Below are 57671 nucleotides of genomic sequence, written 5' to 3' on the forward strand. Positions count from 1 at the left end.
CAACTATTGGGGGTCAGTTCAATTCAGCGGCTTTTGACTAGGGCAAATGCGTGTTGATTACGCTAGCTTCAAATCAAATTGATTACGGTACGTAACCATGTCTTCGATAGTGAGTACTGGCATGTTGTGTAAACGACCAAACGCGACGATCTCTGGTGCTTTTGCCATAGTGCCATCTGGGTTTGTCACCTCACATAGCACGCCTGCAGGCTGCAAACCAGCCATTTGCATCATATCGATAGTGCCTTCTGTATGACCACGACGAGTCATTACGCCACCAGGACGAGCACGTAGAGGGAATACATGACCAGGACGAGCTAAGTCATCTGGTTTTGCATTTGGGTTTGCTGCTGTTTTGATGGTTGTTACACGGTCAGCGGCAGAAACGCCAGTTGTTACGCCTTGCTTCGCTTCAATAGAAACCGTGAAAGCCGTTTGGTTTGCGCTGTTGTTGTTCACAACCATTGGTGGCAGTTCCAATTTGTCTGCTTGAGCGTCTGTCAGGCATAGGCACACAATGCCGCTGCACTCGCGGATCATCAGAGCCATTTGCTCATTAGTCAGGTGCTCTACGGAATAAATGATGTCGCCTTCGTTTTCACGATCTTCATCGTCAAGAAGAAGCACGCCACGGCCTTCTTTTAATGCGATAAGTGCGTTTTCAACGCGAGTAATTGGGTCGCCAAATTCGGCAAGTAGTGATGACTGATTCATGGTTAACTCCTAAATATCACCAGAATCAGGGCGGTATGAGGGATCGTCACATTCTATGCATGCAATGAGTTACCAACTGTAAGATGACACAAACCCACGCAATAAAAAATGCGATCCAAAAAGAAGTGCACCAGTGTTCATCAACACAGAACGTTGAGGAAACCGCTGGTGTTTTCTTATTCTCTTTCATCCGGACTATAACCGTCGGCTCTGGCATCTCACCAGATCTGCTGACCTCGACGAATCGAGCGCTCGCGGGCTCACTCAAAAGAGTATACCGCCGGTGGGGAATTTCGCCCCGCCCTGAGAACATTGAATCCAACCAATATGGTTAGAAGTAAAAAACTCCGACACTCAAATGAGTGGTCGGAGTAGAGATAGTACTGCGAACGCCTTGGCTTGAAAAGTAGATTGCAACTACTTGATGGAAAAGTGCGCTATCTGCTGAAGTGATCAGTTTTGATAAAGTGATCAATCTGCGCAGGTACATAGGTGTTGTAGATAAGACTAGTGTGAGTCTGTTTCGTCTCTATATGATCTTGCATGCCTTCTAAACGTGTTTCATCTACGGTCACTGTGCCATCAGACATTGTGTTGTCTTTGTGCATGAGAATCGGCCTTGCGCCAATGCCCATTGTGCCTGCGATGCTGCCGAGTTTTTGTGGGAAAGTCCAAACATCTTCGTGCTTGTTAAGGCCGTGATACGGTGAGTTACCAAGCATCGCACCGAATCCCAAATCTTGAATGCGAGTGACGATAGATGCGCCTTTCAGTGGCGAGCCAATTGCGATAACGTGGGACACCAGACTTGTCGATGGCTTTCTGTTCGCGAGGTATCGTTTAATCATCAAACCACCTAGGCTATGACCCACCAACACATTTGCAGTGAGTGGGTTGAGCGCATTGTCGATCGAATCAAACAGCGACTCTTCGTTAATTGAAACCGTGTTGTAACTCAATACTTGGGTCTCGTAGCCCAGTTTTCTCAGCTTTTGGCTAAGAGGCTGCATGACCAGCCCATGCATATAAAGACCATGTAAGATGATGATTTTCATAATACCTCCTAGATTTATGATGTTGATTTTATCCTACTAAATTCTCCATGAGACTACTGTCAGCGAATTAGCAAATCTTGCACTTCTTTTTGTAACAAATGACGATCTAACGTGGTTGGTTGCAATAGCTCACCAATATTGACTTCGATGCGAGACCAGAAACGAGTAGGGCGCTTCGTTAACGCATGTCCATTCTTGTGGCTGAAGAAAGAGCCCCATAAGCCTTTTAGCGCCATCGGAATCACAGGTACAGGTGTACGCTTTAAAATCTTCTCAACACCCGGTCGGAACTCGCCCAGTTTGCCATTTGAGGTCAAGCGACCTTCAGGGAAGATACAAACTACTTCATCGTTATTAAGCGCCTGCTCAATTTGTTCGAAAGCTTTTTTGTAAGTCTCTGCGCATTTGCGTGGCGAGCAGATTGGGATAACGCCGGCATGACGAAAAACATATTTAAGAGCAGGCAGTTCACTGATTGACTTGTCCATCACAAATCGAACTGGGCGGGTTGATGTACCCATTAGAATCAAAGCGTCTACATAGCTCACATGGTTTGCCACAATCAGTGCAGCGCCTTGTTCTGGGATATGCTGACGACCGGTTACCGAAACTCGATACAGACAGTGGCTCAGCAAGTAGCTAACAAAGCGCTGAGTAAACTCAGGTACTTGACGGTAAACGTAGATAGCCACGATGAAGTTACCGACGGCCAAAATGGCAAATAGCTCAACAATAGAGAACTCTAAAACACTTAACACCAAGATAGAAACAGCAGCGGAAGCGACCATAAACAGTGCGTTCATGATGTTGTTTGCCGCAATAGATTGAGCACATTCGCCTTCTTCTGAACGCGATTGGATAAACGCATAAAGGGGAACAATAAATACGCCTCCGCTTACACCAACCAAGAACAAGTCGGTCATTACTCGAATATGTGAAGATTGGGCAACAAAGCTTTGTACATCGTAATACTGACTTGGGAAAGATTCGATTGCAGGTACTGCCCATAGTAGGTCGGCACTGAAAATCGTTAAGCCCAAAATGCCAAACGGCAGAATACCCAGTTCAACTTGATTGAAAGACAGCTTTTCACATAACCATGAGCCTGTCGCGATACCAACTGAGAAAAGAGCCAACAACAGAGAAACCACAGTGCTGTCTGCAAATAGGTGTTCACGAGCAAAATTGGGGAATTGAGTCAGATAAGTCGCACCCATAAACCAGAACCAACTGATCGCTAGAATTGACATCCAAATACCGCGTTGTTTTTGTGCCAGTTTGAGTGTTTTCTTCAAACCAGTAATAGGTTCGAATTTTACTTTGTCATTTTTCTTACTTGGCAAAGAAGGGATGTTTGCGCTGCTTAAAAAGCCCAGTAATGACAGCGTAATCACAATGCAAGAGGCGATAAGCATACCATTTGGAATCGCAAGCAACAGACCTGCGCTTAATGTGCCAATCAGGATAGAAAGGAAAGTCCCAATCTCAACCCAAGCATTGCCTTTCACAAGCTCATCAGATTTTAGCGCTTGAGGAAGTAGAGCGTACTTCACAGGGCCGAAGTAAGCCGATTGAGTACCAGTCATGAAGAGTAGAACCAGCATTAGAATGGCACTCTGCGTCATGATAGACGTCGCAGCGCAACTCATGATCACTAATTCAATAAGTTTTAAGCGGCGGATTAACTTGGCTTTGTCCATGTTGTCGGCAATCGCACCAGCGTGGGCTGAAAACAGAAAGAAGGGAAGAATAAATAAGCCAGCCGCAAGGTTAACAAAGAGGTCGACCGACATCGGTAGTGAGTCAATTTGGCTGTAGGTTACCATCAACAAGAGAACATTCTTGTAGATATTGTCGTTCAGTGCACCAAGGCACTGAGTCACGAAGTAGGGGAAGAATCGTTTAGTGAGAAACATGCTGGCTCCGTAATTGCAAAATCGCGTTGAGATGGGAGCACTTTAAAGGTTGCGTTTTAGGAAGCCAGTGTGAAGAAAAGAGTTACGTTATGAGAAACCAAAAGTAACACTTTACGATACTTTTAGTTTCATAATTTTGTGATATCTCACTAATTGGTGCTTTCATGCGTTACGAGGTGAGCTTAGTGTCGAAACCAGACACTGAGCATTCTCAATGTGACAAACAGAATAAAACCAGAGAGTCCAATAAAGCCTAATGTCACCAAATAAAAGAACAGGTGCACCAAGCGAGCTTTCATTCGTTTGAAAAAAACGAGGCTCGGCGTAAGTTCAGGAACATGCTGAAAGCTTGAGATCATCACCCAAGCGGCAAGCGCCCACAACGCCGTTACGCCACTCGGAATAAGATAAGACTCCTTAACCATATCAGAAAGTTGCAAGAGCGTGGTAATGAACACCGCAAAACCACCAAAGGCAATGAGTATGAATAAAGGGAGAATAGGTCTTGCCTTGATCGATAGGCTTTTGAGTTTATCGAGCATCAGGAAGTCCCTATTTGCGTTCCCAAGGGTTAAACAACGGGAATGTCCAACGACGCATTGCAATCACCAGAGAGGTACCGTGCTTCTCGTTCATACCCAGTGAATCGTCGCTCTGACAGCTCTGATAAAACTCATCAATGACCTTTTGTAGCTTTTGCTGCATCTTTTTGTTGGTTGGCAAGCTCATTAAGCCCGTTGCCATCACTAGCTTTTCATCTTCAGCAGAGAAATAGCTCTGGAAGAAAGCTTCTTGAACTTGTTGCTGGAAGAAACGCTGAATAGGGCCACCTGTGTGCCACTTGAAAGTCGGGGAGATACGCAGACGAATCTTGTTGCCTGGCAGCAAGTCGATGATATTGAGGCGGTCGAGTTGGGCGAGCTTTTGTATCAGCTCTAACTCATCAAAGGTGTATTGATCGATGATTTGTTCGAAGCGATAACCATTGACCACACAAACCGCAACCAACAATAAGCCTTTATCATCAACCAGCTGTTTTTCTTGTTCTAGCGTGAGCGACTCGAGCCCTTTGTTGTGCGCTGCTGCCAGTTTAAATAACTCTGCCATTTCTAACCCAATCAGCTGACAGATACGCTCCAAGCGGTCGAGGCTGATTTGACTGCCTTCTGCCAATAAGCGTTTTACCGAGCCCTCGCTCAGTTCCAAGTGCTGCGCGACATCGACATAGTGTAAGCCAGATTGCTTGAGTTGGCGTTTGAGCTCTTTAATTAGGTCGTGACTTTCCGACATATTAACCTTCTACTTCTTGGCGCAACTGCTCTAGGTAAGACTGCATAAACGCTTTACGCTTCAAACCTTCTTCATATGCTGCTTTGGTGTTCATCGTCTCGACTATTTTAAACAATTTGGTTTGGAAATGATCGATGGTGAATCGTTTATCTTCCAATTCTCGATGCTCTGCAAACATGTCCTGTTCGTTATATAAGGCAGCATCAAATAACGTGCTCACTTGAATACAGCGTGTCACACCAATTGCACCAAGCGCGTCTAAGCGGTCTGCGTCTTGGACGACCTGAGCTTCCAACGTATTTGGTGTAATGTTGGCGCTAAAGCTGTGAGATTCGATCGCGTGGGCGATAGCGTCATGGTATTGAGCAGGATAGTCGATGCTTTCTAGAAACGAAATCGCTTTGGTCGCCGCAATCGTTGAGCTTTGTTTGCGGTTCGGGTGATCTTTTGGGTAAGTAAAGCAATCGTGCAGATACGCAGCAGGTAATACAACGGCTAAATCTGCGCCTTCTTGTTCTGCTAGCTGACGAGCGGTTTTGACTACGCGTTGTACGTGACTGAGGTCGTGAGCGGCATCAGTTTGCATCTCTTGCAGCATAAACTGTAGGAACTGAGGCTCAAATTGGCTGAGTTCTGCTAGGTTGAGTTGAGACATGGATTTCTTCTAAAAAATAAAGGCTTAGATAGAGTATGCCTAAGCCTTTATTAAATTACCAAATGAGACGTTGTTATTGAGATGTTGCGAAGAAAGCCTGGTTGTTTTATAGGGTGCGAGTGAATCGGAACGTTTGTACTTTTTGTTCTGCTCCGTCGATGTAAGCGTAGCTATCGATGGTCCAAACGTTTGGACCTGCAAAACCTAGCTCGACACGCACATCACCCGTCGGAATACCTTGGTAAATGACGTCGTTAATGTTCATCGGGTAGAAGTTGTAGCGATGGTTTTGTGATTGTTGTTCACCAGCAAAAGCAACCGATACATCTTTTGCTTCATTGGTCAGCGTCAATTGGTAGCCCGCTTGTGGATCGAACGTGAACGCGGCATTAAGGTCAACGCCTTGCGAATTGGTCACCTTAACATTTGCTTCTGTTGTTTTTGCTAGCGAGCCGTGTGCCGACAGACCTTCTAAACCTTTGAGGTTGCGATTGTGGTTCTGGATATTTACGTTCCAATCACCTACAAAGTTATCGATCTCTTGCCACTGTTGCGGGGCATTGGTTGCTGCTGTGTTCTGACCACCGTTAATACCACTAATCGCGTCATTGCGGCTGTCGTGGCGAATGTTGTCACGGTTATTGTGAATATCCGCGCCCGCACCTGCGACACCACCGGCGACACCACCCGCAACTGCGCCTTTCACGGCAAGCTCAGCATCCCCCGTCAAAGCGCCCATCGTCAGACCTAAAAGTGCACCACCTGCAGCGCCTTGTTTTGTTAATGCGTTTGGATCATCTTCTCCCGGAGTCACGCATCCTGCAAGTAGGGGAAGAGATAGCGCCGCGACCAATGTAGTTTTGTTGAAAATGTTCATGTATTTCACTCCGAGATGTTTGGTTCGAAGCTATTATTGAACGCTGTTTGATTAGGAATCTACTTATCTCGCTGATAACCGACAGTTATCACGCAAAAGTTTTGTTTGCTATAAGGCTCAAAATTTTTCTGTTTGGCTCGATTTGATGGAGGCAAAGAAAAGGGTCAACATTGCTGCTGACCCTAGGTTTTATTTTATTCTTTATTTTATAAGCACTAATTTTGACGTTGTTAGTGTTAAATCTGTGTTTGGGCGATTTGCGGCATTTTATTATAAAGCTCAACTAACTCCCTAACTTTAGTGTTTGTTACGAAGGAGTGCAAATATTTATTACGCAAATTGTCTATATTATGAAATTTAATTTGAATGCAATTCACAAAATTTCACATTCAAAAACACATTCAAACCATGAAGTGTCTCAAGTTTGAGCCCACCATAATTAGGATCTATCTTTCATGATCCAGATCAGTATTGATATCTCTTTAGAGGGATAGCATTCACGCGAAAATTGATAATTATAAATTGAGTCCGAGATATGCAGGATTTATATGAGCTAGAACGTAAGTTGGTGGAATACGGCGCAGATATGAAAGGCTTAAAGGTTGTACCTGCCATTGTTGATGAAGATGGCAAGGTTGTCTATTTAGGGAATACACCTTCGTTGCTAAGGAATGTCATTAGTTGCCGTAGACACCTAACACAGCGCGTGAAGAAATAAAAAAAAGGGTCTGATTCAATCAGACCCTTTTTTTGTTTAAAAGCTCAGTGATTAGCGTTTGTAAGTCACTTGCTCTTGCTCACCAAGGTGAATGTGTGTTGTCGCAGGCTGTGTTTCTGCAATCACTTTACCGTGACGAACAGAGTAACGAACTGGCACCTGACGACGTACTGCGTCAAAACAATTTTCTGCAGGAAGAATCAGTAAACTACCTGGCTTACCTGTTTCAATGCCGTGCTTGTCTTGAATGTTCAGTGTACGTGCTGAATTCGTGCTGATCAGATCCAGTGAGCTATTGATTTGGTCGTAACCCATCACCTGACACACGTGCAGACCCATATGCAGCACTTGTAGCATGTTTGCAGTGCCTAGTGGGTACCAAGGATCGAAGACATCATCGTGACCAAAACACACGTTGATGTTTGCATTCAGCATTTCTTTCACACGAGTCACACCACGACGTTTCGGGTAATCATCGAAGCGGCCTTGAAGGTGGATGTTCACCAATGGGTTTGCAACGAAGTTGATGCCAGACATGCGTAGCAGACGGAACAGGCGAGATGCGTAAGCACCGTTGTAAGAGCCCATAGCCGTTGTATGGCTTGCGGTTACCTTGTGGCCCATGTTGAACTTGTGCGCTAGCGCTGCAAGCGTTTCAACAAAGCGTGATTGCTCATCATCGATCTCATCACAGTGTACGTCGATCAAACGGTCGTATTTCTGTGCCAGTTCGAAAACGTAGTGTAGAGATTCAATACCGTACTCACGAGTGAATTCAAAGTGAGGAATCGCACCAATAACGTCAGCACCCAGTTGAACTGCTTCTTCTAGCAATTCTTTACCATTCGGGTAAGACAGAATGCCTTCTTGTGGAAACGCAACGATTTGAATGTCTACCCACTCTTTCATTTCTTCACGGACTTCTACCATCGCTTTTAGGGCAATTAGGGTAGGGTCAGAAACGTCAACGTGAGTACGAACGTGCTGCACACCGTTTGCAATTTGCCACTTAAGCGTTTGCTTCGCGCGTGATTTCACGTCTTCAATCGACAACATCTCTTTGCGCTCAGCCCAACGCTCAATGCCTTCGAAAAGCGTACCTGAAATGTTCCAGCTTGGCTCACCTGCTGTTTGCGTTGTGTCTAGGTGAATGTGAGGCTCACAGAATGGAGCGACAGCCATGCCGCCCTCTGCATCAAGCACTTCACCTGTGTAATTTAGTTCTACATTATTGTCTTCAATACGCTTGAATTGACCATCCTCAATCAAAATTTGCTGGAGACCTTCCTGTCCCTTTAGCGTTGCGTTCTTGATCAATAGTGTTGTCATGATGGTTCCTTACGCTGGCTGCTGTGCCAGTGTCTTTTTATTAAGAATAGGATTTAGAATCAGGTAGCTGATTGTGCCGCCTAGTACCGCATTCACAGGTACTACACCTGGAAGGAAGTGGCCTGCGGCAACACCAATCGCTACTGCGATAATGCCAGCCCAGTTAACCGTTTGGAACTCTGCTGCTTCGAAATTTGTGTAACGTTTACGGTTCATGAAGAAATCCGCAATGATTACGCCACCAATTGGTGGAATTGCAACCGATAGGAAGGTTAACCAGCCTACAAAGTTATTGTACAACCATAGTGCACACAATGTACCTACTAAACCGTTCGCCATTGAGATGTATTTACTTGGCAAACCAGTGATGTTGGAGAAGCCTAGACCCGATGCGTAAAGCGCGTTGTCGTTGGTTGTCCAGATATTCAAGCCAAGAACGATGATAGCTGGAATAAGAAGACCTTGCGCGATCATCACTTCTGAAATGTCCGATTGACCTGTTACCGCTGCACCAGCTGCGCCGAAGATGAACATCAGTGAGTTACCGATAAAGAACGCCACCATGGTGACCATCACTGCGCCTTTTGGCTTTTTGCCGAATCGAACGAAGTCTGCGGTTAACGTACCCGCACTGACAAATGAGCCCACTACCATAGCAAGAGCGACAGAGAAATCGATTGGTTGCGAAGGTTGTACTTTTTGAAGTTCTGCTACGCCACCAACGCTATTTACTGCTTCCACTACCGAGTAACCGCCTAGTAGGGCAATTGCTGGTACTGCAATCGCCGATAACACCATAAGTGCAGAGATACCAAAGTAAACCGTTGCGGTCATGAGTAGACCAGAAATGATGATAAGCGTGTTTGTATCGATGCCTGTTGCCTTGTTCACTGGAATCGCAAACATCGCTACGCCAACACCAAACCAACCAACTTGTGTGCCGCCAAGAAGTGCGGAAGGAAGCCAAGAGCCTTTAGAGCCAAAAGAGAAACGAGCAAGGAGGTGAGTAGAGAGACCAGTAGAAGCGCCGATGTAACCGAGGAAGGAAGTGTAAATACCGAGGATGAGGTTACCGATGAGAACAGCGAGGAAGAAATCGTCAAAAGAAAGGCCAGTACCGAGCGAACCGCCCGTCCACATACTTGCGGAGAAGAAAGTGAGTCCCAACATAACCATGGTTAATGAAGCAACGCCCTTTCTGGCACTGTTAGGAACTGGTCCTAGACTGTAGTTATTGTCTGCAGCCATTTTTACCTCCGCAAAGAAAATTAAAACTAATTATCGATCCCAACTTCTGGGCAAACGGCGCGTATTATCGTGATGTAAATCTCATAGTCAATGAGTTTTTTGTCATTTAAACGTTTACTTTACGCTTTCGTGATTTTAAGTCCTTTATAAACATAGGGTTATGATTTGTTTATGGAATGAAAAAAATTCCAGTTTCTACAATCTACGGTGGGTAAATATGTAATGAAATCGGTATCATTTGGTTTGTGGTGGTATTTAAGTTGATTTTGTATGTTTGCTTATGAATGTATGAAATGTTGGTTTTTTGGCATCAAAAGCAACCGTTTTCTTTTAGTGGGTGTTCTACTTTGTCCATAAATCAAACTTAAATTATGGAAGCTGAATGTAATTATGATGCCTTAGCGTTCAAATGTTGCTGAGTTGATTGTTTTAAGTGGTTTTTGTTTGTATTTTTCTTCATGTAATCGGTTGTATTTTTTTTGTTGGTTACGCGTTGGTCAATAGTGGAATGGTGAAATAGCGATTTTCTGATACAAAAGAAGATAGAAAGTAATGGAAACGAACTGGGTTGATGAGCATTTATGCCCGCCTAGAAAGTATTTTCTATGAGAGATAGTTGAGTTCTGAATGGCTGGGCCGGAAGTGAAGATGAACGTACAAAGTACAGATAAAAAAATAGCCAACCGCAAAGAGTGCGATTGGCTTATATACTTGTGAACAAAATTAAGTTCACTAACAACGTCAGTTGGCTAGGTGACCCTCGGCTTAAGAAGGGTCATCCATACTAATGCAGTTAGTGTGCCAACTTTATAACCGCCTAAAAATCGCGGTTTCTGTGACATAGGTTGCCTAAAATCTCTCATTTATTGCAAAATGCAATTTCGTTTTGCAATGTGTAATTATAATGCTAATGATGAATTAATTAACTAGAGCAATCGTTTTTACAACATTACTAGGCTTGCTGTTCCTAAAAAAGCGAAGAAGCCGACCACATCTGTCACGGTAGTCAAAATGACGGAACCAGCTAAAGCAGGATCGAGTTTCAATTTATCCAGAACAATAGGGATCAAAACACCAAATAGGGCTGCCGTTATGATATTTACGATGATAGCTAATGCGATGGTGCCGCCCAGTACGGTTGATTGGAACCATAAACCCGCCAGCCCACCGATGATCAGCGCCCAAAGTAAGCCGTTCAAAGAACCAATACCAAGCTCGTTTTTCAAGAGTGCAAAACGGTTACCCGGAGTGATCTGGTTTAACGCCATAGCGCGAATCATAAGAGTAAGTGTCTGACTGCCCGCGATACCACCCATAGAGGCAACGATTGGCATGAGAACGGCGAGAGCAACCACTTGTGAAATAACGTCTTCAAACAACCCGATAGTGACAGAGGCTAAAATAGCGGTTAGCAAGTTGATGCCCAGCCAAACCCCACGCTTTTGAGAGCTTTTTAATACCGGAGCAAATAAGTCATCGCCTTCATCCATACCCGTACCAGCCATTAAACGCGCTTCGTATATTTCACGCTGCGTGCTTAATGCAAATTGCCAATCCACTTCACCGATTAAGGTTTGGTCGGTATCCGTTACTGGCAACGCTGGCAGGGGGCTATGCTCCAACGCTTCTACGGCCTCAGACAATTCCATTTTACTGTCGAGTACTGTGACGGTTTCTATCGCTAAGGTTTTAAGGTGAACGTCTTCCTCACTACGCAAGATTTCATAGTAGTTCACCGCGCCACGAAACTGTTTCTTACGGTTGATGAGATACACCTGCTGCGGTGTGTCGTAACTGTAACGCTCCATTAGGCGTCGAGCTTTGCCAACCGTGATATTAAAAGGGAGAGTGATGATCTTACGCTCAGCCCAGCGGCCAAGTTCTTCGTCTTCGTATTCGTTGGCTTGATCGTAGAGGTCGAGTTCATCTTTCTCAATCAACTCTAACGCTTCATTGATAAACTCTTCAGGCAGAGAATCCGCCCATTCGATCAGAGATAAGTTATCTAGCTTGGCTAAGGTAAGCTTTAGCTCAACTTCAGAAAGTGCTTCGATGATCGAAAGACGTACTTCTGCACGCATTTCTGTTAGTACATCGATGTGCAACTCCATAGGTAATGCGCGCCACAATCTCACACGATCATCGATCGGAAAGGCTTCGAGAATCAGCGCAACCGCACCGGGTTCGAGGCCGCATTCGATAGAATCATTGAGAGCGGTGATTTGCTCCGCTTCTTCTGCTTGGACAATTTGTTCAATTAGAGTGGAAAGGTCTTGAAACTTACTCAACGAGCACCCCGACAGTCAGATTATTCTTATAGGCAGCGGATCAAGGTACTCGAAAGTAGCAGAAAAACAATAGCCTATTCGTCAATAATCTGTAGGTAAGGTGAGACCAGTTGGCGAATGTTTACTTTTGCGCCAATACGAGCGGCGAGCAAGTACATACCACCGATTTTTCTGTGCAGGAATAGTGCATCCGCTGGTGGGGTGTGCCAGTACTCTTGTTCCATGCTTAGAATGGTGCCGGCTTCTCGGAGTTTCTGAGCTAGGCCACTGGCTTTGAAGTCGTAAGGTTCATCAACCAACATGGGTTCACACGCCATTTTAACTAAGTCGAGAATTGCTTGGCGCTGTGCTGGCAGGATGGTTTGGCTGAAGAAGCCAATCTGTTCAAGCGCGCCATTCAAGCCTTGTTCGTCATTATTCACGACAGATGCAAAGGCTTGGCGGTAGCCAGTACTAAATTGTTCGCTGTATTCGCGAGTCGCCCCAAAGTCTAGCAAGCCGATTTGACGAGTGTTTTCGATATATAAGTAGTTAGCAAAGTTTGGGTCGGTTTGTACCATCTTGAATTCGAACAGTTCTCTGAACAGTAATTCGAGTAGGCTATGCATGACAAAATCTCGCGTACTCTGATCATAATGTTCGATTTGCTCAATCGGGCTACCATCAATGAATTCCATCGCGAGAACGGAATCGGAGCAACTTTCAGTATGGATCTTTGGCACAACAAAATGAGGGTGCTCTTTCAAAGCATCATGATAACGAATGGCAAATTGCGCTTCTCGTGCGTAATCGGCTTCATCATGCAGTTGATTTTTCGCTTCTTCGAGCAGTCCTTTGTAGTCGACGGACTCCGGAATCAACCCAACGACTTTGAGTAGTGTACCGACATTATCGACGTCGCTATCGATACTTTTTCTTATGCCTGGATATTGCACTTTGACGGCTAGATTATCACCTGCATCGCTGTAGGCCTGATGGACTTGCCCGATTGAAGCGCTGGCAATAGGTTTGAAGTTAAAGGAGAGGAACTCGGTTTTCCAGTTGGCGCCAAGCGAACCTTCCATAACACCGTTCAGTTGCTTCGCTGGCATTGGGTCTGCGTTGGAGCGAAGACGGGAGAGAATATCTGCGAGTTCAGGTTCAAGTACATCACCAGCATCCATTGACAGCATTTGACCGAGCTTCATTGCAGCACCACGTAAGTGCGCTAGCTGGTCGGTTAAGCGCGCAATGTTCTGCGGCGTCAGCAATAGGTCTTTAGCTTTTGGTTTGTTGCCTTTGGCAATCTGCTTGGTGCCTTCTGCAATTACGTTACCTGCGACACGGGTAGCAAGTGAAGCGAACTTGCTGAATCTTGAGATGCGATGTGTGGGTAGGCTTCTTTCCTTTGCCGACATGAATCTTCTCCGTTGTTTACTAACTAATTGTTATACGGGAAAAGTACGTGCTTGGATACAAATGAAAAGAAAACCGCCAGCGGAACTGGCGGCTTATTAGGGTCTGTTGACCTTTTGCGGTTAAATTTTGTTCGAGATAAAAGCGTTTTAATCGCGGCGAGAGGTTTGTAGCCTAGTTATTCTAAGCAAAATCCTCTCAACAAAGAGTAAAGCGCTTTTAGCCGAACCCTTCGGGCAGCGTTTGTGGCTCCTTTCTACTGCGTTATCGGCTTATCAGGTAGGGCAACTACATTTCAAAGCCTCTGCCTTGTATAAAGAATCCACAAACTGCTGCAAAAATCAGCTCAAAAGGTCAACAGACCCTAGTTTAGATAGAGTAGAAGAAGTACAGTTGAGACTTCATTCGGATGATGATCCCGCGAATCACATCTAAGAAAGCCATGAAGCCTATCGGTTTTTCACCGCTGACCCATGCGAGGCCAACAGAGCCAACAGGGATGTCGTAGCCTTCTGGCTCATCAATCTTAAGGCGAACAAAGTGGTGTTTGTTCTGCAAGTTTTTACCAGTTGTCACGCGAACAGAGTCATCGAAACCCATCAGGTTACCTTGTGATTCACCTGTCGCCTCAACAATACCTTCGACGGTTGCTGAGAAGATCTTACCTGGATAAACCGAAGAGGAGAATTCCGCAGGTTGACCCGGTTTGACGTTACGAATCGCTTGGTGATTTACTCGCATCAGTACGTACTTCTCGTTGGTGTACATATTGATACGTGGCATCGCCGATACACGCTGACCCTCACGGAGGATAAAGTTTGTCACAAAGCCATCGCTTGGTGCGTGCACTTTGGTGCTGTTTAAGTCCCATTGTGCTTTTGCAATTTGCTCATTGGCTTGGCGTAATTCTGCTTGCTTAGTCTCAACCGCTAACTCCGCTTTATGAATCGCCAACTTTGCACGTGAGATATCGACTTGTTTCTTCTTTATTTGAGATTCAAGCGTCAACACGTTATGGCGAGCCATATCGACAGTGCTCGATTGTTTATCAATGTCGCTTTCCGTGATGGTGTTTTGCACCACTCGGTTTTGCTCAACATAACGATCGAGCATCTTTTTCTGCAATTTGTGGTCAACTTTCGCTGCTTCCAACTGACTCTTTGATGTTTCTAAATCTTGAACAAGCGCTTCATGGTTCGCTTCTTCTATGGCGATGTCACCTTTCGCTGTTGCCAGAGCCACTTTGGCAGAGTCCGCCGATACACGTGCTTGATTCAGTGCGATTTCATATTGCGTTGGGTCGAGTTCGTAAATGAGCTGACCTTTCTCAACTTGTTGATTTGGCTTGATGTATATGTGGTCAACTTTGCCCTTCACGTTAGTTGAATCTGGGCGCAATTGAACATGAGGAGATTGCACCACTGAACCGCCGGACAAATCCATCGGAGTGAAGTTAATCAAGCCCACCCATACGAACATCAGCCAACCCAAACCGCCAAGGTAAGCGAACGATTTGGTCGCTTTGTTCCAAGGCATACCGACTAAACGGAGCAGATAGATGAAGAGTGCCCATACCGCTAAACCTTCTAACATTATGCCTCCTCTTGTGGCTGCGTTTCTGTTTGCGGTTTACTTTTCCATGTATCACGCAGATTGATGATGGCTTTTTCCATATCAACGAATGCAAAGATCACGGCTAGCACCCATACCCAGTGCCAGACAAATCCTATCCAGGTGAGGGCAGTGATAAGCCCTATCTGATGATGGTCCTTGCTGTGCGCCTTATTAATAGGCAACTCATGGATTTTCCAAAAGCCGTAACACGCGCCTGCAACACTCGCGATTAAAACGACGGCAGCGACAACATGTAACGCAGTATCTGCGCCTGTTCCGACAAATGGGACACTCAGTAAACTCATTAAACACTCCTCTATCAAACTGTCGGCTTATTTTGAGCAGGAATTGAAATGGATGAGTCTTTGTGACACATTCAATCACTACAAGATGAATTTTGATGTGATTGGTTATGAAAACAGTTCGATTCATTCGCGCGATGGGCATTTTAAACATGCATAACCTTGCGTTATCTAAATACAATTTGACGTCTGATGAGCTTGGGATTCCGTCTTCAGTCTTCCATAACCCTATGACCTTGATTCCGTTGAAAGCGGTCAGTGAATGGTATCAACGGATTGAAAGGATGAGTGGTGATCCAGACGTAATATTGAATGTCAGCCGAGATATCGATTTGCAAAAACTTGGACCTGTTGGGCGTTGGTTGTTTTCTGGTAATGATCTAGCCAGCACGATTCGACGTGTGAACTATGGCGTGAGTAACCTTCAGTCTGGGGCGTTCTTTGCTGGAGCACAATCGGGCAAGATCATTAAGTGGACGTACGACAATCCCTTTATTGATACCAATATAAAGGTTCACGATAGTATTCGTAGCGCCATTTTTATGATTAAAATTCTTCGAGAATTTCTAGGTAAAGATTATAAACCGCTTCGCGTATTGGTTTCTGGTTCAAGGAAGAATCATGATTTGTATAAAGATTATTTCGGGTGCGATATCGATTGGAGCCAACCCAAGACAGAAATATGGATTAACGGTGATGACCGTCTTGCTTCTCGGCAGGTAACTCATCGTGAAGACAACCGTTTAGCGATGAGCTTTTCCGACTTGGATGATTTGCTCAATATGCCCGATCCAGAAGATGAACTGAAAGTGATATATGAAGTGGTGCACTACAGCAGTCATTACGGGTTACCAACGTTAGAGCGAGTATCTTCTCTGCTTGGTTTATCTGATCAGCAGTTTCAACGCCGTTTGCACAAATTAGGGCTCAACTTCTCGACGGTATCAGGCTATGTATTGAGTAATGTTGCGGCAGGGTTATTGAGCAAACGCGTGAGTATTGATGATATTTCTGTACGCCTTGGTTATACCAATGTGGCGAGTTTCAATCGCATGTTCAAAAAACATCGTGGGCTGACGCCAAAGCAGTACGCGGCGCGCCTAGAAAAATAGCGTGACAAATCATGTATTAACAAAAAGCCCTCTAGGTTGAGGGCTTTGGTTCTTCTATGTTGTTAAGCGCTTATTCTTCGGGACGCCAGCTCAGTGCACTCGCAACGGCACCAATAGCCACCACGTCTTTTTGTTGATCGTTAAGCTCTGGAAGCATTTGCACTGCGATTGTACCGTTGGTTTGTACCGCAGCAATTTCTTGTGTGCCTTGCTTGAAGCTGTAACCCAATGGAATATCTACCGCCATCATTGAATCAGGGCTTGTGTGCACGGTTTCTACGTTGAAATGCGTGTTGCCAACGCGAACGCTGCCAGTCTCTTTCTTTTCTAGACTGATATCGATCAGTGCCGATTTTGGCTTCATTGCAAACTCACCGACTTTGACACCGTCTTGGGTGATTTGGCATGTGTAAGGGTCGTTTCCACCAAAATCAACACCCATGTAGTTCACTGACATACCACCACCTGTGCAGCTCAGTAACCAGGTTTCGCCGCTGTCTATGCGAGTCACTTCTGCACCCATTGCGCCTTCTTTGAACGAGATGCGATTGAACCAGCTTGAGTTCGAAGCACTGCGCGAGTATTTGCCTTTGTACTTACCGGCAAAATCAAATCGACCATCGGCTCCGAATCCCCAAAAATCGCCGTCGGTTTTTACTAACATTTCTGGTTGCGCTTTTACTGCATCAGTACGATCCATGACGGCAAGGCCACCACAGCCAACAAGGAATAGGGGAGCAAGTAGAGTAAGTTTCTTCATGTTTTTCATTGTTTATAGCTTCGTTACGTCTAAAGTTTGGTCGGTGAATTTGATATTTTGGATGTCGTACAACTCATCAGAGCCTGTGCTAGGACACTCAACAGTTACATTCTTCGCTTTGATAACGATACATTCCGCCAGTTTGTGTGGCACGATGTAGGTGTTGATGCCTCCTTCACCGTAAATACTGTTATCTTTGTTGTTGCCTTCGAAGGTGTTGTCTTGATCGTTACCGATGACATTGATTGCTTGGTCGCCAACGATCTTTACCTTTGTGAGCCACTGAGATTTGTAGGTGTATGCTTCTACCAAATCGTCTTTGTTTGGTGCCATACGGAAGGTAGGCACTGTGCCTGGATTCGTCTTCTCCGTGTAGAGTTTGACGCCAGCAGAGTCGATGTTCGCGGTGTATTGCAAATATCCGTGGAATAAGCCGCTAATCCAATCAACCGCTTGCGGGTCTTGGCTTTGCATTTCCTCACGCGTTAAAGCTTGGTAGCCGTCTAGGCCTTGCCCGTTTGCTTTTGCTACACCCATGTAAGCTTCAAAAGCAGCAGCAAAATATTCATGAGAGTAAGAAGGGCCGGTTTTCTTAACACGCTCCGGGTCGAAGTCGTCCGACTCCCAATCTTCCCAGTCTCTTTGTGTAGGACGCCACACGGTGGGCTTGCCAGCTTGCATATCGGAATAGATACTCAGTGCATGTGCTTGAATGCCGTTTTGCAGTGACGAAGTCGACGCGTTAGGCGCAATGCCTTGCGCTTGAACCAAATGTAGAATCTCTTCAAAAGCAGCGTCTCGGTCAGCATGCTCACCCAGATTAGCGCAGTAATCGGCAAAGTTGCTCATGTAATGGCAATCGCCTTCAACGGTCAATTCGCGATACATTAAAGATTGACTGTTCATCAACCAGTTTGGTGTGTCTGCGCTGTTCATTAAGGTTGTTGCAATCGAATCGATAAGTGAATCTAAGTCCTCTTCGCTAAGTGCCATCATGCCTTCCACAAACTTTTCTAAAGAACTGGTATCAAAAGTGTGCGTTAGACCTGAATCAGCAATTGCGTGGTTCAACTTGTCTTGACGAATAAGCTCACTGACGAAAATTTTTGTCAGCATCTCATCATTTTGATCGTCGTTTTTAGTCAACATCAATGTCGCGTCACGTGCTGCTAATGTCTTAGCGATGCGAGATTTGTCGGTACCGTATTTAGAATTCGGTTGGTTTGTGAGTAGGTGCTGGATAATTTTTGCGGCACGAAAGATTTTTTCATTGTTCACACCATCGTCAACCGCAACAATATGAAATGCATCATCATTGTTGGCTTCAGAAAGCGAGATTTTTACATAGTGGGTGAAGCCAGCATCAGCAGCTACCTTCAACTTAGTAGGAAACGCTGTAGAAACGACATTAGGGATGATAACGGTGTTCAATACCGGGGCTGGTGGCGTAGTCGTTGTCGATGTTTTCGAGCTGGAGTCACTACCACCGCAAGCCGTAAGGCTTACCGCGCACAATATTGCCAAAGGGGATAATTGAGCGAATTTCATTTTTTGTATTACTCACTGACTGAAGATTCGCCCGAGAATCTATGAGTAACAGGAATTTCTGTCTATATGGGCAAATGAAGTCATAACTGTTAGGAATGAATTCTTGTAAGGTTTTTAATTCGACTAATCTAAAATAATAATGGATTTATATGTTGAATTTGTATTAATTTTTAGCTTAAAAATCTTTTTAATTCTAATTATTTGGTTGGTAATTCCATTTTCGGTTTTATTAGCTATGCGTGTTTTTATAAATGTATGGTTTGTAAGTGTTTGTAAGGCATTTCTTGTAGGAAAAAGTGTCAATAGAGTGGGTTGCACCCTACAAATCGGACGATATACTTCTTCTGTTTTATAGATGGAGTGAATAAATCATGGTTAGCAATAAAATCTTGCTCGTAGAGGATGACTCTGAGATCGCTCGACTAACCAAGATGTATCTAGAAGCAGAAGGCTATCTTGTCACTATTGTTGATGATGGCTTGAATGCGTTAGACAGCATCAAAGCGTTTAAACCTGATTTAGTCTTACTCGATCTTATGCTTCCCGGTAAAGACGGCGCGATGATTTGCCAAGAAGCGCGCGGTTTTTATCAGGGCGTTATTATTGTGTTGACGGCAACTGATGATGAAATGAGTGAAGTTAGCCTGCTCAAATTCGGTGCTGACGATTACTTAACCAAGCCGATTAAAGGCAATATCCTTCTCGCTCGCATTGAAGCTGCTCTGCGTCGGTATCGTCGTCAAGTGGACATGGTTGAAACCGTGGAATTAAGCCGTTACGGAATTGACTTGTGTACTCGCCGTTCTAAAGCTTTCTATTTGGAACAAGATATAGACTTAACTGACTCTGAGTTTGAAATACTCGAACTGTTAATGCTTAACGTTGATAAACCTGTCTCGCGGGAATCTTGTTGTCAATTAGCAAGAGGTATCGAGTATTGCATTACTGATCGTTCGATTGATATGCGAATCTCTTCCTTAAGAAAGAAGTTTTCCAAAGCCCATATTCATACTGCTACCATTAAAACTGTCCGTAACCGAGGTTACATGCTGACGGGTAAATAACGATGTTCTCGACGTTTACTCGTTTATACGTAGGTATCATTTCTGGGTTAGCTCTGACGATCACTTTGTTCATTTTTATGGGTGAAGAGTTCATGCGTAAAACGGAAGTGGGGATATTTCTCGAAGACGGTGCTTACTTTGTTGATCAGTACATAGAGCAACGTGGGACAGAAGACTCGCTTTACAAAAACCTCACCGAAAAAGGAAAACAAGATTTCTTTATCTTCGACCTGACTTTGCTTCATGATTGGGATGGCTCAGCACCGTGCCACCATTGCGAATTGTTGTATCACTTACAAGGTATTCCCGTTTATTTGGTTGATGATACGTTGTACGCCGCCGTTTTTCCTCTGCCCAACACATCAGAAAGCTTAGTCTTTAAAGAGAAAGGTGATTTTTTCAGTCCCGATATAGATTGGGACGAGGATTCAGAGATCATCTTCGTCGTAACATTGATTATCGCCGTGATTCTTAGCTTAGGCGTGATGGTTTATATTCCGGTTCGAAAGTTGGAAAATCAGATTCGTCATTTAACTGCGACTCAACAACAGTTTGGTGCGGGAGAACTGAGTAAGCGCGTTGAGCTAAAGGATTTCTCCGCTCCAATACGCGAATTGGCTTGTGGTTTTAATACCATGGCGGAAGACATTGAAAGACAGGTTCGACAGAGTGTGATTTTCACTCAAGCTATTCCTCATGAAGTGCGTACACCATTAAGCCGTATTCAGCTCGCGACCGATTTAGCACGACGTTGTGAGGGGGCGCAGCAAGCTGAATTGCATGATGATATTGAACGGTATGTCGACGTAGTCAACCATCTCACCTCCGATATTGTGATGTTATCTCGATTGAATTCGAATAATCATTTGATGAACGAAACGTATGAGTTGGTGCACTTACCTCAATGGCTAAAACATCGACTGCACTATCATGATTTAGGGGCAGTGCTGTTGTTGGCTGAAGAAGCAAAAGAAGACCCTATGATTGGTTTGCAACCGACGCTAGGAAATTTGGTTATTGATAACTTGCTGCAAAACGCCAAGCGATATGGTGACGGTAAAGTGACTGTGACGCTGAGACAGGTTGAGCATTTTTGGATAGTTGATATTGAAGATGATGGGCCTGGTATACCAGAAGAGAAAAGAGAGGAAATATTTTTGCCGTTTTCTCGATTGGATAAAAGCCGTAACGCTGATATCAAAGGATTCGGGTTGGGCCTCGCGATAACAACCAGCGCCGCGAGGCTGCTCCACTGGGATCTTTCTGTTGGAGAAAGTCACTTAGGTGGCGCGCGATTTACCGTGCTTATTCCGACCAGCGATTAGGGTAGGCTTGGCGGTAATCGGGCGATTGAATACCCTCATATAAATCGTTACACGGTTCAAGTGGGCCTACAACCGTTCGGTACGGTAATACGCCAGCCCAAACGGGAATATCCATGTCTTCTGAATCGTCGTTGACGCCAAAATTGCTTATTTTTACCGATGCTTCGGTCAGTGGAATACGCAGTAGCATGGTGGCTTTGAGTTCTTTCTCATTACTCAAACGAACTTCTTCCGTTCTCCCCGGAGCGATCTGTTCGATAAAGTGATTCAGTAACCTGTCTTTCTCTAGGTTATTCTCCACCATCTCAAATTGCCCAAAGACCACGGCACTACGATAATGCGCGCTATGGTGAAACGTACTTCGAGCCAATACCCAACCATCAAACAAAGTAAAGGTAAGGCACGTTTGCACTCCTTGTTTGAGTGAGCGTAACAATCGACTGTTGTTGGCACCATGGATATACACGTAATCATCGACACGCCATGCCAACATGGGGATGACTACAGGGCCAGACTCGTTTGTTATTGCAATATGAGCGATCAGGCTTTCATCTATGATGGCGTGCAGTTTGCTAACATCAGAGACGGTTTTATGTACGCCTTTCTTAATTTCCGTTCTATTAGTATTGGATAACATTTTCTCTCCTTATTTGCTCCTCAATCTTTGATTGCAATGTAGCGTTTAACTGGTAGCTTAAAGAGAGCCAGTTTTAACTAATGGATGGATCCAGTTTGTCTTTGATTGATATCGGTGACCTGCATTTCAAAGAAAGTGATGGAACGCGTCAGCAAGCGTTGTTTTTTGCTATCCGCGAGAAGATTGTTCAAGGATTGTGGGCGAAGAATGGCAAGCTACCCTCTACACGAAAACTATCACAAGAGCTTAATCTCAGCAGGAATACCGTGATTTCTGCCTACGAGCAGCTAGTGGCGGAAGGGTATTTGAATAGTCAAAAAGGTTCAGGCTTTTATGTCGCCGTAGAATTGCCTGAACAATACCTGCCTGAACCGCGTCTAAAGAAGATGGATTCATCACCGAAAACCAACTTTGATATTAACCGTGCATTTGCTCCGGGGGTGCCTGATTTGGAGGCGTTTCCGATGGCGCAATGGCAAAAGTTACTTGCTCGCCATCTCTCCCGATCCTGTTTGCTCGGCAATCAAGATATTCAGGGCAGTTGGGTATTACGCTGTGCTTTAGCTGACTACCTTGCATCAAGCCGCTCAGTGAATTGCTCCCCAGAGCGCATCATTATTACCTCTGGGGCTCAGCAAGCGTTGTCGATTGCGACGATGGTTGTTCTCAAGCAAAGTGATAAGGTTCTGATGGAGCAACCGGGCTACGCACAAATGCGTAAGTTGATTCAATTTCAGCAGTATCAATTTGAGCCTTTGTTCGTACGAGAGAAACTAGGTTTTGATGTGGAAGCGGTGATCACAAGTGATGCCGATGCGCTGTATATCACCCCAAGTAATCAATATCCGATGGGCACCACACTCAATACCGAGCAAAGAGGAAAGATCATCAACTGGGCAGTTGAGCAATCACGTTGGATCATCGAGGACGATTATGACAGCGAATTCCAGTTTGCTCATCGCCCCTATACCAGCCTACAAGGGCTAGCGGCTCAAATGGGTCGAGATGATCGCGTGTTGTATGTGGGTTCTTTCAGTAAAGTGATGTTTAACGGATTGCGGCTTGGCTACCTTGTGGTTCCTGAACGTTTAGTGGAACAATGTTTGGTGGTTAAAGATGCGTTAAGTGGTGATTCACCTACGCACGCACAAGAAGCGTTGGCAGATTTTATCACTGAAGGTGGGTTATTGCGTCATATCCGAAAAATGCGCCGACTGTACAAAATTAAGCATGAACAAATGTGTTTGGCGGTTGAAAAGCACTTTGGCGATAGAGTTGCGGTGATCAGTCAGGCTGCTGGTCTCCATATTACTTTAAAGTGGCAGCAGGGAATTGATGAACATGAATGGACGCAGCGCGCTCAGTCAAAAGGTATTGTGCTGCGTCCGATGAGTTTTTATGAGCATTCAGGTTTTAGAACGCGAGATTGGCAAGGCGCTGTACTAGGCTATGGCAATGTCGCGTTAGTAGATATTGATGCGTTGGTTGAGCAACTCTCTCAGTTGTTTGAATAAGGAGTAGGGTCTTATTCAGTTACCCGTCTAATGTGCTTTTTTCGCCATTGCCTCCACGGTAAAGAGAGCACGACAAAAATAGTAACAGCGTAAAGCATAGACCAACCTAAACAAATGAATACCGCGGTGCACAACACAAGAGAAATGCCCGCGAGGATCTTTCCCCAACCTTGTAGCAATTTGTAAGCAGCAAGCATTGCCAATAGATAGACCAGAACAAAAATACCATTCGCGAGTTTGAGGAAAAACTCCAGATCTAAACCAGATAGTGACCCAATAACGCACGAAACTAGCAAAATAACACCAACAACGAGAGTGGCATTTGCGGGTACACCGCGCACAGATACCCTTGCAATCGCACTATTTGGTTTATGTTCTCTTGCTTGCGCCCAAACCATTCGAGAAAGGCTTTGCGTATAAAGGTTTACGCTGGCAAAGCATGCAGAAAAGCCAACCACGCTTATTATCCATTTAGCGTTTTCACCAAATAGGTGGGCGCTCAGCCAAGGGATCGATGCGCTATCGAATTGGGTATTGCCATAAGCCCCAAACTTTAGAATGACGACAGAACATGCCCAGTAAGTGATTCCTGCAACAAAACAACCAACGATGATGGCAATCGGGAAGTCCCGTTGTGGGTTTTTAAACTCTTCGCCCATATGAGCAAAAGCTTCTATTCCAACAAAACACCAGAACATCACGCCCAAAGCCGCTGCAATCGACCACGTTGAATCCATCGTAATGACAGGCATGGTTAAATCGACAGGACCAACATCGCCTTTCCACAGAAATGCACCGACCAGAGCAAAAATGCTCAGTGCGATGATGGTTTGTAAGCGACCTGATGATTTGGTACCGAGCAAATTGACCACCATTAACAGAGCGACCGTGAGAATTTGAGCGAAAAGGTGATTACTAATGGACTCTGGTAACAGTTGTTGTAAAAAGCCTGCAGCAAGTGCGACAGCAGCAGGCACACCAACAGGAATAACGCTAACGAACAACCACGCCACGCTGCTTTCTAGCTTACTATTAAAGGCTTTACGGACGAAAAATGCTGTACCACCAGCACTTGGATAGCGTTTGCCTAACTGAGCGAAGGTAAGCGCGATAGGGCAAATGGCAATGAATAAAATAATCCAAGCCCAAAGTGAGAAGTGACCTGCAATGCCAGCGGTAATCGCTGGGATCATAAATAGACCCGTGCCCATTAAGGTAGTTGAGAGCTGACCGATTCCGGATATCAGCGTAATGTCTTTTTTGAGTTGTTCCATAACGACCTCTGAACGTCTAGGTAATGCGAGCCACAAGCATATCTAAATTCTGCACAGCAAAATGATGTTGTCGACCGTCAAAATGACGGTTGTTTTGCCGATAAACCGCAAATTGTCGGTTTTCAATAAGTTGTAATTGAGTAGAATGGCAAAATTAAGGAAAGCTTGGTGATGTTATGGACAAATTTGATCATCAGATCATAGACCTATTACGGCAGAACGCCCGTCTCTCTATTACTGAAATCTCAGAGCAAGTTAGCCTGTCACGTTCAGCTGTGACAGCTCGGATCAAAAAGCTTGAAAATGACCAAGTCATCCTTGGCTATCATGCCGATATTGCGATATCTAAAGAGTCGACGATTTGTGCTTACATGGCACTCAAATTTGATACCTCCGCTTCTAGCCATCATTGCGACAATTACGCTAATGACCTGTATAAAATCGATGGTGTTAAATGGTGTCACGCTATTAGTGGTGAAACCGATATGATGCTGTTTGTCGAAGTGCCTAATATCGCGCGTCTCAACGAGATTCGAGATTATATCCAAAACTATCCAGAGCTTCGTAACGTGATGACACATACCGTGTTAACGGAGTTTTTCAATACCACAGGGAGTAAGTTTGTAAAATGAACGAAAAAGACATCGTCCTCAATTTTTGGAACGTAATGGCAAGCAATGACTTCTATGCGGCGGCAGAGTGTTTGTCAGCTGACTGCGCCGTGATTTGGCCATTAACTAAAGAAGTGATTCGAGGTAGAAAAAACTTTGCAGAGCTCAATTCAGCTTATCCTGCAGACGGGAAATGGACCTTTACTATCGAACGCATCGTGGCTGATGCTGATCAAGTCGTTACCGATGTGATCGTTAGCGATGGTGTACGTTCGGATAGGGTAATTACTTTTCATACTGTCCGTGATGGCCTGATTTGCAAACAAGTGGAATACTGGCCGGAAGATTACGCCGCGGCAGATTGGCGTGCTCAATGGGTTGAGCGTGCTGAATAACATCAACCTGAATCTACTGCGCTCTTTACATGTCCTACTTGAAGAGTGCCATGTGAGCAGAACTGCCGAGCGTTTGCACATCACTCAATCGGCGGTAAGCCGTCAATTAGCGCAGTTACGTGAATTGTGCGGTGATCCTTTATTGGTTCGACAGGGTAACCAACTCATTCCAACACCAAGAGCATTGCTTCTAAAAGAGAAGTTAGATGACTTATTAGCAGAATTCGACCATCTTCTCGATGACAAGCCTTTTGAACCTGAGGATTGGAAAGCGGAGTTAGTATTTGCATCAAGTGATTATGTCGCCCAATACGTTCTCCCTGACATTGCCTCTCATCTGAGTGGCTTTGCTCCTCAGTTAGATATGGCGTACCGACTGTGGCAGCCAGACTTTCTCGATAAGCTTCATGAGACTGGTATCCATATCGCGTCTTCCATGTATCCAGAGAAGCCTCAGGGTGTATCTAGTGTGAAGATTGGTGAAGACTCATCAGTTTGTTTGATGAAAGCTTCTCACCCGTTAGCAAAGCAAGACAGTATCAGTGTTGAAGATTTAATTTCTTACTCCCACATTAAAGTTACGGGTGGTGGGGACAAAGATTCGTACACCGACTTAGCATTAAGAGAACTAGGGCAAACACGTCATATTACGTTCAAAGTGCCTTTTTTCTCTGCTGCCATCAATCGCTTAGTTTCTAGTGAACATCTGATGGTGGTTCCAGAGCATATTGCGGTCAATCTTGCGAAGCATTGGGACTTGGCCCATAAAGCACTGCCTCTCGAAACGCCTATTCATCAGTATTGGTTAATGTGGCATCCAAAATACGATACGGATCCGGCGCATAGATGGGTGCGGGAAGAGATTCGTTCGGTCATGCAGATTTCAGAATATTCCATTCGATAATAAATGCATTATTTAGTTATGATTTGAAATCATGATTAGTATGAAAAACTTTGATTTCTAATTATACCTGTTCCGTTGATAGATTAGCGTCAAAGAGGGGAGATTCTTATGACACTAACAGTTTGGTTATCACTTTTTACCGTGTGTTTATTAGGGGCAATGTCGCCAGGTCCAAGTTTAGCGATTGTTGCTAAGCACTCGTTAGCTGGTGGCCGCGTGAATGGTTTGGCTACCGCATGGGCGCACGCGTTTGGTATTGGTATTTATGCGTTCATTACCTTGATAGGTTTGGCAGTGGTACTTCAACAAAGCCCGTTGCTATTTAAGACGATCAGTTTGGCAGGTGCAGCTTACTTGGCGTATCTCGGTTTCAATGCTTTACGTTCAAAAGGTGGTGTAGCAGCGAAGCTAGAATCTGGTGAAGAGACGACGGTTTTACAATCGGCGCGAGAAGGTTTTCTTATTTCGATTCTAAGCCCGAAAATCGCACTGTTCTTTATTGCATTGTTCAGCCAATTTGTTGCACTTGGTAACGATCTAAGCAACCAAATGATCATCGTCGCGACGCCATTTGTTGTCGATGGTTTGTGGTACACCTTTATTACCTTGGTGTTGTCGAACTCTCGCGTTGTGGACCGTATTCGCTCAAAGGCAGTACTGATTGACCGACTATCCGGCATCGTCTTAATGCTATTAGCTGTGCGAGTGGTTGTGACGATTTAACCAAGTCGAACGCATTGTATAAAAAGTAAAAAGGCTACCGCGATGGTAGCCTTTCTTGTATATGGCAGACAAAAAAACATCCTAACTCTTAACGAGATAGGATGTCAGCAAAGAAGGTTGCTCAGGAACATAGGGGGAGTGTGGAACCTTCAGAAACGCTAGCGACGAACTTCTTCAAACTCGCCTTCAATCGCGTCGGATTTGCCCGTATTGAATTCATATTCTTCATGCATTTCTTGCTGCATTTGCTTCACGCGCTTTTCAATACGTTTACCAGTGATCAGGGCTGCGATGGTCAAAGGAATCGCCATGATTAGGCTAAATACCAAAGTAAAAAAGCCAGTAATCAGTGCTAGTGCAGTAACGATAATTCGATTCATAATCATGACCTCTCTTTCAATCTATGGGTTCATATTAGTGCTCTGAACATGAACGAAACATGAATATAGCGTTCAAGTTGGTTAATTAATGTCTGAGGAATGTCAAAGAGTCTTAAAAACGAAAAAACGCCTGAGGTCATCAGGCGTATAAACGGGGAAGAGCTATTAGTAATGCGCGGGGCGCTTATTATTAAAAACAAATGCTGAGGTGCTACTCGTTACCTATTGTGGTTAACGTTGTGGAGCAAGGTTTCACCTTATCGAGGGAATGTTTGGTAACGAACACCCATCATTTGTTCCATACAGTGCACAACTTGGCAGCTGTAACCGAATTCGTTGTCGTACCAGATGTACAATACACAACGCTTGTCTTGTGCGATGGTCGCTTGTCCGTCCACCACTCCTGCGTGACGAGATCCAACTAGGTCGCTTGATACGATTTCTGTCGAATCTGTGTAATCTATTTGAGCAGAAAGCTCTGAGTTTAACGCCATTTCACGCAGGTAGTCGTTCAGTGAATCACGGTCTACATCTTCACCTAAGTTTAGGTTTGCAACAGCCATTGATACATTTGGAGTAGGGACGCGAATCGAGTTTCCAGATAACTTACCAGCTAGTTCAGGCAGTGCTTTTGCGACGGCTTTCGCAGCACCTGTTGAAGTGAGAACCATGTTCAAAGAGGCACTGCGACCACGGCGATCGCCAGAGTGGAAGTTGTCGATGAGGTTTTGGTCGTTGGTATAAGAGTGTACCGTTTCAATATGACCCGAAAGAACACCATACTTGTCATTTAACGCTTTAAGGACCGGTGTAATGGCGTTGGTTGTACAACTCGCCGCAGAGATGATGGTGTCATCTTCTTGAATCACAGATTCATTCACACCAAATACGACGTTCTTGATTTCACCTTTACCTGGCGCAGTAAGCAGCACCTTTTCTGCCCCGCTACATGCTAGGTGTTGGCTTAGTCCCTCTGCATCACGCCAAACACCGGTGTTATCAACAACAAGTGCATCGTTAATACCGTAAACCGAGTAGTCCACATCACTTGGGTTGTTTGCGTATATGATTTGAATGTAGTTGCCGTTGATGATGAGGGCTTTGCGCTCTTCATCGATAACGATGCTGCCATTGAATTGACCGTGTACAGAGTCACGGCGCAATAGGCTCGCACGTTTTTCAAGGTCGCCTTTTTTACCGCCACGAACCACAATCGCACGCAAACGAAGTGGGTAACCTGGGCCGCTCTTTTCAATCAAGAGGCGAGTCAATAGGCGACCAATGCGACCGAAACCATAAAGAACCACATCACGAGCCGCTAAAGAAGAATCAGCATCACGGGCACCGTGCAAAGCTGTGTGCAAGAAGTCGTTTAGGGCAGAGGTGTCTTCGTGATCTTTCCAGTACATACCAGCAAGCTGGCCAACATCAACACGGCAAGATGAGATGCTCATTTCGCACAACGCTTGAATGATCGGCATGGTTTGTTCAAGAGATAGAGGACTTCCAGTGTAACGTCTTGCAATGCGGTGAGTTTTGAGAATGTCGATGGTGGTGGCGTTGATAAGTGTCTTACCAAAAAGAACTACTTCAATTCCTTTTTGACGATATAGCTTACCAATAAGAGGGGAAATAGATTCAGCAATCGTTTGGCTTGTTTGCCAGTCTTGGAGATATTTCTCTGGACTCATTGTTGTTTCGGACCTTTCACGTTTTGGGGGCTGACCTTACTTTCAGCTGTTACCTCAACGGTAGAGCGTGAAGTGAGGGTGTTATGTAATTGGGTTGTAATAATTATGTGTGCGGATTGTACGGGCGGAGGTCTTATTCTGCTAGGAAAAATAAATCCAGCTTAAAGTGTGGCAAATCGTCTTTTGATTAGTTGATTAATGTGACTAAGGCAGGATTTTATGGGGATTGACTTTTTACAAATATAAAACTTAATTCGTGACTATAAAGGATCATCTCAAATAGAAAGGTTGCAACAATGATAGTTACCATTTGGAATTTGTGATGTTTGTATTCTTTAACACGAAAATGGTAAACGTCTTATCAACTTTTTAATGACCGTCTAGGGTTCACCAATGGTCTATGTCGATTTAACCAAATCTGTTTAAAAATGATGCTGCAAAATTTTGCAAGCAGTCACACTTTTTGTTCGGTTAACCTTGGTGCAACAAAGGGCGCTAAGTGTTGTTTTTGCCTATTTGAGCAGATAAGCGAAGCAAAAGCGCCAATAAAACCCTTCGCATAAGTTCATATTCAATTTATGAAAGTAGTCTAGTATTAATTCGAGGGCCTTTTCTTAACTCGGGCGAACGGATGATAAAACTTTCTATAAAATTACGTTTAGCTCTACTCGCACTGTTACCTGCGGTGGTTATTTCTGTGTTCGCCGTTCACCAATTTTCTATTAACTCTCAACGAGTCGCCAGACTCAACCAAACCGTCAGTAATATTCAAGGCTTGAAGTTGATTTCTGAAGCATCCCACTTTGTGTATGAGATGGAGAAAGAACGTCATCAATATGGAGAAGAGCAACCTCTTCCGATCGAAGTCAAAGTTCAACGAGACAAAGCTCTCGCGATTTACGACAAGTTCATGCAAAACAGTCACACAGTGGAATATTCCAATGATTTAAAGCAAGCCATGCTAGATGTGATCTCCGGCGACATAAAGGACAGTGTGGATGCAGGAGATTGGTCATTTCGACTCTTACAAGAGATGTCTGAGGCATTTGTTCAGCATTACCATCTATTTGACAGTGACGAAGCGCATTGGATGCAAGACTTCATTGCTTACCTCGCACAGCTTTCTTATTGGACGCAAAAAGAGGCGTGGCTGACCTATCGCTTGGTGTTAGAGCCGGAGAGTAAGCCCAATCAAGGCATGTTTTTCCAATCAATTGAGCGGCAGCAGCAAAGTTTGGAAGGGTTCATAAAGCTGGGGGCTTCAAATGAGCAAGTTGAGAAACTATTGGGCCTGTACACATCGCCGCGCTATCTTTCTAGCATTGAAGCTCGTGGGCGTTTGATGGCAGGTGAGTTATCGCAATCGGACTATGTAACTTACCTTAGAGACCTTGACCACCGCGTACAACGCTTACAAGTAATGACGGCAGGGTTCACTCAACAAGTCGAGAGTGCATTGTTAGTACAAGTCAGTTCGCAAAAACAAAGCATCACGCTGATGACGTCGGGAGTCATGGTCATCATCGTCTTATTGTGTTGGCTGGGGTTTGGTACTTGGTATCGAGTGCACAGCAAACTGGACTCTATCATTCACTCTCTCAACACGCTCATCCATGAACACGTTAAAGGGGAGAAAGTGGCCGTTGATGGTAATGATGAGTTCACCATTTTCGCGCAGCAAGTCAATCGTATGATGGAAGAGCAAAACCGACAGACAGAAGAGATTCTAAAAACCAAAGAGTCAGCTATCTCGGCTAACAGAGCAAAGTCAGTTTTCCTTGCCAGCATGTCCCATGAAATACGAACTCCATTGAATGGCATTATTGGGATGACGGAGATTCTGTCCCAAAGTGACCTTTCAGTTCATCAGAAAGAAGTCTTAACCGATATCGATACTTCGTCTCATACGTTGCTGACTCTTCTGAACGACATTCTCGATTTATCGAAAATTGAATCTGGTCACTTACAGCTTTCCTTAATCGAGACTGACATTCGCGAGGTCGTTTATCAGTCAATGATTTTGTTTCAATCTAAAGCAACGTCCAAGCAACTGGAACTAAACATTAACCTGGATGAACGTATTCCTCCACGCATTATGGTCGACGATCACCGCATCAAACAGATCATCATGAACCTAGTCTCGAATGCGGTGAAGTTTACTCATGAAGGGCACATTTCTGTCGACGTTGATTACCAAGAATCGACGACGCAAAAGAGCGTTTTCTTAACGTTTAGAGTGACAGATACAGGGATAGGCATTGAGCGAGACAAACTGAATACCATATTCGAACCTTTTACCCAAGAAGATGAAGGCATCTCGCGTCAGTTTGGTGGTACTGGATTAGGCTTAGCGATTTGTCGTCAATTGGTTGCCATGATGGGCGGCAAATTAACCGCGACATCATCGAAAGGGATAGGAACCCATTTCGAATTCTCAATCGAGGTAGAAGTGCTACCAATTGTTGGTTGGCGTTCAGAATTAATTCGAACGGGCATACTCATCACAGACCAATACCCTTACACCGACCAAATCGTTAAAGAATGCCGTTTAGCAGGAATACAACTTTCAGAGGTTAAGCGCATTGATGATTTGACCTTTTCTTCAAGAGAAGCCGAAGTCATTTTTTACTGCCATGATGGTAAAAGTACGTTGGACTCGGCCATCGATGAACTAGAGAAATATGTCGATGTGAGTCGAATCATTGTTTGTCAGCATCATCTCACTACGACCTATACCAACTCAGAGCGCATTCATGCGGTGTTGACTCAACCCTTCCTTGGTAATCGCTTCAGACATGCCATTGATGAGCTTGCTCAAGTCGAACAGAATAATAAAAGTTACGATGTCACGGCGTCGGCTGTCATTCATAACATTAACCAATCTCGAACTCATCGCCGGATTTTGATTGCAGAAGACAATTTGATGAACCAAAAGATTGCCAGTTTCTTTCTTGATAAAGCGGGCTACGATTATTTAATTGCCAGTAATGGACAAGAAGCATTAGAAGCCATTACAAAAGGAGAGCAATTTGATGCGATTCTGATGGATTGCATGATGCCTGTGATGGATGGCTTAACCGCCACAAAAGAGATACGTCGTTGGGAAAAAGAAGTGGGCAGCGATAAGATCACCATTATCGCTTTGACCGCGAGCGTACTAGAGGAAGACATTCAGAACTGCTTTGCGGCGGGGATGGATGCATACTTACCGAAACCTTACAAATCGAACCAACTATTTGAGTTGTTTAATGAACTAAAGCTTGCTTAAATCGCTCTGATGGGCCCTATGGCTACCGAACGATAATGAAAAGGAAGTAACATGTTCAAACTTGCTGTTATTGGAACTAACTGGATCTCCCAACAATTTGTTGAAGCGGCCATTCAAAGTAAAGAATTTTGCCTACAAGCGGTGTATTCACGTGATATTGATAAGGCACGTTCGTTTGGTGAACCTTATAACGCAGCGTCTTATTACGATAGTTTAGAATCCTTAAGTAAAGACTCAGATATCGATGCGGTCTACATTGCTAGTCCTAACTCTTTTCATGCGCCTCAAGCTATTCAAATGCTAAACGCTGGTAAGCATGTCATTTGTGAAAAGCCCATGGCGTCTAACTATCCTTTGGCACAAGCCATGTTTAAGGCTGCAGAAGCAAATGGCGTGGTGCTGTTCGAGGCCTTCATGTCGCCATACACACCAAACTTCCAAGTGTTGAAAGACAGCTTACCGACGATTGCCCCTATTCGTCATGCAGCGATTAGCTACTGCCAATACTCCTCTCGTTACCAGAAATACCTAAACGGTGAAAACCCAAATACCTTCAACCCAGAGTTCTCTAATGGCTCAATCATGGACATTGGTTATTACTGTGTTGGTTCTGCGATTGAACTGTTTGGTGAGCCGAATAGTGTTCAAGCAAGTGCTCACATCTTATCATCAGGCGTAGATGGTTGTGGCAGCGTAACACTGGCATACGATGGCTTTAATGTGAACCTATTACACTCTAAGGTGAGTGATTCACTCATTCCAAGTGAATTTCAAGGTGAGCGGGGTAGTGTGATTGTCGATATGATTGCGACAGGTCGTGGTGTTGAACGCATTCCGCGCGGTGAAGATAAAGAAGTCCTAACGCTGCCGCAAGAAGAGAACCACATGTTCTATGAAGCTCAAGCCTTTGCTAAACAACTTAAACTGGGTGTGATGGATGATCAAATGAAGCAGCGTTCATTGACCGTTGCAAAAGTACTGACCGAAGTAAGAAGGCAAACTGGCGTGGTTTTCCCTGCTGATAAGATGTCTTTACTTAGTTGAGGTTAGTTCGTTCAACTTCTCGTTTTTAAAACAACAAAGCCCTCGCCGTTGAAGTGAGGACTTTGTTTTTCAGCGTTACTCGAAAGCGTCGTTACATTGAGACTTGTTGAGCTGAGAGCTTATTAATGGTTTTTTGGTACGTAATATAAGCCGCGATTCCAGCCATAAGGTTACCAATACAAGCGCCAATCAGTAGACCTTGAATGCCTCCCACCTGAGCCCCTACCCATAGACACGGTAGGAAGAACAAAAACAGGCGCAGGGCTGAGATGGTTAGTGCGGTATAAGATTTCCCCAGTGCGTTACAAATCGACACCATCAACATGCACACCCCAAGTGAACCTAAACTGATCGGGACAATCATCAAGTGCATGTGCAAGACTTGTTCTACTTGAGTATCACTTGTCATAAGTAAGGCGAGTGGGTTAGCTGCGGCAAAGGTTACTAGCGCAATCAACAACTGGAAACCAAGGATGAACTTAACGGCAATAGACACCAATGCACGAATGTCGGTGTAGTTTTTCGCTCCTAATAAGCGTCCGACCATCGGCGGCATTGACATGGTTAACGCCAATACCGATACAATCGCAAAAAATTCATAGCGCGAGCCCAAAGCCCAAGATGCAACTGCCGCCGTACCAAAGCCTGCAAGTAGCTTGGTCGCTAACATAGATGATAGAGGTGGTAGAAGCTGGCTGATCATCGCTGGGCCCATGATATTACCGATGGACGTGATGCTCTTAACCACATTCAAATCCTGCCACTGGAAGGTTGCCCAATGGTTTTTTTGAACACGAGGAGCGACGACCAATATACCGAAACCAAAGGCGATGACGGTGGCAATTGCTGCGCCGTTAATCCCCAAATCAAACGTGAAGATAAACAACGGATCGAGCACTAAGTTCACGCCGCTGGTGACCATCATCATGGTGCCAGGTAGCATGGTGTTGCCATTTGCGCGGCAGATACTGTAGTAGAAATACAGCACCGCACCTACCCAAGAACTCAACAGCCACCAAGGCCAGTAACTGTCGATAATTGGCATTACGGTATCAGGTGCGCTCAACAGTGAGAGAATAGGGTAGCGCAACAACCAAATGAGCAAGCCGAATACTGCTACGCCCACCGATCCGATCATTAAAACCAGACCGCCTAATTGCTTTGCATAGCGGGTATCGTTTGCGCCTAATGCTTTTGAAATTACAGCGGTTGTTGCAATGCCAAGGCCGACTTGAATACCGATAACCACCATTTGAAGTGGTAGAGTAAAGCCCTGTGCAGCGAGAGGTAGCACACCTAGTTGGCCTATGAAGGCGCTGTCGACTAGCTGAAAGCTCATCAACGACAACACACCAAAGAGCATTGGCCATGTCATAGTAAACAGTTGTTTTGCTAGCGTCGGTTGTGCGGTAGAAGAAGTTAAAGGCATAGGAACGTTGAATGTTTTTGGAACTGAAGTTGATTTTATTGTACACAGTGTACAACAAAGAGACAAAAAGAAACCCCGAGCAAGTTATCCCTGCTCGGGGTTGAATTCTGAAACTAATTCGACTTATTTTTTGCCGCTAGTTTGCTTGTCTTCTTCAGTCAGTTCGCGGATACGACGGCTGATGTCACGACGTGCTTTAGAGATTTCTGCACTCTTGATGATGTGATCGTCAACGCGGTCTTCGTAATCAGCTTTCATGTTTTTGATGATCGCTACGATTTCGTCGTGAGTCATTTCAGGTTTGATGTAGTCTAGTAGGTTCTCTAGAAGGTCTACACGCTTACGGTTATCACGAACTTTTTTCTCGTTATCAAGCAGCTCACGTTTTAGTTTGTTTTTACGACGAGCTTGGTTCACGATTTCAAATACGCTACTCATGGTTCCCTTTCCTAATTTGTGAATATCTGACTCGATTAAAGCACAACATCTCGTGGCATAACAGTCTTTAGATCAAACGTGGCGTAGGGTTGAACATTTATCCACCAATTCTGATGTGTTGTTAACACTCGTTACTGAAAAGCTTGGATTATCGTTCACTGAAATGCACCGACTCGTTGTCATAGGAGTTTTGACGCTATATTATCAGCTTTATTAAAGACAATATGATGAAGCTCGAAATGAACTCTGGTAATACTGCGGAGCAAGTCGAAAGCCAAGAAATGGAATCAACCACCGACTCATTGGCAGATAAACTTAAAGCGGCTTACGTTACAGCAAGAACACAACTCGAAATCACAGAAGTCGAACTCAACCGTTCGAAGATAATGATGGTTGATGAGAATGGAAAGATGACCAAAGTGTCGATCTTATCAGAGCATTAAGACCTACCCCGAATCGCAAAGGGTGTCAGGTCCATGCGCTATGCTTTAGCCTGATACCCAAATTCAAATGCAAAAATAATAAGGAAATGCATTATGAAAGTTGAGTTAACGGCAATTGAAGCACGAGTAATTGGTTGCTTGATCGAAAAAGAAGTGACTACCCCCGACCAATACCCTCTCAGCCTTAACGCGCTAACGAATGCGTGCAATCAAAAAAGTAACCGTGAGCCGGTTATGTCTTTATCTGAAGCTGACGTTTTAGATGCAGTGGATGCGCTCATTGAGCGTCGACTTGTAAGTGATGAAAGCAGTTTTAACAGCCGAGTGAGTAAGTATCAGCATCGATTCTGTAATACAGAGTTCGGCGATTTACAGCTTAGCGTACAAGAGAAAGGCATCGTGTGTTGCATGCTGTTACGTGGTGCTCAAACGCCGGGTGAGATCCGTACGCGAACAAACCGTCTTGCTACTTTCAATGATGTTAAAGAAGTTGAAAACGCACTTGAGCTTTTAGCTGGTGAAGAAAGAGGCCCGCTTGTTGTAAAACTTCCTCGTGATGCAGGTAAACGTGAGTCTCGTTACATGCACCTATTCTGTGGTGAAGTTGACATGAGCGAACTGGCCGTAGCGTCATCTGCTCCTTCTTCTGCCGGTGCCGAGCGCGTTGCTCAGCTAGAACAAGAAGTAGTGCAACTTCGTGAAGAATTAGAAGCACTAAAAGAACAGGTTGCGTCGCTGCTTTCATGAGTGACATTGCCGAGCAAAGCTGGAGTGTGTATCTGATCCGAAACAACCGCGATGCACTGTATTGTGGTGTGACGAATGATGTACAGCGACGCTTTAAACAGCATCAAACGGGAAAAGGTGCGAAAGCACTGAAAGGGAAGGGGCCACTGACTTTGGAGTGGTCATCTTGTTTTGAAAGTAAAAGTGTTGCGATGAAAGCGGAATATTTCATCAAACAACTGACCAAAACAAAGAAAGAGCAATTGGTAGAAGAAGTCGCGAAGATCAACGTCGATGACAATCAAATGCTTTCTTTTCAAATGCGGTAAGTCAAACGTGCACGGAAAAACAAGAGCAAAAATAACGCCATTCAAACGCGATGTTGAATGAGTCAGAAAATGCAAAACTGTGCTGCTAATCCAAGGTTTGATACCTCAAGCAAACACTTCTTTTTCAAAAAGACAAACCGCCTTCAAATGGCGGTTTATTTTTGACGGGGGTGGGTATCATTTCCGTCGGTAGTAACACATAATACGGTAATGCCCCGCAAGGCTTAATAGAAACATTTATAGAGACCCAAGCATCTGAAGTTACTTGGGTATACAAGCGGGCTTTTATGGATATGTGCAAATAGGGTAAAGGATGACTCGGCTAGGTAATAAAATAGAGCAGCGACATGCTCCATAAAAAACTATAAGAGCAACACATGAAAAAAGCGGTACTACTTTCTCTGATTTCTATGATCGGTTTTTCACCGATTTCACATGCGACACAAGTGCTTAATGGCTATTGGGCATACCAAGATTTTCTTGATGAGTTTCCTGAGCAAAGAAAGCTGACCAATGCCTTAGCAGAAGCCGTTCGCGAACGTCCTGTGCCATTCTCTAAAACCAGAACACGTCCACTTAAAATATCCGTCGTATATCCGGGTCAACAAGTGTCAGATTACTGGGTACGAAACATTGCTGCTTTTGAAAAGCGTTTAGATAAGTTGAATATTAACTATCAAATTAACCAAGTGTTTACGCGTCCGAATGCCGATATAAAGCAACAGAGTTTGTCTTTAATGGAAGCATTAAAAAGTAAATCTGATTACTTAATCTTCACTCTGGATACCACCAGACATCGTAAATTTGTTGAACATGTATTGGATTCAACAAATACCAAGCTGATTTTACAAAATATCACTACGCCAGTACGAGAGTGGGACAAACATCAGCCGTTTTTATATGTTGGGTTTGACCATGCAGAAGGCAGTCGAGAATTAGCAACGGAATTCGGAAAGTACTTCCCAAAACACACTTATTACAGCGTGCTTTATTTTTCTGAGGGTTACATTAGTGACGTAAGAGGTGATACTTTTATTCACCAAGTTAACCGTGATAATAACTTTGAGCTACAATCAGCCTACTATACAAAAGCAACAAAGCAGTCTGGTTATGATGCTGCGAAAGCGAGTTTAGCCAAATACCCAGATGTTGATTTTATTTATGCTTGCTCTACTGATGTGGCGTTGGGTGCGGTTGATGCACTTTCTGAATTGGGAAGAGAAGACATTATGATTAACGGATGGGGTGGGGGCTCTGCCGAGTTAGACGCCATCCAAAAAGGCGATCTCGACATTACTGTCATGCGTATGAATGACGACACCGGGATTGCGATGGCAGAAGCCATTAAGTGGGACTTGGAAGGAAAGCCGGTACCTACCGTGTATTCCGGTGATTTTGAAATTGTCACGAAAGCGGATTCACCGGAAAGAATCGAAGCGCTTAAGAAGCGTGCATTTAGATACTCAGATAATTGATGACAATACGTTCAAACGCCAAAAAGCGTCGCTCTCTTGCGACGCTCATTACAAAGATCATCATTCTTGTTCTCGCCCCGATCATTCTCGGGATTTTTATTCAGAGCTATTACTTCTCTAAACAGATCATTTGGCAAGAAGTAGACAGGACCAAGCAACAAACTTCTGCTCTGATACACAACATTTTCGATAGCCATTTCGCGGCGATTCAAATCCATCACGATAGCAATACAAAAAGTGAAGTGATTCGTAATTTTTACGTTGACAGAAATACAGATGCGTTGAATTACTTCTTCCTCAGTATTGACCAAAGCGATCCTGCTCATACACCAGAATTTCGTTTTCTGACTGACCATAAAGGCATCATTTGGGATGATGGCAACGCACACTTTTATGGCGTGAACGATCTTATCCTTGATAGTCTCGCCAATCGCGTCACGTTCAGTAATAACTGGTATTACGTTAATGTGATGACCTCGATTGGTTCTCGACATATGTTGCTTCGCCGTGTACCTGTAATAGCCCCGCCGACCGGAGAGGTCTTGGGTTTCTCCTTTAATGTTGTTGTGTTAGATAACAATTTCGCACTAATGGAAAAACTCAAAAGCGAGAGTAACGTGGATAATGTCGTAATGGTTGCCAACAATGTCCCGCTAGCAAACTCTCTCATAGGGGATGAAGCATACAGTGTTGCAGACGTGTTGCAGCGTAAAGGATCACAAAAGAAACTCGATAAGCTGCTCGTTATAGAAACTCCGATTGAAGTTAATGCGGTGACGACAGAATTGTGTTTGCTCACGGTGCAAGATAATCACAGTGTCGTGACGCTGCAAATCCAGCACCTTTTAGCCATGCTGGCTTCGATTGTTGGCATGATTATGATTGCGTTGCTGACCAAGGAGTGGATTGAGAGTAAAGTCTCGGCTCAACTGGAATCATTGATGTCTTACACGCGTTCCGCGCGTGAGGAAAAAGGGTTTGAACGATTTAACGGTTCAAATATTGAAGAGTTTGATCATATAGGTTCAACGTTGGAAAGCACCTTTGAAGAGCTAGAAGCGCAGAAGAAGTCTTTCCGAGATCTGTTTAATTTTGCGTTGTCGCCAATCATGGTTTGGTCGGAAGAAAGTATCTTGATTCAGATGAATCCAGCAGCACGCAAAGAGTTGGTGATAGATGACGATCATGAAACCATGCATCCGGTCTTCCAAGGTTTCAAAGAGAAACTGACCCCACACCTGAAAATGGCTGCTCAAGGAGCCACATTGACAGGGGTTAACGTACCTATTGGCAACAAGATATACCGTTGGAATTTATCGCCAATTCGAGTTGATGGTGACATCAGCGGTATTATCGTTCAGGGTCAAGATATCACGACCCTCATCGAAGCCGAAAAGCAGAGTAACATTGCACGGCGTGAGGCAGAAAAGTCCGCGCAAGCTCGTGCTGATTTTCTCGCAAAGATGAGCCATGAAATTCGAACGCCGATTAACGGTATTTTGGGTGTCGCACAGTTATTAAAAGACACGGTGGAAACCGAAGAACAGAAGAATCAAATCGATGTGCTTTGCCATAGTGGTGAGCATTTATTGGCAGTTTTGAATGATATCTTAGACTTTTCCAAGATTGAGCAAGGTAAGTTCAATATTCAAAAGCACCCGTTTTCGTTTAATGACACCATTCGCACGCTAGACAACATCTATCGTCCAATTTGTAATAACAAGAGCGTTGAACTCATCATTGAGAACAAGCTCGATCAAGATGTCGAAATCTTTACTGATCAAGTTCGACTCAATCAGATTTTGTTTAACTTAGTCAGTAATGCGGTGAAGTTCACGCCATCCGGAAGCGTTCATCTAAAAGCAGAGTTAGAGCAATTTTATGGCGCAGAGAACAGTGTCTTGGTTGTTGAGATCATCGATACAGGGATTGGTATTGAATCGGATAAGCTTGACCAAATGTTCGAACCTTTCGTGCAAGAAGAGGCAACAACCACTCGTGAATACGGCGGTAGTGGCCTAGGTTTGACCATCGTGAAGAACCTTGTCGACATGCTAGAAGGTGACGTTCAAGTTCGTAGTAGTAAAGGACATGGCACCACATTTGTCGTCACGCTACCTGTGAAAGACCGAGCGCGTGTACTTCGTCCTTTGGATGCCAGTCAGCGTGTGAAACCAGAAGCCTTGTTTGATGAAAGCTTAAAAGTCTTGCTGGTGGAAGACAATCATACCAATGCCTTTATCCTTCAAGCATTTTGTAAGAAATACAAAATGCAGGTGGATTGGTCGAAAGACGGTTTAGAGGCAATGGAATATCTGTCTGACAATAATTACGATCTGATATTGATGGATAATCAACTGCCGCACCTTGGTGGTATCGAAACGACGCACGAGATACGCCAGAATTTACGGCTGGGCACGCCTATTTACGCTTGTACTGCAGATACTGCAAAAGAAACCAGTGACGCATTTATGGCAGCAGGGGCGAACTATGTGCTGCTCAAACCGATCAAAGAGAACGCATTGCATGAGGCATTTGTCGATTTCAAGCAGCGATTCTTAGTAGAAAGAACGTAATTAAAAACCGAAACAGAGGGGCGTAGTGGCCCCTCTTATCGTTGACACTATTGATTCGTTATATTGTCGCTGCAGAAAAGGATTGTTCAAGCAACTCTGTTTTGAGTTCTTCCGTCATATTCAAAGGCTCCGCAAATTGCACTCCAATAATCCAACCCTTGGCCAGTTTCTTAATGTTTGCAACGGAGCAGCGATTGTCATCATCAATATAACCATTTAGAGGTGAGTCTATCGTGATCCTATCACCTACTAAGAACTCTGGTTCTATCATGGTTGAGATCCCACAACCGGATAACGAGAAATCAATCAAGCAGCCTTCGTATTTATTGTTCATATGGTCGATAGCGCAACCCAGCTGTAGCTTGTAGCGTTCATGTTCTCGCACGGGCTTGGTCGCGAATGTGGCGGGAATACGAATAAATAACAACGGAGATGGACGTAGAATATTCATCAGAACGCTGGTTTTAAAAGCAATCACGTGTCCCAAATCCGTATCTGAAACGCCTCGGATGACCACATCGACATTATTGAGCTTACGGAGTGCTTGTTCTTCCAGTAGCCGTGTTGGAATATCGAGAATGATATAAGCGTTTTCTTTCAATCCAATATAAGTCGCAGCGTAACTGTATTTTTCTTCCGAGCTGAACTCGAAGTTAACCCAGAGGCGTATTCCTGTTTTTAAAAATCGATGTAATTCGTCTTTGCTGTGAGTTGAAGGCATAACATCTGACGTTGTAATTTATTATGCCCAACAGGTTATCAAAACGCCGTTTTGGCTTTCAATAGTCGGAGACAAAAGTCGTGCAATTTTATTCTTATCTGTGAACGGGGGGATGATATTTTTGGCCAGGGTCTTGTTTCATTAAAACATTGCTTGCCACAATGCTGCCACACGTAACCAAAAAGAGTGCGCACCAAGTTAAAATATCTGGTCTTTCATTGAAAACCGGTATCGCCAGCAAAGTCGCGAGCACCGGGGTTAAGGAACCGAAGGCTGCACTCGCTTCTGCCCCAATGTTTTTTACGGCATAGAGGAAGGTGAACGAGGCAACTAACCCAGCGCCAACACCTTGCAGTAAGATATGTCCAAAGAGTTCACTCCATGGCCATTTGTTTAAGGGAGTGATGGCGAGGTAACTGTCTGTCCAACCAAAACCGATGGCAACGATAAGCATCGCAAACGAGATGATCGATACAAACCCAGCGCAAACCTGTGCAGTCAAATTTGCTACACGAGCACTGATAGTAAACGTGGCCCACATCAAACTACCCAGCAAAAACAAAAAATGCCCTTTAAGTTGGGGCCAATTGTATTCACTTGCCAAGTTGGACAATAAAAAAACAGCTATACCAAACAACACCGCCGAGAGACCAATAATTCGATGCCGGCTGAGTGGTTGTTGAAAGCAAATTACCGCGATAGCAGATACAAATAAAGGCAAGGTTCCTGGGACGAGAGCACTGCCATGCGCGACAGGGGCAAACTGCATTGCAGTGCCAACAATCAACAAGTAAGGCAAGCCACTGCCAAGAAGGATACCGAGGAGGTATTTGTTGGGGACCGCGCGCACGTGATCCATCGATTTGATGACGAATGGAAATAAGACTAAGGCCGGGACGAGAAATCGGGTGAGAGCAATGTCTGCTGGCTCAAGATTAGAAATCGCCCCGCCTTTGAGGGACAGAAAAAAACCAGCCCAAAGAAAAAGGGTGGTGAGCATCGCGGCGTATCCTAAAGCCATCATGTGTCCAATACTTTGTGAATAATGTGTTAATTATCGGATGAAAGTGACGATTAATGGTGGCAAACTATAGCGCTATGTCGCTCGATATTGATGATTTTAATCTAAATGAAAGCTTTTGTTAGTGAAATTTGGCATGGATGATGAAATGGATAAAATAGATCGCCAATTACTTCATTTGATTCAACAAGACGCGACGATGACGACGAGTGAGCTTGCAGATAAAGTCGGACTCTCTGCTTCACCTTGTGCAAGAAGGATCAAACGGCTAGAACAGGAGGGGGTCATTAGCGGTTATAGGGCAATGATTTCACGTGATAAAGCGGGCATCGCGATGACGGTGTTTGTTGAGGTCAGTTTGAATAATCACCAAGCAACCTCTATTGATGACTTTGAACAAGCCATCGGTGATATGGAAGAGGTCATCTCTTGTCATGTTGTTTCTGGGGCATACGACTATCTGCTCGAAGTAGTAAGCAAAGATCTGATGGGTTATGAGTCGTTTACTCGAAAATTACAGCGATTGGAAAATGTAAAAGACATCCACACGCACTTAGCCATTCGACAAGTGAAGGGTAATGGTAATCTTCCTATTTATACTCAGACTTAAGTTGATACTAAATCATAAAATGATTTCGAAAGGTAAGTACACATGAAGTGGTTAGATAGGCTGCGTATCGCTCATTATCACCGTAAACGATATAAGCAATTTGGTGACGACAAGGCAAAAACATTAGGTTGGCAGGACAAGTTTAGCCAAGTAAGTCGCTTTGAAGCCTTGTGTCATGATTTACCGCTCAATGGTACGAGCCTTGTAGATATCGGGTGTGGTTATGCTGATTTACTTGAATATTTAGAGCAAAAAGATATCTGCTTATCTGGCTATATCGGAATTGACCAGCAGAAGCAGTTCATTTCTGTGGCTAGGCAAAGAGTCTTCAAAACACACGCGGATTACATACGAGGAGACTTTTCCAAACTTGTGCTGCCGAGTGCGGACTATGTCTTGGCTTCTGGCTCTTTGAATTATCAATCAGCTAATCCAAATCATACTGTCGAGATGATTGAGAAGATGTATCGGGCGGCGAAGATAGCCTGTGCGTTTAACTTATTGGATGAGGCAAAGTTACCGAGTATGCAGATGCTTGAATCGCACAACAAAGAGGGAATATTGCGTTATTGCCGACTGTTATGTAAGGACAGTTATTTGGTTGAAGGGTATTCCGAGCACGATTTCACTATTGTGATGCCAAAACATTAAATCGCCTTTCGTTTAGCGAGCAATAAAAAACGGAGTCAGTTGCCTGACTCCGCTTGGTGATTCTTTTAAGCCTTATTGGTATTTGTATTTTGAGATCTCACAGTTACCTGTGTGTCTATCAACCTTAAATGAGAACGCGGCTGAATGGTATTCCCTCCCATCGCTCCAAATTGTCTCTCCGAAGATTTTACAAAGGTCCAAGTCACTGATTGAACCGAACTGTTTAACGTGCCTAACTACTGACAAAAACTTGGCTTTGGTAGCATTAGGACAATCCCTGTTACTTAATCGATTGATAACCATTTTTGTAGCATCATCTCCAGCCAAATGTGACTTTATATTAAATTTTGTTAATGGGTAAATTACCCAAAAACTGGTCGTAAGTAAAGCGTTATTGTGACGGATGTCTCTATAAATTGACCTGTTTGGTTATTAATTGCTCAATTTAAAAGGGGGAACAATCCCAATATGAACAGAATCATTCAGAGCTGTTTCGTGCATAATTAATAGCGTCGATTTCCATGCCATATTGATTGGCAAGTGTGAGGTACTTTCCTGCCAAAATTCGGAAGTCATTTTGCATTTCTAATGTATTGGTCAGATACCAGTTCGCCGTGATCTCGTTCGACTTAGCGCCTTCCTTCTGGCAATAAAAGACAATGCGTTTCCAATTTTCAGCGATGGTTTGAGAGCGATGCATCAGGGCGTTTATAGCGCGTGACATTTCGATGAAATCCTCTCGTTGTTCCTCTGATTCCAACAATTGCTTTTTCAAGCGGTTCTTATTGGAAGGCGTACGCCAAAGTTTGCTTAACTCATCCGTTGAAAATGTTTGTGAGTACATCTGACTATCGTTGTATTCTTTTAGGCTCTCATTAAACAAGCGAGCATGTTCATTGTAATTGGACTCTAAACGACTGAATTGGGTAAGATTGTCATTCCGCGAAGCGTGGTCACATTGAATATTGGCGAATGCTGGAAGTGGAACTAGGAGCAATATCCATTTGAGTTTGTTCATCATTGTTGTCACGTCAGTTATGCATCTGCTATCAGTATAGATGCTGTATGGGCGTCGTTGATATAAAGAAGAAAAGGAATAGGACATGAAGAAAGCACTGATTGCACTGGTCATTTTATTTCTGCTTGGGGGCGCTGGGGCAGGGTACTACTTCTTCTTTATGCAAAAAGACGAGCCTGTCGCTGAAGCGCCGCTTAAGCCTGAAAAAGAGGTGGGTCCAAAAGAGGAACCAAAACCTATCATGGATTTGGAAGTGCCTGCTCCAGAGGTCACCGAATACTATGTCACAGAACGCCGCATCAACGTGTATAACAAACCCGATAACCAATCATTGATTGTTGATGCTCTATATAAGGGTGAGAAAGTATCGGTGCTGGAGAAAGCTGATGGTTGGTTTCGCCTCTCGGATTACATTGTTTATGAAGAGGGCGGGGAAGAAACGGCAGAATGGGTCGATGCGAAAGGGCTATCGGATTCACAACCGGTGATTAAAGAACAAGAGCGCTTGGAAATATTGGACAGCTACTTACAAAAGTCCGATGATTTGAAAGTACACTTAGATATATTCCGTAATAAAACGCAGCAATTGCTTGATGACGAAACGTGTGCGCCTAGTGACTTCGAAGAGCTTGGAGGATGGGTTCGCTCTGTGACGTATAAAAAGCGCAATGTGTATTTCATATATTGCGGCGGGCTAGAACAAGAAAACAAAATCTATTTAGATGTCGATAAAGGTGAAATATTTTATCGATGAATGTCTGTTGAACGCTGGTGGATGTTGTTTTCCAAGGTTGGAAACAGAGATTTATAACTTTTTAGTTGTTAACTATAAGCAATAGGAATACTATCTGCGAGCTGAGTTGAAGAACTCGGCTCGTTTTGTTTTAAGTGAGCTATCATGCCTTGGATTTACGTTAGAAAACTGTTTTTGCTGCTACTTGCAATGGTGCTATCGCCAATGCAAGCTTCTGCTGCGCAGTTAGAGCATAAATCGCATTTACCTCACTTCTCTAAGTTACAACCTTTTACGGTTGCTAACTCCGCAACGAACTCTCCGGTTGATATCTCCGAGCTGACAGAAGAGTCTACTCAGTCTCCTGTTTCAGAGGGGCATGCCAGCCAAGATTCATTCGCTATTTTTAACTCTCAGCGTTGGACATCGCACCTACGTGAGAATATCGACGACGAACATGTTGATTTCGTTGGCGATCTAACCAGTCCTTTTTACGCCGATGCTGGTTATGCTTATAGCCTAATGGACATCAGTTGGCGTCAAAACCAATCTACCTTTCACCATTTTGTTAGTGACCATCGCATTGCTGGTTGGAAAGACACTAATGCCATGTACGTCGCTCTCAATAGTCAGTTTTCAGCTTAAACACCATCACTCTGCACATCTTGTGCATTCTTAACACGACAACATTTTTACAGGGCGAGTGATCGTTCTGCGCATTCCATACCTGCTTTTAGTTGGGTAATCGTTTTGTCGTGTCTTGAATTTAACTATTTGAATATTCACTGATTAGTGAATGGATGATGTTTACATGAAGAAAACACCGAAACCACAAAAAACCAGAAAAGTGCTGAACCATTACTCAGCATGGAAATATGTCGTATTAATTACGACCGTTATCATCTTAACTTTGAGCGCAATCCCAACTTGGTTTGGCGAGCAGCCGTCTATTCAGGTTACGTTTGCTGACCAAAACAACAGTGCGATGTCAGTGGTTCAATTGGATCAGCTATTAAAGTCGCATCACATTCCTGCGTCGAAGATCATTGAGAAAGACGGCCAAACCACAATCGTTTTCGATGGCGAAGATGCACAAAGTAAAGCGAGGGCTCTGTTAAACGAACAATTGAACAAAGACGACAGCATTACGTTCTCTTACGTATCGGTTGCACCAGAGTGGCTAAATGAAATGGGCTTTAGCCCAATCAAGCTAGGTTTGGATTTACGTGGTGGTGTGCAATTCCTACTGAACGTAGATGTAAATAAAGCATTCGAAGAACAACGTGACGCATTAGTAGACGAGATCAAAGCAAGCCTTCGTGAAGAGCGTGTTCGTGGTGTTCAGGTTCGCGCCGAAGCGGGCAACCACATTGCGGTAAACAGTGAAAACGAGGAAGGCTTGAAAGCAGCAAGCCAATTCCTTCGCCAAAACTACCCTGGCTGGACGATGACAAGCACAGACCGAGGCTTTGAACTTCAACCAAGTGAACAAAACATCCAAGAGTTCCAAACGACTACGTTGCAACAAAACTTGAAGATCATGCGCGGTCGTATAGAAGAACTCGGTATTACCGAGGCGATGGTTCAACGTCAAGGTAAAGAGAGTATTCGTATCGAACTTCCTGGTGTTCAAGACCCTGCCCAAGCGAAAAACGTTATCGGTGCAACAGCGAGTCTTGCTTTCTATGAAGTGAAAGATGCAAGCCAAGCACGAAGCAGCCAAGATCTTGTTCTAAAAGACAACGACGGCCGTACCGTTATTCTTGCTAAACGTCCTGTCCTTACTGGTGAGCACATTGTAAACGCGCGTGCCGGCGTGGATAAAATGGGCATGTCAGAAGTAAACATCTCTCTAGACCACGCGGGTGGTAAGAAGATGAGTGACTTCTCCGCGACTCACATTGGTAAGCCTATGGCGACCGTGTACCGTGAGTACAAGACAAATGAACGCGGCATGACAGAGCGCAGTGAACGCGTCATCAGTGTTGCAACGATTCAATCTCAACTTGGTAGCCAATTCCGCATCACAGGTGCTGGCAGCATGGATGAAGCGCAACAACTAGCTTTGCTTCTGCGTGCAGGCTCTCTAACTGCCCCAGTAACGATTGTTGAAGAGCGCACAATTGGTGCTTCTCTTGGTGCCGAAAACATTCAAAACGGCTTTGCTGCGCTTGCGCTAGGTATGGGCTTAACGCTCACCTTTATGGCGCTTTGGTACCGTCGTTTAGGTTGGGTTGCAAACGTAGCACTTTGTGCAAATATGCTTTGCTTGCTTGGCTTAATCGCGCTGCTTCCAGGCGCGGTACTTACATTGCCTGGTATTGCCGGTTTGGTATTGACCGTAGGCATGGCAGTGGATACCAACGTAATTATCTTTGAACGTATTAAGGACAAAATGCGAGAGGGTCGCAGCTTCGCTCAAGCGATTGACCTCGGTTTTGACAGTGCATTTGCAACCATCCTTGATGCCAACATCACCACCATGATCACAGCAGTGATTCTATACGCGATCGGTAACGGTCCAATTCAGGGCTTTGCTTTAACACTAGGCTTGGGTCTGATGACCAGTATGTTTACTGGCGTATTCGCTTCTCGTGCAATGATTAATTTAATTTGGGGCCGTGATGGCCGTCGTGATGTAAGGGTTTAAATCATGGTTGAAATGCTAAAACAAAATATCCGCAAGATTCGTTACTTCACAACGTTTGTTTCTGTTGTTCTAACGGTCATTGCGCTGGTCGCCCTTGGTATGAAGGGACTAAACTTAGGTCTTGATTTCACTGGTGGTATGGTTACCGAAGTGAAAATCGATAAACAACTCACGAACCACGATTTATTGAATGCACTGCAACCTAAGTTGGGTGACTCGACATCAGTAACTCGTTCTGGTGAGGATGGTCGTTGGGTGATTCGCTATTCAGCACCAACAGAGGGTCAAACTTTACCAAGTGTGGCAGAGACGCTTAAACCGATCTCACATGAAGTGAAAGTTGTAAGTAACAGTATCGTAGGGGCTCAAGTAGGTCAGGATTTGTTCGATCAAGGTGGTTTAGCGCTACTGGTTTCAGTACTGACAATTCTTGGTTACTTGTGTTTCCGCTTTGAGTGGCGTTTAGCAAGTGGTTCATTGTTCGCTCTCGCGCACGACGTTATTCTCGTTCTGGGTTTCTTTGCTATTACCCAAATGGAATTCAATTTAACGGTGTTCGCAGCGATTCTCGCTATTCTCGGTTACTCGTTGAATGACTCGATTATCATTGCAGACCGAATTCGTGAGTTACTGGTTGCTAAGCAAAGTTGGAAAACGGAACAAATTAACGATGAAGCGGTACTGGCGACGTTCTCCCGTACTATGGTGACGTCTGGTACAACGCTTATCACTGTTGGAGCACTATGGATAATGGGGGGCTCAGCTCTTGCTGGTTTCTCAACAGCAATGTTTATCGGCGTACTATCGGGTACGTGGTCATCTATCTCGATTGGTACGGTGCTTCCGGAATGGTTGAAGCTAGAACCAAAACACTACCTACCAGTAGAGATCGACACTGCACCATAATGTTTGGTGTGTAAACCAATCAGAATAGATATTTGGTCATCATTGCTGGTTAAAATCGCTGATAGCTACGTTATAGATTTTGTAGGTAGGTTAACTAGTTAGCTGCAATCTATGCCTTGCTCTAAGCGATTTTTCTTGCGCGGTGATGTGACCATCTACTTACCCTGATTGGTATAGGTAAAAGTGCTTGCGCCACTCAACTTGAGTGGCGCTTTTTTATCTAGAGAAACGAGAAACGAGAAACGAGAAACGAGAAACGAGAAACGAGAAATAAAATAAAAGAAGGTGTTACTTAACGCGCATTAGGCGATGCTTCACTGAACCAAGATCGAACTCTATGATTTGGGAACGCTTCATCGATTCAACTTTGGTGAGCATGGCATCTTGATAACCTTTCTTCTTCATCCACTGTAATGGTTCCGAAAAGCTGTCCTCATTCACCACATAAGACTCGCCTCTGTGCTCTCCCGTATAGACGTTTACTACCCACACGCGAGCCTGAAAATCGAGCGCCTCACGAATGGTCTGTTTGAACTTATCTAAGATGTGTGTCATTGCTTGCTGAATTAGCTCAATAACAACCAAACACCGACACCCATCATCAAAGTGCCTGCAATTCGGTTCATCAAGCGCACGTTTTTTGATTGGCCTAGTAAACGTTTAAGTCCTTTGCCACCAGTAGCGTAAAGAGACATACAGATGAACTCAAATAGCAAAATAATAGAGACGAGAACAACAAGTTGAGGCGTGAGTGCTGCACTTTGATCGATAAACGGAGGGAGAAGTGAAATCATGAACGCCCACCCCTTTGGGTTTGCGATGGCTGTAATAAACCCTTGAAGTACCAAATCCCAGTTACCACTAGTCGGGACATCAATACTATCAACATTGATTGCAAGCTTACCTCGTGAACGCCACATTTCAATTCCCAGATAGAGCAGGTAGCTAGCGCCAATCAGTTTGAGCGCAGTAAACAGCCATGGGTAGTTGAGCATGATTGCTGCAATACCAAGTACTGCAGAGACAGAAACCAGCGCCACCCCAACTAATTCTCCTGCCATCATCCACAGGGTTCTTCGGTAGCCGATGCTCATGCCTAACGTGAGCGCGAGTGTCATACACATGCCAGGCGTGATAGAAACAAAGAAAAAGGTGGGGATAAACATGGTCAGCAAAGCGGTATTCATATTAGTGATTATTGTATTATTAGCTAGTCAGGCAACAAAGATAGTGCAAAGTGCTCTTCGATGCCATAGATAAAAGTCGTTACCTTCTTGGACATCCATCTACCTTTCAACTATTTAATAAAAATAAAATAGTAATTAAATGATTGCGACATATTAGTGCTTGCATGCACCAAATGGTGACATTTATAAAAAGTCGGTTTTTAAATAAACCTATATTAAGGAAAGGACTTCAGAGTTTTTATTTATTTTACGTTGATTTAATTGTCATTAAAGGTTTGATGCTAATTAAAGTTTTAATGCAAGGTGACATCTAAATAAATGATATATTTAATATTTGTAAGGTCATCTATTGGAACTATTACTCCAATGATTTAATTAAGAATTATTAGTTTAGAAACCAAAGATGATCTTTCACTCTTTGTAAATGCAATAAACATAAAAATTCGTATAAGTGACTGAAATAAAGATGGTTTTAATCATCGTTGATTAAGTTATCTATAGTTTAAGTCTTTTTGAATCAATTGCTTAAGTTAATTTAACCTTTCTATAACATTTCATTGCTAGTGAGATCTAAATCAATCATTATGCAAATGAATGAGTTTTTTATTTGAAATGTAATATTTCTAGGTTAACTTAAAATAAAAGGCAGCAGAGGATTTGTTGCCACAAGAATAAATTTATATGTCAGTTGGCGAAATATTTCGCCAGTGTCTTAATTCGCTTTTTAATGCCGTTAAGAATGGAGTCTTCAATGAAGAAAGTCGCTTTGATCACTGGATCAAAAGGCGGAATTGGTTCTGCTATTTCCTCTCAATTAGTTAATGATGGTTATCGAGTAATTGCTACTTACTTTACTGGTAACTATGAGTGTGCGTTGGAATGGTTTAATGAAAAAGGGTTCAATAAAGATCAGGTACGTCTTTTTGAACTAGACGTAACTAACACCGCTCAATGTGCTGAAAAACTAGCACTTTTACTTGAGGAAGAAGGAACCGTTGATGTCGTCGTCAATAATGCAGGAATCACACGCGATGGCGTGTTTAAAAAGATGACTGCACAAGCTTGGAACGACGTCATTAATACCAACCTAAATAGCTTGTTCAACGTGACACAGCCGCTTTTTGCAACCATGTGCGAAAAAGGTGGTGGTCGTATTATTAACATCTCTTCTGTTAATGGTCTGAAAGGCCAGTTTGGTCAAGCAAACTATTCAGCGGCTAAGGCTGGCATGATTGGTTTTTCTAAAGCATTAGCATATGAGGGGGCTCGCTCCGGCGTAACGGTAAACGTTATTGCTCCGGGTTACACAGGGACACCAATGGTTGAACAAATGAAACCGGAAGTGCTGGAGTCTATCACCAACCAGATCCCAATGAAGCGTTTAGCAACGCCTGAAGAAATTGCAGCATCCGTAAGCTTCTTAGTGAGTGATGCAGGCGCTTACATCACCGGTGAAACACTTTCGGTGAACGGCGGCCTATACATGAGCTAAGGAGAAGATGATGGAAAAAGTATTTGTTATTGCAGCGAAACGTACACCGATTGGCGCGTTTGGCGGAAGCTTAAAAAACACGTCAGCGGGCAATCTAGCGGCGGTTGCAATTAAAGGTGCGCTTGAGGCGGCATCACTAACGGGCGATAAAGTTGATGAAGTGATCGTTGGTAACGTTATCGCAGCAGGGCAAGGTATGGGCGTTGGTCGTCAAGCCGCGATGTTTGCCGGCATTCCCGAGTCTGTGCCAGCTTATGGCGTGAACATGGTTTGCGGCAGTGGTATGAAAACTGTCATGGATGGCGTTTCTCATATTCGCAGTGGCGATGCACAAGTGGTTGTGGCTGCAGGTGTCGAGGTAATGTCACAAATCCCATTCATCGTGCCTAGCGTTGTACGTGATGGCAATAAGATGGGCAACATGGAGTTGAAAGATCTCCTCATTGCTGACGGTTTGACGGACGTTTACAACCAATACCACATGGGTGTTACCGCCGAAAATGTTGCGAAAGAGGTTGGTTTGACGCGTCAACAGCAAGACGAATATGCGCTAGCGAGCCAACAAAAGGCTGTCGCTGCGATTGAAGCGGGTAAGTTCAAAGACGAAATTGTGCCGGTCGAAGTTAAACAACGTCGTGAAACCGTCGTGTTTGATACGGATGAATACCCTAAAGCAAACGCAACACTGGAAGGCTTGAGTAAACTGCGCCCAGCTTTTGACCGTGAAGGTACGGTAACAGCAGGCAACGCTTCCGGCATTAATGACGGTGCTAGTGCCATTATCCTTGCTTCTGAGAGTGCAGTTCAGGAACTCGGCTTAACGCCAATCGCTGAAATCGTAAGTTATGCGCAGTCTGGTCTGGATCCAAAAATTATGGGTCTTGGTCCGGTTGAATCGGTAAACAAAGCGTTGAACAAAGCCGACCTGAAAACCAGCGATATTGACGTTTATGAGTTGAATGAAGCCTTTGCTGCACAAGCTTTGGGTGTGATTCATAAATTGGCAGAAACCAACCAAGTTCCTGTGAGCTCAATTCAAGACAAAGCCAACTTTAATGGTGGTGCAATCGCATTAGGCCACCCTCTAGGTGCATCAGGTAACCGCATTTTGGTTACGTTAGTACACGAACTTCACAAACAAGACGGTCAGTACGGTGTTGCTTCACTTTGTGTAGGCGGCGGTATGGGCACGGCTGTGGTTGTAAAAGCAGTTAAGTAGTTAATTAAACGGATATTTTAATTCTTTCTCTAGGAGATAAACCATGTACACTGATTTCTTCAAAACTTTTAGCGATCAAACTGAAAAGAACCTTGAACCATACTTGAAGTTCAACAAGCTAGTGACAAAGAATGTAGAAGTGCTTACAGAGCTTCAACTGAATGCAATCCGCACATATAGCGAAGTTGGCCTAAACCAAATGAAAGCAGCGTCAGAAATCAAAGACGTCACTTCTTTAACGGCGTTTAACAGCCAGCAACTAAGCGTGCTTACAAAGCTTTCTCAACAAATGATGGATGACAGCAACAAGTTGCAATCTATCGCAAAAGAATTCAAAGAAGACGTTGAACAAATGACTTCGGAAAATCTAAAGACTGTTACTCCTGCGTAATACGTCCACTTTTCGCCGCCCGAGTTCTTGGGCGGCGTTATTCTTTCCGAATATAGGAGTAAGACTATGTTTCAGCACTTCTTTTCGGACTATCTTGTTAAGCTTCAAGAAACCAATCATCAGTGGTGGCATGATTTCGAAGTCAACAAGGCAGTCGTGAATTCTCCTTTGAATAAGGCCATGCAAGAAGTGAACTTCGAAGATACGGCTAAACTGTTCGAACAAGCCGCCAATCAACCAGCTGCGATTTTAAAACTCCAAGCTGAGTGGTGGGAGCAACAACTGCAAATATGGCAGAACGTGGCGTTAGCTGGTAATCAGGCACAAATCATCGAAGCAGAGAAGGGCGATAAGCGTTTCTCTAACGAAGCTTGGCAAAACGAAGCGATGTACAGCTTCATCAAACAATCCTACCTATTGTTTAGTAAGACTTATCTCGACACTCTGGATTCTATAGAAGGGTTGGATGAGAAGACGAAAGAACGTATTACCTTCTTCTCTCGCCAAGCCATCAATGCACTCTCTCCTTCAAACTTTATCGCGACTAACCCAGAGCTGCTTAAACTGACGTTAGAGCAAAATGGTGAAAACCTTCTAACGGGTTTGGAAAAGCTGAAAGAGGACGTAGAGTCAAGCGCAGACATTCTGAAAGTACGAATGACAAACAACAATGCTTTCCGTGTTGGTGATGATGTGGCGACAACCGCAGGCGATGTTGTGTTTCAAAATGAGTTGTTTGAGCTCATTCAATACCGTCCTTTGACAGAAAAAATCAATGCAACGCCACTGCTTATCGTCCCGCCGTTTATCAACAAATACTACATCCTTGATCTAACGGCAAAGAACTCTATGGTTCGTTGGTTGCTAGAGCAAGGCCACAGCGTGTTTATGATGTCCTGGCGCAACCCAGGTAAAGAGCAAGCTAAAGTTGAGTTTGGTGACTACGTGACGGAAGGCGTCGCCAAAGCAGTTACGGCCATCGAAGACGTAACGGGCCAAGAGCAGATAAATGCGGCTGGTTACTGTATTGGTGGTACAGTCTTGGCCAGTACCGTGGCGTACTATGCTGCGAAACGTATGAAGAAACGCATTAAATCTGCAAGCTTCTTTACCACTCTACTGGACTTCTCTCAGCCGGGCGAAGTAGGGGCGTACATCAACGATACCATCATCAGTGCAATTGAGACGCAAAACAACGCGAAAGGTTACATGGATGGCCGCTCACTCAGCGTTACCTTCAGCCTATTACGCGAGAACAGTCTGTACTGGAATTACTACGTGGACAATTACCTCAAAGGCAACAGCCCTGTAGACTTCGATCTTCTGTACTGGAACAGCGACAGCACCAATGTGAGCGCTGCTTCCCACAACTTCTTATTGCGTGAACTCTATCTAGAGAACAAGCTTGTTCAAGACAAGGGCGTGAAGATCGGTGGCGTCTGGATCGATCTGAATAAGATTAAGATCCCGAGCTACTTTGTATCGACCAAAGAAGACCATATCGCATTGTGGCAAGGAACCTATCGTGGTGCACTCAATACTGGCGGCAATAAGACCTTTGTGTTGGGTGAGTCTGGTCATATCGCGGGGATCGTTAATCATCCTGCTAAAAATAAGTATGGCTACTGGTTAAACGACAACCTTGATGATTCTGCTGATGAATGGTTTAACAATGCTAACCATCAGGAGGGTTCTTGGTGGACACACTGGCATCAGTGGTTAATGCAGTTCAACCCAGAAGAGCAGGTCGAACCGTTCCCAGTTGGTTCTGAGCAAAATCCGGCTATTGATGAAGCTCCGGGTCAATACGTTCGACAAGTTCTGCCTATTAAAGAGTCCTAAACTGCTCCTCACAGCAGTATTATTTGGCGGCCTATAGGGTCGCCTTTTTTATCTGTGTTACTTCTCTTAGATCACTTCTAATTCGTTGACCCCAAATAGCCTTAGATTGAACCGTAGGGAAGGTGATTAGTTTGGGTGGGTTGTATATGGAGAGCAATAACCAAAGCGTACTCTTTGCCCGTTAGAAAGAAAAAACGCCAAGCAGTTGCTTGGCGTTTTCCGTCAACAAAATAGGCAAAAATGTCGACTCGCTAGAGGCTAATTACACCTCTTTATCCTTACCTAGTGAAAGTAGCCATAGAGAGACTGCTGCTACCCCCACAAAGCCGGAAAGAATAATCACGGGCATTGCGCTATATCCAAGGAAATGCCAGATAAAGGATTCTAGATTGCTCATTGTCTGTGTTTCTCCTTATTGCCAGCCTTCAACACCGTGCATGTCAGGCAGTTTGTGTGCGATACCTTTGTGGCAATCTACACACGTTTTTTCGCCTGAAGCAAGCGCAGTTGAGTGTTGTTCTGCTGCACGTTTACCCTGTTGTGAGTAGTCCATGAAATCGAACTCATGACAGTTACGACACTCAAGAGAGTCGTTCTTCTTCATTCGTGCCCATTCACGTTCTGCTAAGTGCTCGCGACGTGCTTGGAATTTCTCTGGTGTATCGATGGTCTTCGTCACGTAGTGAGCAAACAACTCTTTTGACGCTTGAACTTTACGGACGATCTTATCTGTCCATTCATGTGGTACGTGACAGTCTGAACAGATAGCACGAACGCCTGAACGGTTAGAATAGTGGATTGTCTCTTGGATTTCAGCAACGATTGGTGCGTGACAGCCAGAACAGAATTCCTCTGTGTTGGTTGCTTCCATACCTGTGTTGAATGCCCCCCAAAAGAGAAGACCACCGGCAAAGCCAAGAAATAAAACAACACCAGCGGCAGCTTTACTTGGGCGTGATAGCCTCTTCCAAAACGCTTTAAGTATTTTCATAAGTAACCTCTTAGTACTCGCGTTTCAATTACTGAAGCGAATCGACTGCCTTAAACTCGTTTTCCACTAGCGGAGTAGCACTGGTTTGTGGAACGTGACATTGCAAACAGAAGTAGCGACGTGGAGACATGTCTGCTAATACCGCGTCTTCTCGGTTAACGTAGTGCGTTACACTGATTTTGGTAGCGCCTGCGTCTTTAGCGTTTTTCCAGCTGTGACATGCTAGACATTTGTTTGCGTTCAAAGACACCTCGTAGTTACGAATGCTATGTGGGATCAGCGGTGGCTGATAAACAAAGCTGTCTTCAACGATTTGATCTTTTGGAAAATCTTTAAAGTCATCCGCAGGACGTGTGTCTTCAAGCTGTGCAGTGCCGCGTAGCGAGTCTAGACCGCCTGTGCCGCCAGGGTTGTCCAGTTCAGCTTGCGCTACGCCTGTCAACAAAGCACCTACAGATAAAAGTGCGACAAGTAATTTTTTCATCATTTCATCTCCGCCTTTAAGGCTAAAATTCTTTTCTAGGCCGCCGCGCTGGCGGCCTGTGCATTCGTTATTTGACGGTTAAGCAATCTTAGTGATTTTGACTGGACACTTTTTAAAGTCTGTCTGTTTAGACAATGGGTCCGTCGCATCAAGGATCAGCTTGTTGATCAAAATACGAGCATCAAAGAACGGTACGAATACCAAGCCTTTTGGCGGACGGTTACGGCCGCGAGTTTCTACACGAACGCGTACTTCACCACGTTTGTTCGCCATCAGAACTTCTTCCCCGCGGCGAACGTTGCGAGCTTTAGCGTCGTCAGGGTGCATGTAACACACCGCATCTGGAACTGCTTTGTATAGCTCTGGAACACGGCGCGTCATTGTACCGGTATGCCAATGTTCAAGAACTCGGCCTGTACATAGCCACATATCGAACTCTTCGTTAGGCACTTCTGGTGGCGCTTCGTATGGTGCAGAGATGATCTTCGCTTTGCCATCTGCATTGCCGTAGAAGTCCCAACCTGAACCTGCTTTCGCGTACGGGTCAGAACCTTCTTTAAAGCGCCATTGTGTTTCTTTGCCATCAACAACCGGCCAGCGTAGACCGCGTACTGTGTGGTAAACATCGTATGGTGCTAAGTCGTGACCGTGACCACGACCAAACGTCGCGTACTCTTCGAACAGACCT

The 57671-nt window shown here is 44.3% G+C and carries 57 protein-coding genes and 1 riboswitch (1 of these 58 running past the window's edge); of the genes, 26 read left to right on the top strand and 31 right to left on the bottom strand.

The genetic code is table 11. From position 1 onward, the window contains the following. Positions 1–57: 57 nt before the first annotated feature. From ribB to BCT11_RS20380, 7 genes are all read right to left on the bottom strand, one after another. Positions 58–714 carry a 3,4-dihydroxy-2-butanone-4-phosphate synthase gene (gene ribB / locus BCT11_RS20350; protein ID WP_102389129.1) on the bottom strand — a complete coding sequence of 219 codons (657 nt, stop codon included), beginning with the start codon at positions 712–714 and terminating at the stop codon, positions 58–60. Positions 715–888: 174 nt separating this feature from the next. Next, positions 889–1029: riboswitch (FMN riboswitch) on the bottom strand. Between the two features lie 122 nt (positions 1030–1151). Next, the gene (locus BCT11_RS20355) at positions 1152–1769 is read right to left on the bottom strand and encodes a cob(I)alamin adenolsyltransferase/cobinamide ATP-dependent adenolsyltransferase (protein WP_038867319.1); all 618 of its coding nucleotides are present in this window, start codon (positions 1767–1769) and stop codon (positions 1152–1154) included. A gap of 59 nt (positions 1770–1828) precedes the next feature. After that, positions 1829–3685, bottom strand: a complete 1857-nt coding sequence (locus tag BCT11_RS20360) for an MFS transporter (RefSeq protein ID WP_102389130.1) — start codon at positions 3683–3685, stop codon at positions 1829–1831. A gap of 182 nt (positions 3686–3867) precedes the next feature. Beyond that, complete coding sequence (locus BCT11_RS20365) at positions 3868–4227, bottom strand: hypothetical protein (protein ID WP_102389131.1); 360 nt, start codon at positions 4225–4227, stop codon at positions 3868–3870. 10 nt (positions 4228–4237) lie between these two features. Continuing rightward, the gene (locus BCT11_RS20370) at positions 4238–4975 is read right to left on the bottom strand and encodes a helix-turn-helix transcriptional regulator (RefSeq protein WP_102389132.1); all 738 of its coding nucleotides are present in this window, start codon (positions 4973–4975) and stop codon (positions 4238–4240) included. 1 nt (position 4976) lies between these two features. Continuing rightward, complete coding sequence (locus tag BCT11_RS20375; RefSeq protein ID WP_042604950.1) at positions 4977–5630, bottom strand: HD domain-containing protein; 654 nt, start codon at positions 5628–5630, stop codon at positions 4977–4979. A 106-nt stretch (positions 5631–5736) separates the two neighbouring features. Further along, positions 5737–6507 (bottom strand): hypothetical protein, encoded by a 771-nt coding sequence (locus BCT11_RS20380; RefSeq protein WP_042604951.1) that lies wholly within the window; start codon positions 6505–6507, stop codon positions 5737–5739. Between the two features lie 535 nt (positions 6508–7042). Here BCT11_RS20380 and BCT11_RS20385 point away from each other — a divergent pair. Continuing rightward, the gene (locus BCT11_RS20385; RefSeq protein ID WP_009704791.1) at positions 7043–7225 is read left to right on the top strand and encodes a hypothetical protein; all 183 of its coding nucleotides are present in this window, start codon (positions 7043–7045) and stop codon (positions 7223–7225) included. 51 nt (positions 7226–7276) lie between these two features. Here BCT11_RS20385 and BCT11_RS20390 read toward each other — a convergent pair whose 3' ends face one another. The 6 genes from BCT11_RS20390 to BCT11_RS20420 all read right to left on the bottom strand — a co-directional run bounded on the left by BCT11_RS20390 (position 7277) and on the right by BCT11_RS20420 (position 15404). Next, positions 7277–8554, bottom strand: coding sequence for a cytosine deaminase (locus BCT11_RS20390; RefSeq protein WP_102389133.1), 1278 nt, complete (start codon positions 8552–8554; stop codon positions 7277–7279). Between the two features lie 9 nt (positions 8555–8563). Then, positions 8564–9802 carry a cytosine permease gene (codB, locus tag BCT11_RS20395; RefSeq protein ID WP_102389134.1) on the bottom strand — a complete coding sequence of 413 codons (1239 nt, stop codon included), beginning with the start codon at positions 9800–9802 and terminating at the stop codon, positions 8564–8566. A gap of 941 nt (positions 9803–10743) precedes the next feature. Further along, positions 10744–12090 carry a magnesium transporter gene (locus tag BCT11_RS20400; protein WP_102389135.1) on the bottom strand — a complete coding sequence of 449 codons (1347 nt, stop codon included), beginning with the start codon at positions 12088–12090 and terminating at the stop codon, positions 10744–10746. Between the two features lie 74 nt (positions 12091–12164). Further along, positions 12165–13487, bottom strand: a complete 1323-nt coding sequence (locus tag BCT11_RS20405; protein ID WP_061034513.1) for an AarF/ABC1/UbiB kinase family protein — start codon at positions 13485–13487, stop codon at positions 12165–12167. Positions 13488–13854: 367 nt separating this feature from the next. Beyond that, positions 13855–15078 (bottom strand): biotin/lipoyl-binding protein, encoded by a 1224-nt coding sequence (locus BCT11_RS20415; RefSeq protein ID WP_038867336.1) that lies wholly within the window; start codon positions 15076–15078, stop codon positions 13855–13857. Continuing rightward, complete coding sequence (locus BCT11_RS20420) at positions 15078–15404, bottom strand: MFS transporter (protein WP_005433326.1); 327 nt, start codon at positions 15402–15404, stop codon at positions 15078–15080. The genes BCT11_RS20415 and BCT11_RS20420 overlap by 1 nt, the downstream gene beginning before the upstream one ends. Before the next feature lie 107 nt (positions 15405–15511). Between BCT11_RS20420 and BCT11_RS20425 the strand changes: the two genes are divergently transcribed. Then, a complete protein-coding gene (locus BCT11_RS20425) occupies positions 15512–16513 on the top strand; it encodes an AraC family transcriptional regulator (protein WP_038867338.1) in 1002 nt (333 codons plus the stop codon). Between the two features lie 70 nt (positions 16514–16583). Here the strand turns inward: BCT11_RS20425 and BCT11_RS20430 are convergent, their stop codons facing one another. Both BCT11_RS20430 and BCT11_RS20435 read right to left on the bottom strand, forming a co-directional pair. Continuing rightward, entirely contained in the window at positions 16584–17273 is a 690-nt protein-coding gene (locus tag BCT11_RS20430; protein WP_102389157.1) for a hypothetical protein, read from the bottom strand. Positions 17274–17285: 12 nt separating this feature from the next. After that, the gene (locus BCT11_RS20435; protein ID WP_102389136.1) at positions 17286–18821 is read right to left on the bottom strand and encodes a hypothetical protein; all 1536 of its coding nucleotides are present in this window, start codon (positions 18819–18821) and stop codon (positions 17286–17288) included. A 371-nt stretch (positions 18822–19192) separates the two neighbouring features. On the opposite strand from BCT11_RS20435, the gene BCT11_RS20440 reads away from it, so the two are divergent. After that, positions 19193–19885: a response regulator transcription factor gene (locus BCT11_RS20440; protein WP_102389137.1), complete on the top strand. Its 693-nt coding sequence runs from the start codon at positions 19193–19195 to the stop codon at positions 19883–19885. A gap of 2 nt (positions 19886–19887) precedes the next feature. Further along, positions 19888–21210, top strand: coding sequence for an ATP-binding protein (locus tag BCT11_RS20445; RefSeq protein WP_039974975.1), 1323 nt, complete (start codon positions 19888–19890; stop codon positions 21208–21210). On the opposite strand, the gene BCT11_RS20450 is transcribed toward BCT11_RS20445, so the two are convergent. Continuing rightward, on the bottom strand, positions 21191–21847 hold the full coding sequence (locus BCT11_RS20450) for a pyridoxamine 5'-phosphate oxidase family protein (protein WP_102389138.1): 657 nt from the start codon (positions 21845–21847) through the stop codon (positions 21191–21193). The genes BCT11_RS20445 and BCT11_RS20450 overlap by 20 nt on opposite strands. 80 nt (positions 21848–21927) lie before the next feature. Between BCT11_RS20450 and BCT11_RS20455 the strand changes: the two genes are divergently transcribed. After that, entirely contained in the window at positions 21928–23361 is a 1434-nt protein-coding gene (locus BCT11_RS20455; RefSeq protein ID WP_102389139.1) for a PLP-dependent aminotransferase family protein, read from the top strand. 11 nt (positions 23362–23372) lie between these two features. On the opposite strand, the gene yjeH is transcribed toward BCT11_RS20455, so the two are convergent. Further along, positions 23373–24635 (bottom strand): L-methionine/branched-chain amino acid transporter, encoded by a 1263-nt coding sequence (gene yjeH / locus BCT11_RS20460; protein ID WP_102389140.1) that lies wholly within the window; start codon positions 24633–24635, stop codon positions 23373–23375. A 176-nt stretch (positions 24636–24811) separates the two neighbouring features. Here yjeH and BCT11_RS20465 point away from each other — a divergent pair, with 176 nt between their 5' ends. The 4 genes from BCT11_RS20465 to BCT11_RS20480 all read left to right on the top strand — a co-directional run bounded on the left by BCT11_RS20465 (position 24812) and on the right by BCT11_RS20480 (position 27268). After that, on the top strand, positions 24812–25267 hold the full coding sequence (locus BCT11_RS20465) for an Lrp/AsnC family transcriptional regulator (protein WP_102389141.1): 456 nt from the start codon (positions 24812–24814) through the stop codon (positions 25265–25267). Beyond that, the gene (locus BCT11_RS20470) at positions 25264–25641 is read left to right on the top strand and encodes a nuclear transport factor 2 family protein (protein ID WP_038877641.1); all 378 of its coding nucleotides are present in this window, start codon (positions 25264–25266) and stop codon (positions 25639–25641) included. Before BCT11_RS20465 ends, BCT11_RS20470 begins: the two co-directional genes overlap by 4 nt. Continuing rightward, a complete protein-coding gene (locus BCT11_RS20475; RefSeq protein ID WP_102389142.1) occupies positions 25631–26545 on the top strand; it encodes a LysR family transcriptional regulator in 915 nt (304 codons plus the stop codon). The genes BCT11_RS20470 and BCT11_RS20475 overlap by 11 nt, the downstream gene beginning before the upstream one ends. Positions 26546–26653: 108 nt before the next feature. After that, positions 26654–27268: a LysE family translocator gene (locus BCT11_RS20480; RefSeq protein WP_005433441.1), complete on the top strand. Its 615-nt coding sequence runs from the start codon at positions 26654–26656 to the stop codon at positions 27266–27268. 158 nt (positions 27269–27426) lie between these two features. Here the strand turns inward: BCT11_RS20480 and BCT11_RS20485 are convergent, their stop codons facing one another. Both BCT11_RS20485 and BCT11_RS20490 read right to left on the bottom strand, forming a co-directional pair. Further along, on the bottom strand, positions 27427–27648 hold the full coding sequence (locus BCT11_RS20485; RefSeq protein ID WP_005442428.1) for a hypothetical protein: 222 nt from the start codon (positions 27646–27648) through the stop codon (positions 27427–27429). A gap of 257 nt (positions 27649–27905) precedes the next feature. Further along, positions 27906–29339, bottom strand: a complete 1434-nt coding sequence (locus BCT11_RS20490) for a glyceraldehyde-3-phosphate dehydrogenase (RefSeq protein WP_039974968.1) — start codon at positions 29337–29339, stop codon at positions 27906–27908. Between the two features lie 631 nt (positions 29340–29970). Between BCT11_RS20490 and BCT11_RS20495 the strand changes: the two genes are divergently transcribed. Beyond that, positions 29971–32607 carry an ATP-binding protein gene (locus tag BCT11_RS20495; RefSeq protein WP_102389143.1) on the top strand — a complete coding sequence of 879 codons (2637 nt, stop codon included), beginning with the start codon at positions 29971–29973 and terminating at the stop codon, positions 32605–32607. Positions 32608–32658: 51 nt separating this feature from the next. Continuing rightward, positions 32659–33651: a Gfo/Idh/MocA family oxidoreductase gene (locus BCT11_RS20500; protein ID WP_102389144.1), complete on the top strand. Its 993-nt coding sequence runs from the start codon at positions 32659–32661 to the stop codon at positions 33649–33651. Between the two features lie 91 nt (positions 33652–33742). Here BCT11_RS20500 and BCT11_RS20505 read toward each other — a convergent pair whose 3' ends face one another. After that, a complete protein-coding gene (locus BCT11_RS20505; protein WP_042600205.1) occupies positions 33743–35080 on the bottom strand; it encodes an MATE family efflux transporter in 1338 nt (445 codons plus the stop codon). A gap of 123 nt (positions 35081–35203) precedes the next feature. Then, a complete protein-coding gene (locus BCT11_RS20510) occupies positions 35204–35518 on the bottom strand; it encodes a DUF496 family protein (protein WP_005373603.1) in 315 nt (104 codons plus the stop codon). Between the two features lie 227 nt (positions 35519–35745). Here BCT11_RS20510 and BCT11_RS20515 point away from each other — a divergent pair, with 227 nt between their 5' ends. The 5 genes from BCT11_RS20515 (at position 35746) to luxQ (ending at position 41067) form a co-directional block, all read left to right on the top strand. Beyond that, on the top strand, positions 35746–35961 hold the full coding sequence (locus BCT11_RS20515) for a hypothetical protein (protein ID WP_042604483.1): 216 nt from the start codon (positions 35746–35748) through the stop codon (positions 35959–35961). 93 nt (positions 35962–36054) lie between these two features. Then, complete coding sequence (locus BCT11_RS20520; protein ID WP_102389145.1) at positions 36055–36708, top strand: YceH family protein; 654 nt, start codon at positions 36055–36057, stop codon at positions 36706–36708. Then, the gene (locus tag BCT11_RS20525) at positions 36705–37016 is read left to right on the top strand and encodes a GIY-YIG nuclease family protein (RefSeq protein WP_042600208.1); all 312 of its coding nucleotides are present in this window, start codon (positions 36705–36707) and stop codon (positions 37014–37016) included. The genes BCT11_RS20520 and BCT11_RS20525 overlap by 4 nt, the downstream gene beginning before the upstream one ends. A 377-nt stretch (positions 37017–37393) precedes the next feature. Beyond that, positions 37394–38491, top strand: a complete 1098-nt coding sequence (locus tag BCT11_RS20530; RefSeq protein WP_038867368.1) for an autoinducer 2-binding periplasmic protein LuxP — start codon at positions 37394–37396, stop codon at positions 38489–38491. After that, positions 38491–41067, top strand: coding sequence for a quorum-sensing autoinducer 2 sensor kinase/phosphatase LuxQ (luxQ, locus tag BCT11_RS20535; RefSeq protein ID WP_102389146.1), 2577 nt, complete (start codon positions 38491–38493; stop codon positions 41065–41067). Before BCT11_RS20530 ends, luxQ begins: the two co-directional genes overlap by 1 nt. 58 nt (positions 41068–41125) lie before the next feature. Here luxQ and BCT11_RS20540 read toward each other — a convergent pair whose 3' ends face one another. Both BCT11_RS20540 and BCT11_RS20545 read right to left on the bottom strand, forming a co-directional pair. Then, the gene (locus BCT11_RS20540; protein ID WP_102389147.1) at positions 41126–41788 is read right to left on the bottom strand and encodes a PilZ domain-containing protein; all 663 of its coding nucleotides are present in this window, start codon (positions 41786–41788) and stop codon (positions 41126–41128) included. Positions 41789–41882: 94 nt separating this feature from the next. Continuing rightward, positions 41883–42809: a DMT family transporter gene (locus tag BCT11_RS20545; protein ID WP_102389158.1), complete on the bottom strand. Its 927-nt coding sequence runs from the start codon at positions 42807–42809 to the stop codon at positions 41883–41885. A gap of 148 nt (positions 42810–42957) precedes the next feature. Here BCT11_RS20545 and BCT11_RS20550 point away from each other — a divergent pair, with 148 nt between their 5' ends. Both BCT11_RS20550 and BCT11_RS20555 read left to right on the top strand, forming a co-directional pair. After that, complete coding sequence (locus BCT11_RS20550) at positions 42958–43419, top strand: Lrp/AsnC family transcriptional regulator (protein ID WP_038867482.1); 462 nt, start codon at positions 42958–42960, stop codon at positions 43417–43419. 42 nt (positions 43420–43461) lie between these two features. After that, positions 43462–44070: a class I SAM-dependent methyltransferase gene (locus BCT11_RS20555; RefSeq protein WP_102389148.1), complete on the top strand. Its 609-nt coding sequence runs from the start codon at positions 43462–43464 to the stop codon at positions 44068–44070. Positions 44071–44142: 72 nt separating this feature from the next. On the opposite strand, the gene BCT11_RS28615 is transcribed toward BCT11_RS20555, so the two are convergent. Continuing rightward, the gene (locus BCT11_RS28615) at positions 44143–44373 is read right to left on the bottom strand and encodes a hypothetical protein (RefSeq protein ID WP_080774283.1); all 231 of its coding nucleotides are present in this window, start codon (positions 44371–44373) and stop codon (positions 44143–44145) included. A gap of 175 nt (positions 44374–44548) precedes the next feature. Further along, complete coding sequence (locus tag BCT11_RS20565) at positions 44549–45091, bottom strand: ATPase (RefSeq protein WP_102389149.1); 543 nt, start codon at positions 45089–45091, stop codon at positions 44549–44551. 82 nt (positions 45092–45173) lie between these two features. Between BCT11_RS20565 and BCT11_RS20570 the strand changes: the two genes are divergently transcribed. The 4 genes from BCT11_RS20570 to secF all read left to right on the top strand — a co-directional run bounded on the left by BCT11_RS20570 (position 45174) and on the right by secF (position 49377). Continuing rightward, the gene (locus tag BCT11_RS20570; RefSeq protein WP_102389150.1) at positions 45174–45842 is read left to right on the top strand and encodes an SH3 domain-containing protein; all 669 of its coding nucleotides are present in this window, start codon (positions 45174–45176) and stop codon (positions 45840–45842) included. 144 nt (positions 45843–45986) lie between these two features. Next, entirely contained in the window at positions 45987–46466 is a 480-nt protein-coding gene (locus tag BCT11_RS20575) for a hypothetical protein (protein WP_038877615.1), read from the top strand. Between the two features lie 166 nt (positions 46467–46632). Next, a complete protein-coding gene (gene secD / locus BCT11_RS20580) occupies positions 46633–48471 on the top strand; it encodes a protein translocase subunit SecD (protein WP_038867483.1) in 1839 nt (612 codons plus the stop codon). A 3-nt stretch (positions 48472–48474) separates the two neighbouring features. Continuing rightward, positions 48475–49377, top strand: coding sequence for a protein translocase subunit SecF (secF, locus tag BCT11_RS20585; protein WP_102389151.1), 903 nt, complete (start codon positions 48475–48477; stop codon positions 49375–49377). Positions 49378–49665: 288 nt separating this feature from the next. Here the strand turns inward: secF and BCT11_RS20590 are convergent, their stop codons facing one another. Beyond that, complete coding sequence (locus tag BCT11_RS20590; RefSeq protein WP_102389159.1) at positions 49666–49932, bottom strand: hypothetical protein; 267 nt, start codon at positions 49930–49932, stop codon at positions 49666–49668. Positions 49933–49943: 11 nt separating this feature from the next. Next, a complete protein-coding gene (locus tag BCT11_RS20595; protein ID WP_038867386.1) occupies positions 49944–50564 on the bottom strand; it encodes a LysE family translocator in 621 nt (206 codons plus the stop codon). Between the two features lie 751 nt (positions 50565–51315). Here BCT11_RS20595 and BCT11_RS20600 point away from each other — a divergent pair. From BCT11_RS20600 to phaC, 4 genes are all read left to right on the top strand, one after another. Beyond that, the gene (locus tag BCT11_RS20600) at positions 51316–52056 is read left to right on the top strand and encodes an SDR family oxidoreductase (protein ID WP_102389152.1); all 741 of its coding nucleotides are present in this window, start codon (positions 51316–51318) and stop codon (positions 52054–52056) included. Positions 52057–52066: 10 nt separating this feature from the next. After that, complete coding sequence (locus BCT11_RS20605; protein WP_038867390.1) at positions 52067–53275, top strand: acetyl-CoA C-acetyltransferase; 1209 nt, start codon at positions 52067–52069, stop codon at positions 53273–53275. A gap of 43 nt (positions 53276–53318) precedes the next feature. Further along, positions 53319–53666 (top strand): phasin family protein, encoded by a 348-nt coding sequence (locus tag BCT11_RS20610; protein WP_038867394.1) that lies wholly within the window; start codon positions 53319–53321, stop codon positions 53664–53666. Positions 53667–53732: 66 nt separating this feature from the next. Then, positions 53733–55508 (top strand): class I poly(R)-hydroxyalkanoic acid synthase, encoded by a 1776-nt coding sequence (gene phaC, locus BCT11_RS20615; protein ID WP_102389153.1) that lies wholly within the window; start codon positions 53733–53735, stop codon positions 55506–55508. Positions 55509–55770: 262 nt separating this feature from the next. Here phaC and BCT11_RS20620 read toward each other — a convergent pair whose 3' ends face one another. The 4 genes from BCT11_RS20620 to napA form a co-directional block, all read right to left on the bottom strand. Next, on the bottom strand, positions 55771–55905 hold the full coding sequence (locus BCT11_RS20620) for a TIGR02808 family protein (protein ID WP_009704753.1): 135 nt from the start codon (positions 55903–55905) through the stop codon (positions 55771–55773). Between the two features lie 15 nt (positions 55906–55920). Then, the gene (locus BCT11_RS20625; protein WP_038867399.1) at positions 55921–56499 is read right to left on the bottom strand and encodes a NapC/NirT family cytochrome c; all 579 of its coding nucleotides are present in this window, start codon (positions 56497–56499) and stop codon (positions 55921–55923) included. Positions 56500–56527: 28 nt separating this feature from the next. Further along, on the bottom strand, positions 56528–56983 hold the full coding sequence (locus BCT11_RS20630) for a nitrate reductase cytochrome c-type subunit (RefSeq protein ID WP_038867487.1): 456 nt from the start codon (positions 56981–56983) through the stop codon (positions 56528–56530). Between the two features lie 78 nt (positions 56984–57061). Further along, positions 57062–57671 carry the end of a periplasmic nitrate reductase subunit alpha gene (gene napA / locus BCT11_RS20635; protein ID WP_102389154.1) on the bottom strand. The gene runs 1880 nt beyond the window's last position, so the window shows 610 of its 2490 coding nt (coding positions 1881–2490); its start codon lies beyond the right edge, outside the window — the gene reads right to left on this strand; the stop codon is at positions 57062–57064.

This window comes from Vibrio sp. 10N.222.52.B12, from assembly GCF_002875385.1.
Lineage (GTDB): Bacteria > Pseudomonadota > Gammaproteobacteria > Enterobacterales > Vibrionaceae > Vibrio > Vibrio jasicida.

What these genes read in the sequence shown, in the direction of transcription:
- ribB (WP_102389129.1), bottom strand. Translation starts at nt 714, where the DNA reads ATGAATCAGTCATCACTACTTGCCGAATTTGGCGACCCAATTACTCGC.
- BCT11_RS20355 (WP_038867319.1), bottom strand. Translation starts at nt 1,769, where the DNA reads ATGAAAATCATCATCTTACATGGTCTTTATATGCATGGGCTGGTCATG.
- BCT11_RS20360 (WP_102389130.1), bottom strand. Translation starts at nt 3,685, where the DNA reads ATGTTTCTCACTAAACGATTCTTCCCCTACTTCGTGACTCAGTGCCTT.
- BCT11_RS20365 (WP_102389131.1), bottom strand. Translation starts at nt 4,227, where the DNA reads ATGCTCGATAAACTCAAAAGCCTATCGATCAAGGCAAGACCTATTCTC.
- BCT11_RS20370 (WP_102389132.1), bottom strand. Translation starts at nt 4,975, where the DNA reads ATGTCGGAAAGTCACGACCTAATTAAAGAGCTCAAACGCCAACTCAAG.
- BCT11_RS20375 (WP_042604950.1), bottom strand. Translation starts at nt 5,630, where the DNA reads ATGTCTCAACTCAACCTAGCAGAACTCAGCCAATTTGAGCCTCAGTTC.
- BCT11_RS20380 (WP_042604951.1), bottom strand. Translation starts at nt 6,507, where the DNA reads ATGAACATTTTCAACAAAACTACATTGGTCGCGGCGCTATCTCTTCCC.
- BCT11_RS20385 (WP_009704791.1), top strand. Translation starts at nt 7,043, where the DNA reads ATGCAGGATTTATATGAGCTAGAACGTAAGTTGGTGGAATACGGCGCA.
- BCT11_RS20390 (WP_102389133.1), bottom strand. Translation starts at nt 8,554, where the DNA reads ATGACAACACTATTGATCAAGAACGCAACGCTAAAGGGACAGGAAGGT.
- codB (WP_102389134.1), bottom strand. Translation starts at nt 9,802, where the DNA reads ATGGCTGCAGACAATAACTACAGTCTAGGACCAGTTCCTAACAGTGCC.
- BCT11_RS20405 (WP_061034513.1), bottom strand. Translation starts at nt 13,487, where the DNA reads ATGTCGGCAAAGGAAAGAAGCCTACCCACACATCGCATCTCAAGATTC.
- BCT11_RS20415 (WP_038867336.1), bottom strand. Translation starts at nt 15,078, where the DNA reads ATGTTAGAAGGTTTAGCGGTATGGGCACTCTTCATCTATCTGCTCCGT.
- BCT11_RS20420 (WP_005433326.1), bottom strand. Translation starts at nt 15,404, where the DNA reads ATGAGTTTACTGAGTGTCCCATTTGTCGGAACAGGCGCAGATACTGCG.
- BCT11_RS20425 (WP_038867338.1), top strand. Translation starts at nt 15,512, where the DNA reads ATGAAAACAGTTCGATTCATTCGCGCGATGGGCATTTTAAACATGCAT.
- BCT11_RS20430 (WP_102389157.1), bottom strand. Translation starts at nt 17,273, where the DNA reads ATGAAGAAACTTACTCTACTTGCTCCCCTATTCCTTGTTGGCTGTGGT.
- BCT11_RS20435 (WP_102389136.1), bottom strand. Translation starts at nt 18,821, where the DNA reads ATGAAATTCGCTCAATTATCCCCTTTGGCAATATTGTGCGCGGTAAGC.
- BCT11_RS20440 (WP_102389137.1), top strand. Translation starts at nt 19,193, where the DNA reads ATGGTTAGCAATAAAATCTTGCTCGTAGAGGATGACTCTGAGATCGCT.
- BCT11_RS20445 (WP_039974975.1), top strand. Translation starts at nt 19,888, where the DNA reads ATGTTCTCGACGTTTACTCGTTTATACGTAGGTATCATTTCTGGGTTA.
- BCT11_RS20450 (WP_102389138.1), bottom strand. Translation starts at nt 21,847, where the DNA reads ATGTTATCCAATACTAATAGAACGGAAATTAAGAAAGGCGTACATAAA.
- BCT11_RS20455 (WP_102389139.1), top strand. Translation starts at nt 21,928, where the DNA reads ATGGATGGATCCAGTTTGTCTTTGATTGATATCGGTGACCTGCATTTC.
- yjeH (WP_102389140.1), bottom strand. Translation starts at nt 24,635, where the DNA reads ATGGAACAACTCAAAAAAGACATTACGCTGATATCCGGAATCGGTCAG.
- BCT11_RS20465 (WP_102389141.1), top strand. Translation starts at nt 24,812, where the DNA reads ATGGACAAATTTGATCATCAGATCATAGACCTATTACGGCAGAACGCC.
- BCT11_RS20470 (WP_038877641.1), top strand. Translation starts at nt 25,264, where the DNA reads ATGAACGAAAAAGACATCGTCCTCAATTTTTGGAACGTAATGGCAAGC.
- BCT11_RS20480 (WP_005433441.1), top strand. Translation starts at nt 26,654, where the DNA reads ATGACACTAACAGTTTGGTTATCACTTTTTACCGTGTGTTTATTAGGG.
- BCT11_RS20485 (WP_005442428.1), bottom strand. Translation starts at nt 27,648, where the DNA reads ATGAATCGAATTATCGTTACTGCACTAGCACTGATTACTGGCTTTTTT.
- BCT11_RS20490 (WP_039974968.1), bottom strand. Translation starts at nt 29,339, where the DNA reads ATGAGTCCAGAGAAATATCTCCAAGACTGGCAAACAAGCCAAACGATT.
- BCT11_RS20495 (WP_102389143.1), top strand. Translation starts at nt 29,971, where the DNA reads ATGATAAAACTTTCTATAAAATTACGTTTAGCTCTACTCGCACTGTTA.
- BCT11_RS20500 (WP_102389144.1), top strand. Translation starts at nt 32,659, where the DNA reads ATGTTCAAACTTGCTGTTATTGGAACTAACTGGATCTCCCAACAATTT.
- BCT11_RS20505 (WP_042600205.1), bottom strand. Translation starts at nt 35,080, where the DNA reads ATGCCTTTAACTTCTTCTACCGCACAACCGACGCTAGCAAAACAACTG.
- BCT11_RS20510 (WP_005373603.1), bottom strand. Translation starts at nt 35,518, where the DNA reads ATGAGTAGCGTATTTGAAATCGTGAACCAAGCTCGTCGTAAAAACAAA.
- BCT11_RS20515 (WP_042604483.1), top strand. Translation starts at nt 35,746, where the DNA reads ATGAAGCTCGAAATGAACTCTGGTAATACTGCGGAGCAAGTCGAAAGC.
- BCT11_RS20520 (WP_102389145.1), top strand. Translation starts at nt 36,055, where the DNA reads ATGAAAGTTGAGTTAACGGCAATTGAAGCACGAGTAATTGGTTGCTTG.
- BCT11_RS20525 (WP_042600208.1), top strand. Translation starts at nt 36,705, where the DNA reads ATGAGTGACATTGCCGAGCAAAGCTGGAGTGTGTATCTGATCCGAAAC.
- BCT11_RS20530 (WP_038867368.1), top strand. Translation starts at nt 37,394, where the DNA reads ATGAAAAAAGCGGTACTACTTTCTCTGATTTCTATGATCGGTTTTTCA.
- luxQ (WP_102389146.1), top strand. Translation starts at nt 38,491, where the DNA reads ATGACAATACGTTCAAACGCCAAAAAGCGTCGCTCTCTTGCGACGCTC.
- BCT11_RS20540 (WP_102389147.1), bottom strand. Translation starts at nt 41,788, where the DNA reads ATGCCTTCAACTCACAGCAAAGACGAATTACATCGATTTTTAAAAACA.
- BCT11_RS20545 (WP_102389158.1), bottom strand. Translation starts at nt 42,809, where the DNA reads ATGGCTTTAGGATACGCCGCGATGCTCACCACCCTTTTTCTTTGGGCT.
- BCT11_RS20550 (WP_038867482.1), top strand. Translation starts at nt 42,958, where the DNA reads ATGGATAAAATAGATCGCCAATTACTTCATTTGATTCAACAAGACGCG.
- BCT11_RS20555 (WP_102389148.1), top strand. Translation starts at nt 43,462, where the DNA reads ATGAAGTGGTTAGATAGGCTGCGTATCGCTCATTATCACCGTAAACGA.
- BCT11_RS28615 (WP_080774283.1), bottom strand. Translation starts at nt 44,373, where the DNA reads ATGGTTATCAATCGATTAAGTAACAGGGATTGTCCTAATGCTACCAAA.
- BCT11_RS20565 (WP_102389149.1), bottom strand. Translation starts at nt 45,091, where the DNA reads ATGATGAACAAACTCAAATGGATATTGCTCCTAGTTCCACTTCCAGCA.
- BCT11_RS20570 (WP_102389150.1), top strand. Translation starts at nt 45,174, where the DNA reads ATGAAGAAAGCACTGATTGCACTGGTCATTTTATTTCTGCTTGGGGGC.
- BCT11_RS20575 (WP_038877615.1), top strand. Translation starts at nt 45,987, where the DNA reads ATGCCTTGGATTTACGTTAGAAAACTGTTTTTGCTGCTACTTGCAATG.
- secD (WP_038867483.1), top strand. Translation starts at nt 46,633, where the DNA reads ATGAAGAAAACACCGAAACCACAAAAAACCAGAAAAGTGCTGAACCAT.
- secF (WP_102389151.1), top strand. Translation starts at nt 48,475, where the DNA reads ATGGTTGAAATGCTAAAACAAAATATCCGCAAGATTCGTTACTTCACA.
- BCT11_RS20590 (WP_102389159.1), bottom strand. Translation starts at nt 49,932, where the DNA reads ATGACACACATCTTAGATAAGTTCAAACAGACCATTCGTGAGGCGCTC.
- BCT11_RS20595 (WP_038867386.1), bottom strand. Translation starts at nt 50,564, where the DNA reads ATGAATACCGCTTTGCTGACCATGTTTATCCCCACCTTTTTCTTTGTT.
- BCT11_RS20600 (WP_102389152.1), top strand. Translation starts at nt 51,316, where the DNA reads ATGAAGAAAGTCGCTTTGATCACTGGATCAAAAGGCGGAATTGGTTCT.
- BCT11_RS20605 (WP_038867390.1), top strand. Translation starts at nt 52,067, where the DNA reads ATGGAAAAAGTATTTGTTATTGCAGCGAAACGTACACCGATTGGCGCG.
- BCT11_RS20610 (WP_038867394.1), top strand. Translation starts at nt 53,319, where the DNA reads ATGTACACTGATTTCTTCAAAACTTTTAGCGATCAAACTGAAAAGAAC.
- phaC (WP_102389153.1), top strand. Translation starts at nt 53,733, where the DNA reads ATGTTTCAGCACTTCTTTTCGGACTATCTTGTTAAGCTTCAAGAAACC.
- BCT11_RS20620 (WP_009704753.1), bottom strand. Translation starts at nt 55,905, where the DNA reads ATGAGCAATCTAGAATCCTTTATCTGGCATTTCCTTGGATATAGCGCA.
- BCT11_RS20625 (WP_038867399.1), bottom strand. Translation starts at nt 56,499, where the DNA reads ATGAAAATACTTAAAGCGTTTTGGAAGAGGCTATCACGCCCAAGTAAA.
- BCT11_RS20630 (WP_038867487.1), bottom strand. Translation starts at nt 56,983, where the DNA reads ATGAAAAAATTACTTGTCGCACTTTTATCTGTAGGTGCTTTGTTGACA.